Origin of the sequence: Streptomyces sp. NPDC051018, from assembly GCF_044456085.1 — a bacterium.
In the GTDB taxonomy this organism is placed as follows: Bacteria; Actinomycetota; Actinomycetes; order Streptomycetales; family Streptomycetaceae; genus Streptomyces.
Window position 1 is genome coordinate 111,984 of sequence record NZ_JBITFN010000007.1, and the last position, 57,671, is coordinate 169,654.

Consider the following 57,671-nt stretch of genomic DNA (forward strand, 5'->3'; position numbering starts at 1 on the left):
CCCAGCCGACCGGCTCGTCGCCGTCGTACGCGAGCACGCCCGGCGGGGGCTCGGCACGGCACAGCCCGGCGACGTACTCACCGCGGGCCGGCCCGCGAAGCTCGTTGTTGAGCTTGGACGGAATCCGGTAGCTCAGGCACCAGCAGACGTTGGCCCCGGGTGACTTCGGACCGAGAAGGGCGCGGACATCCTCGAAGGCCGAAGCCGGGCGGACAACGACGGTCATGGCGCCACGATGTCATGTCGTGCCCGGTGCCAGGGCTCGACCGCGAGGACACGGCACCACCGCATCGGAACTACGTGTTCCGGGGCAGGGGACTCAGTCCTTGTGGCCCGTCGTGGCGACCGTGACGCCGAGGCCGATCATCGTGAATCCGCCGACTCCGCCGATCATGGCGAGCCGGCGGGGTGAGCGGGCGAACCAGCCGCGTGCGGTGGAGGCGGCCAGGCCCCACACGCTGTCGCAGGCCACCGCGATGATGTTGAAGACGAGGCCGAGGAGGAGCATCTGGGCGGCGACATTGCCCTTGCCCTGGTCCACGAACTGCGGGAGCACGGCGGCGAAGAAGACGATGGTCTTGGGGTTGGCGACGCCGACCGCGAAGCCCTCCCAGAAGGTACGGAGGGTGCCGTGTGAAGGGCCCTCGCCGTTGAAGGCTGCCTGGAGGGAGCCCCGCTCACGGACCGCCTTGACGCCGAGATACACCAGATACGCGGCGCCCACCAGCTTCAGGGCCGTGAAGACGAGGACCGAGCGCTCCACGATGGCCCCGACCCCGAGGGCCACGGCCACGACGAGCACATACGCCCCGAGGGTGTTGCCCACGACCGTGGTCAGCGCGGCACGGCGGCCCTGTGCCAGCGCCCGCCCGATCACGAAGAGCACGCTGGGGCCGGGGATCACGATCAGCAGGAATGACATGGCCGCAAAAGCGAGCAACCGATCCGTGGACACCATGGGCCCATGTAACCACGGGCGCCATATGCCGTCGCACCCCTATTCGGCGTCCTTTTCGCATCGCTTCCGCGTCGGACCAGCACCGTTGTGCGCCCGGGGTGGCCGGACCCGCTTCCCGGCCCGCCCTCCTGACCCGCTCCGATCGGGCCCGTACGATCCGGCCTTCCGACGCCTTCGACGCCTCCGGGCCCTCCCGGCACTTGTAGCAACACACAAAATTACTCGGTGATCACGGGCGCCTGTGGCCCCGGAGAGGGGCCCGAAGCACTGGAACAACGTGGGCCTCCGGCCGACCGGACCGGACCCCGGCCGCCTCAACTCCGCTGAGGAGGCTCAGGGGTTGGGGCCGACAGTGTCGCAACACTCCTGGAGGAGACTTGCGCCGACAAGTGAACAGAGTGGGCAGAACCTACCTGACCGCGATCGCCGCGGCGGGTGCCGTGGCGCTGACGGGGGTCATGACCGGCCCGGCGTCGGCGGGGCCCCAGGGCCGTACGGCAGGGGGCACACCCTCACCGGGCGAGCAGGACGGCACACCCCGTCGCACGATCACGCTCATCACCGGTGACCGGGTACTGCTGGACGCGAGCGGCCAGGTGGCCGGGGTCGAACGGGCCAAGGGGCGGGGGAACGTCCCCGTACACATCCGTACGTCCGACAAGCACACCTTCGTGGTGCCGGGGGACGCCCAGCGGCTCATCACCGAGGGGAAACTCGACGAGCGGCTGTTCGACATCACCGAGCTGAGCCGGCCGGAGAGCCTGCGGGCCCATCGCGACGGCCTCAAGGTGATCATCGGCTACCGGGGCTCGTCGCAGAGGTCGGCGCGTGCGGATGTACGGGCCACGGACGACGTCGAGGTGCGCCGCAGTCTGAAGAACCTCAACGCCGACGCCGTCACCGCGCCGGACAAGCAGTCCGCCGCCCTGTGGGACAGCCTCACCCGGGCGGAAGGCGGGGGCGACCGGGCCGTCTCCTCGGGGGTCGACCGGATCTGGCTGGACGCGACGCGGAAGGCCGTACTCGACAGAAGTACCCGGCAGATCGGCGCGCCCGCGGCCTGGGACGCGGGGCACGACGGCACGGGCGTGAGGATCGCGGTCCTCGACAGCGGGATCGACACCGCACACCCGGACCTCAAGGACCAGGTGGTGGGCGAGCAGAACTTCTCCTCGTCGCACGACGCCCGGGACAGGAACGGCCACGGCACCCATGTGGCCTCGATCGCCGCCGGTACGGGGGCGAAGTCGGGTGGGAAGTTCAAGGGGGTCGCGCCCGGGGCGAAGCTCCTCAACGGCAAGGTCATCGAGGACGGCGGCTGGGCCGACGAGTCCGCCGTCCTCGCGGGCATCGACTGGGCCGTGGCCCAGGGGGCGGATGTGATCAACCTGAGTCTCGGGGGCTGGGACACCCCCGAACTCGATCCGCTGGAGACCCAGATCAACAAGGTCTCGGCGGACACGGGCGTGCTGTTCGCGGTCGCGGCCGGCAACGAGGGCCCGCACGACGGGAGCCTCACCTCGCCGGGCAGCGCACAGGCCGCGCTGACCGTCGGCTCGGTCGACGGCGACGACCGGCTCGCGGAGAGATCCGGCCGCGGCCGTGGGATCGGCGCGGGCGACATCAAGCCGGATGTGACCGGCCCGGGTGAGGAGATCACCGCCGCCTCGGCGAAGGGCAGCCTGCTGGAGCAGGAATTCGGGGAGGGCCCGGAGGGGTATCTGAATCTGTCCGGTACGTCGATGGCGGCCCCGCACGCGGCGGGCGCGGCGGCTCTGCTCAAGCAGAAGCACCCGGCCTGGAAGGCGGCCGAGCTGAAGGGGGTGCTGACCGGCTCCGCCCGGCCGGGACCGTACACCGTCCATCAGCAGGGCACCGGCCGGATCGCGGTCGACGGGGCCATGGGGCAGAGCGTGGTCTCCGAACCGGTGTCCCTGACCTTCGGCACCCAGCTGTGGCCGCACGCGGACGACACCCCGGTGACGAAGAAGGTCACCTACCGCAATCTGGGCACCGAGGCCGTCACCCTCGATGTGACGGCCACGGCCACCGACCCCGCCGGGCGTCCCGCGCCCGAGGGCTTCTTCACCCCGGCCGTACGGCAGCTCACCGTTCCGGCGGGCGGCACCGCGTCCGTGGACGTGACCGCCGACACCCGCCTCGGCGGCACGGCGGACGGCACGTACTCCGGAACGGTCGTGGCGAGCGGTGGGGGACAGACCGTACGGACGGCCGTCGCCGTGGACCGTGAGGTCGAGTCCTACGAGCTGACGGTCGATCACATCGGACGGAACGGTTCGGCGCCCTCCTCCCCGCACACCGTGGTGAAGGGCGTCACTGGTCCGTACCACGGGCTGGCCGCCGCACTGGACGTGCCGGAGTCGGGTACCGCCACCATCCGGACGCCCAAGGGCTCCTACGCGCTGGACTCCGAGAGCTACGAACCCGGCGATGGTTTCCTCGACATCGTCACCCAGCCGAAGCTGGACATCACCGGCGACACGAAGGTCACCGTCGACGCCCGGACCACCAAGCCGTTCGACATCAGGCTGCCGCGGCCCGGGGTCGAGCCGGTGAACGGGTTGATGTCGTACAAGGTCGGCACCAGCGGGGCAAGGGTCGGCGGGTTCTTCCTCATCGGCCTGTACCGCGACTTCCGCACCGCGCACCTCGGCCCTCCGGTCACCGACGGCTCGCTGACCCAGCTGTGGTCGAGCACCTGGGAGTCGGAGGCGGACGCGACCAGTCAGTACGACATCGCGTTCGGCGGCAGGACCGAGCGGGTGGCGACCGGGGTCAGCAGGACGTACGAGCAGAGCGACCTGGCCCGGGTGGACATCGATCTCAGCGCTCTGGACCAGGGCGGGCAAGGCGTCATCACCACGAATGCCGTGATAGCGGATCCTGACATCGACTTCACGGCCATCAGCGGGGCGCAGCCCACGCCGGGTGTCCGTACGACATGGGTGTCCGAGTCTCCCGGAGTCCGCTGGAATCTGGGGTACGGCAGCCACAGCACGACCCATGAACTGGGTGACCCGAAGAAGTACCGGGCCGGGAAGAGCTACCGGGAGACGTTCGGCACCGCCGTCTTCGGTCCCGCGATCGGCAGGAAGACGGGTGTCTTCCGGGACGGCGACCGGATCGGGGGCGATCTGCCGCTGTTCGCCGACGGGAAGGGGCATCCGGGAGAAATGGCGTACGGGTCCGGCAGGACCACGCTCCACAGGAACGGACAGCAGATCGGCGAGTACAGGTGGGCTCTGAACCAGTGGGACACTTTCCAGGCTCCCGCCGGGGCGGCCCGGTACACCCTGACGACATCCGCCGACCGGGGTACGGCGCCCGGTACGGTGGCGAGCCGCACGGAGGCGAGCTGGACCTTCCGGTCCGACACGACCGCCTCCCGGGTGAAGCTGCCCCTGTCGACGGTCCGGTTCGCCGCGGCGGTGGGCCTGGACAGCACGGCACCCGCCGGTCAGACGCAGTCCTTCCCGCTCGTGGTCGAGGGCGCCGCGGCCCATGGGAACCTCAGAAAGCTGTCGGCCCAGGTCTCGTACGACCGCGGCCGGACCTGGCAGCGGCTGCCGGTTCAGCGGGGCAGGGTCACGGTTCAGAACCCGGCCAAGGGTGAGGGCATCTCCTTCCGCGCGGAGTTCACCGACAGGCAGGGCAACAAGGGCACGGTCTCCCTCATCGACGCGTACCTCGGGAGGTAGCGCCCGGCGACAGACGGTCAACGGGGAGGCCCACCCCCACCTTCCATGACGCCGGGCGGACCCTCCCGGCCCGCCCGGCGTCCGACTCTCGTGGGGCCGCCCATCTCCAGCCCTCCGGCGTGGGCGACCATTCCAAGCCCGTCCGGTGTGTGGGTGGCTTTTTCAGCCTGTCCGGCGTTTGAGGACGGACGGTGGGCGGGGGGCCGTCCACGGTCCGGGTGGCGGTAACCACCGGGCGGGTCCGGTCGCGGAGTCCACCGGGCCGGTTCGGTGTGGGCGGTCATTTTCAGCCTGTCCGGCGTTTGAGGACGGACGGTGGGCGGGGGGCCGTCCACCGTCCGGGTGGCGGTAACCACCAGGCTGGTTCGGTCGTGGAATCCGCCAAGCTGGTCCGGTGTGCGGGTGGCTTTTTCAGCCTGTCCGGCGTTTGAGGACGGACGGTGGGCCGGGGGCCGTCCATGGCCCGGATGGCGGTAACCACCAGGCCGGCCGGGGCACGGCCACCACCAAGCCCGTCCGGCGTTTGAGGACGGAGAACGCGCCCAGACGCGGCCACGGGCAAAGACGCCCGGGCCCCGGGAGCCCGGAAACCAGGGCCCCTGGGGCCAAGACCTCAGGACCGGGACCATGAGGGGTCCGAGGGCCCCTCACCCTCGTAACACCTACCCGTGCCGGAAGAAGATCCGCTCCCGGTACTCCGCCATCACCCTCCCATTCCACTCATGCCCCCCGTCCACATTCCCCGACCTCAGCAGCGGCGGCTCCACCCCCTTCTCCACCAGGCGTTCCGCCGCCGCCGCCATCGTGGCCTGCATCAGGGCGCTGGTGACGACAGTCGAGGCGGGGGCGAAGGGCGCCTCGATGCCCTCATGGGTGAGTTCCGCGTCGCCGACGGAGATCTTGGAGTCGAGGACGACGTCGCAGTGGTCCTTGAGGAAGGTGCCGGAGACATGCCGGGACGTGGTGGCGTCCGCGTACGCGACGGAGGTCACGCCTATGACCTTCAGCCCGAGCGCCCGCGCATTGACCGCCATCTCGACGGGGAGCGCGTTGCGGCCGGAGAGGGAGATGACGAAGAGGAGGTCACCGGCGCGCGCGGGGCTGGTGTCGAGTACGGCCGCAGCGAGGCCGTCGACCCGCTCCAGCGCCGAGCCGAGTGTCGCGGGCACGACATCGACGCCGACGACGCCGGGCACGGCGAGCAGATTCATCACGGCGAAGCCGCCGGCCCGGTAGACGACGTCCTGGGCGGCCAGGGACGAGTGTCCCGCGCCGAAGGCGAACAGGCGGCCGCCCGAGGTGATGGTGTCGGCGATCGCCGCACCCGCGGCCGCGATGTTGTCCGCCTCCTCGTTCCGTACACGCGCGAGCAGATCGATCGCCGCATCGAAGAACTGACCGGCCAGCTTGCTCTCGCTCATCGCCGAGCCCTTTCAGGGGGTCGATACCCGAATACGGTACGTATGCATTCGGGTACACAGAGAACAGGAAATGCGCCGGGGAATGCCCGCGCCGCGGATCACGTTGGGGTCTGGGCCGATGCGCTGTCAATACGGCCTCGGCCCCGGCTTGCCCGAGCGCGGCACGGTTGTCGGCGCGATGCGTAAGAATTGGGTCCGGGGCCGCAGCGCACGATTCTTCGAGGGGCACGTATGTCCGGTTTGATCGACACGACGGAGATGTACCTCCGCACCATCCTCGAGCTGGAGGAGGAAGGTGTGGTTCCTATGCGCGCCCGTATCGCGGAGCGGCTCGACCAGAGCGGTCCCACGGTGAGCCAGACCGTGGCCCGCATGGAGCGGGACGGTCTGGTGACGGTCGCGGGGGACCGCCATCTGGAGCTGACGGAGGAGGGCAGGCGGCTGGCGACGCGCGTGATGCGCAAGCACCGGCTCGCCGAGTGCCTGCTCGTCGATGTGATCGGCCTGGAGTGGGAGCAGGTCCACGCCGAGGCGTGCCGCTGGGAGCATGTGATGAGCGAGGCGGTGGAGCGCCGTGTGCTGGAGCTGCTGCGCCACCCGACCGAGTCTCCGTACGGGAATCCCATCCCGGGCCTGGAGGAGCTGGGCGAGAAGGCGGAGGCCGACCCCTTCCTGGACGCGGGCATGGTCTCGCTCGCGGATCTGGACCCGGGCTCGGACGGCAAGACCGTGGTGGTCCGCAGGATCGGCGAGCCCATCCAGACGGACGCCCAGCTGATGTACACCCTGCGCAGGGCGGGCGTGCAGCCCGGCTCGGTCGTGAGCGTGACGGAGTCGGCGGGCGGGGTGCTCGTCGGCAGCGGCGGTGAGGCGGCGGAGCTGGAGTCCGATGTCGCCTCGCATGTGTTCGTGGCCAAGAAGTAGCGGAGCGGCGCGGGATCCGGCCGTCGGCGCTGTCCCCGGGCGGGGCGAACTGTCCTGCCCGTCCGGCGTTCGAGGGCGGACGGTGTCTGCGGGCGGGGGTGAACTGTCCAGCCCGTCCGGCGTTCAAAGGGCGGACGGTGTCTGCGGGCGGGGGTGAACTGTTCAGCCTGTCCGGCGTTTGAGGACGGACCTGGGCCCCGGTGCGGGGGTTCTTGTTCTTCCAGCCTGTCCGGCGTTCGAGGATGGACGGTGTCCTGCGTGCGGGTGTGAACTGTCCAGCCTGTCCGGCGTTTGAGGACGGACCTGGTGAGAGGGCCGGTCACTCGGCGAGAACCTTCGGGGGAGTCCCTGCCCTGCCCCAGGTGATGCTGAAGGGCCCCGGGCGGGGCCGTCCCCTCGCCGTCGCGGCTCCGCGGAGGACGGCCCCTCCGCCCCCGAGCCGACGCGTGCCGGCCTCCCGCGACCGCACGGGCCGGGCGCCGTAACCCCGCCCCTTCGGGGGTTCCCGGTGCCCGGGTGCCCGCAGTCGTCTGAAGCGTTCCCCGTGAAGCGATTTCCGTCCGGAATGGCAGCGCCCGGGCGAATCGCGTGCCACGCTGGGGTTGAGGCATATGACCCACGGCCGGGGAGGGATCAGGGTGATGCGCCCCTCGTACGCCCCGCGCGCACCGCAGCGCGGACGGCGCGACCCGTATCGCCGGATCCGCCCGTACCACCGCCACCCCCGCCACCGGCCGCCCCGGCGTGATCGCCCTCCGGGGCCGCCCCCGGACCTCTCCCCGGGACCTGAACCGCACCCGGCCCGGGCCCTGAGGTCTGGACCGCACCCGGCCCCCATCGCCCCCCGCCCCCGCTCGGCCGACTCGACGAACTCGGCGGAGAAGAGCCCCGGCACCCATGGGTGCCGGGGCCTGTCCTCCCCTTTGCTGACCCGGAGCCCCGAGCTCCCAGGGTCATTCCCCTCGGACCGCCTTCCCCGATCGGCCCGCCTCCCGCAGAAGATCTCCCCCCGGCGGCGCACGCCAATCCCCGAGCATGGTCACTCGAACGAGGGGTGTTGCCTGGCGGAAGCATGCATTCGAATAGGAGTTCGATAAGCTGGGGGTGCGGTGGATGGCCGATCGGGACGACCGGGCGACAGAAGGGGGTGCCAGGCACATGGTGCGGCGCATCGACGTGACCGGAATCAACGGCGCACGCCTGGCCGCCTGGGAGTTCGCCGATCCGCCCAAACCGTCCGGCGGGCCGGCCGGCAGCGCCCCGGGCGCCGATCCCGGCCACGCGCCCGCCGTTTTACTGCTCCACGGCCTGATGGGCCGCGCGTCGCACTGGGCGCCCACCGCCCGCTGGCTGGCCGAGCGGTATCGCGCGGTCGCCCTCGACCAGCGGGGGCACGGCCGCAGCGACAAGCCCGCCGAGGGTCCCTTCACCCGTGACGCGCATGTGTCCGACGCCGAGGCCGCCGTCGAACAGCTGGGCCTCGGCCCGGTGACCCTCATCGGGCACTCGATGGGCGCGCTCACCGCCTGGCAGCTCGCGGCCAAGCGCCCCGACCTCGTCCGGGCCCTGATCATCTGCGACATGCGGGCGTCGGCGCTCGGCGCGGCCTCCCAGCGCGAGTGGGAGAGCTGGTTCCGGGCCTGGCCGGTCCCGTTCGCGACGCTCGCGGATGTGCGGAGGTGGTTCGGCGAGGACGACCCCTGGGTGGAGCACCCCACGCCCGCGCGCGGGGAGTTCTACGCGGAGGTGATGGCGGAGCGGGCCGACGGCTGGCGTCCGGTGTTCTCGCGCCGCCAGATGCTCAGGGCCCGGGAGACCTGGGTCCACGACGCCCACTGGGACGAGCTGGCCCAGGTCCGCTGCCCGGCCCTGGTGGTCCGTGGCATCGACGGCGAACTGGGCCGGGCCGAGGCCCAGGAGATGGTCAGGGTCCTCCCTCTCGGGCAGTACGCGGAGGTGGCGGACGCGGGCCATTTGATCCACTACGACCAGCCGGAGGGCTGGCGCGCCGCGATCGAGCCTTTTCTCGACTCCGTACGAAGGGGGGACCATGCCCCGGGAGCGTAGGGGCGGGGAGGGCTCCGGCGGACCCCACGCGCCCGGGCCTCGGGATGCGCGGCCCCCGACCGTCGGGTTGCTGCCCGCCGGGCCTCTGCCCGCCGGGTACGACGGCGGGGCCTTCGCCCACGACGGCAGGACGCTGTACGCGTATGTGGGACCCGCCGACATCCTCGCGGCCGTGCGCCCCGGGAGCGAGGGACGGATCGTCGGCACCCGCGACGCGTTCGGGGGCTGGGCCGCAGCCCAGAGTCCGGACGACTTCCGGGAGCCCTTCACCTATGTCGTCGACCCGCCCGGCCGTATACGGCTCGCGCCGAGGCGCAGCGAGCACGTCGCCTGCGCGGGCGGCGGCCCGGTGCTGGCGGCGGGGAGATCGCCTTCGGCCGCGATGGCGACGGCTGGGCGGTCGTCGAGGTCAGCAACCAGTCGACCGGCTACTGCCCGGACCCCGGCTGCTGGCCGGCGGTCGCGGGCGCGCTGGACCGGGTGGGGCTGGGCCGTCCCGGTGGGTTCACGCACGAGATCGTCTTCCGCCGCTGCACCGAAGGCGGTTGCGGGCGGATCGGTGTCGTCCGGGACGGCGACCATGTGTGTGTCTTCTGCGGGGGAGAGCTGCCGGCCCGGTGGAACATCGCCTGACGGTGACGACCACGATCACACGGCGGTCCGGGAGCGCGGTTCAGAAGGCGAAGACGGCTCCGAGGGCCGCCCGCATCTCACAGCCGTTGTTGTACGTCCCGGACCAGTCGACCCGCTTGCCCTGCCAGACACCGCTCGCGGCGGCCGTGACCGGGGACCACTCCCGGGTGCACATCGTGTACGGAAGGGCGGACGGCAGGGCGCCGAAGTCACCGCCTGCCGCGCCCAGTTCCCGGCAGGCGTCCTCGGGCGCGGGGTGGGTGCCCCCGGCGCTCGGGGCGCAGCTGAGGGTGACCGCACGGTCGACGGAGGCGGCGGTGTCCTTTCCGACGGTGAGCACCAGCGCGGACGGAGCGTACAGCCCGCTCGCCGTGGCGGGCCGGTCGACGACGGGCTCGGCGGCGCGTGCGCTGCCGGTCACGGCCCCGCCCAGCGCCAGAGCGACGGCGGCCGTGACAACAGCGCGGCCCCGCACGGCCCGTACGCCACCTGCGGTCCGTACGCCACCCGCGGTCCGCGCTGTCCGCCCCGGCGCTCCCGCCGACCCCGACGCCCCGGACCTCACCGTCGGCTCCGCCCGGTCGGCCCGTCCAGCCAGTTCCGTCGCCTCAACCCCGTCAGTCCGGTTGGGCCTCACGGACCTCGCCGACCCCGTTGATCGCATGGTGAAACTCCTTTGCCGCGAGGGTGGTTGCGGTAGGGAGTCTTCCGTACGCACACGGTGAAAGCGCGCGGAGTGGTGGCTTCCGAGGGTGAGTGACCCGAACGGGGTGGCCGCACGGCCGTTCGGGCCGCACGGACGGCCCCGGCTGCCCCGCCCGGCCGGTCCCCGGCGGGGTGTCCGGAAGCGTTCACGGGGCGGCGACGCCTCCCCCTGGGCCCGGCGGCCCGGGAGGTGCCCCCACCCCTGGCCCGGCGGACCCGGATGCCCCGCCCCGGACCCCACGGCCACCGGCACACCACTCCGGCCACCGCGCACTCGCGTCAGCCGATCGGCCTGCGCATCTCCTGACGGACCTTCACCGTGGCCTCCGCGACCTCCTTCAGGTCGACGGCGGCCGGGGTCATGCCCATGCTCTCGGGAGTGGCCAGTGAGACGGACATATTGGTGTTGTCATCGGCCCAGGCGCACATGGGGATCGTGGCCCTGCCGCCGTCCGACTGGTCGGAGACGAGGACCTGGCACTCCACCCGCACCTCCGAGCCCTCGGGGGTGTAGTCCTTCGGCGGCACCGCGATGGTGGTGCCCTTCGCCTTGCCGCCGCCCCTGAGGATCGACTCCAGCGCCTTGTCGGGCTCGGCGATACGGCCGTGGAGCCCCGAGACGACCACGATCCCGGCCTTCGCGCCGTTCAGCGAGGTGTACTGGGCCACCGTCGACTTGGGCTCGCGGATGACGGCCTGGCTCGCGTTCTTCAGCTGCTCCTGGGTCTGCTGGGACATGTCGCCGGCGAGTTCGTACTTGCCGTCGAGCAGGGTCGAGGGGAGCGTCAGCTCGTACTTCGCCTCGGGGAAGACCTCGCCGCTCTCACCGTCGTCGAGGAAGACGTAGTAGCCCAGCCAGGCGAGGACGACCGCCCCCACGACGGCCAGCGGCACACCGATGAACCACTTCCGGGCCTTGTCCGGAGCGGGCGGCCGCGGCGAGCCCCAGCCGCCCGGAGCCCCGTACCCCTGCTGCGGCGGGAACGGCTGCGGAGAGGTCGCAGGCCCGTAGCCCTGCTGCGAAGGGTGGGGCTGCTGGGCGCCGGGCTGCCCGTACCCCGGCTGGGCCGGCCCCGGCTGGGGGAACTGCGGCTGTTGCCCGTACGGGCTCCCGTAACCCCCCTGCTGGGGCTGCTGATGCGGCTGTGGCGGCGTCGACATGAGCAGCAACCTACGTCACCGCCCCCGGCGTCCACCTCCCCATATCGGCCCGGGGCTCCTGCCCCGACCCCGCCCCCGCGCCCGGCCGGCCCGGCTCAGCCCTTGCTGACCGCCGTCAGGATCTCCGGGAGCCGCTCGGCGGTCCGCGGGGCGGCCAGCCGTACGCCCGCCCAGCCGAGCAGCAGCCCGTAGACGGCCCCGAGGGGCAGCAGCAGCCACAGATCGCCGTGCCCGTCCGTCGTATGCATCCAGACCGTCAGCGCGATCAGCGGCCCGGACAGCAGGCCGGACGCGAAGATCCCGCCGAGGGTCGAGAACCAGGCCAGCGCGCCCTGTCCCGGAGCGGCGTTCTTGTATCCGCTGTCCTGCGGGATGGAGTACGGGAAACGGGCGGACGCCAGCGCGCCCGTCCCCAGCATCGCGCCGAGCACCGCGAAGGACAGTCCCAGCGCCGAGGGGGTCGCCTGCCAGTCGCCCAGGACGACGGCCGTCAGGACGGTGACCACGACCGAGTACGGGAGGGCGATCAGCAGCAGGGCCAGTGCCCGCGCCCGCAGCTCCGCGTACGCCTCCCGGGTCGTGGAGATCGTCTGCGCGACCAGCCAGAACGCCGAGCTGTCCTGCCCGAACTGGTTGTACATCATCATGCCCAGCATGCCGGTGGCGAACGACGCGAAGTACAGGGAGCCGACGCCCTGGACCGCGTTGAACAGCGGCACGATCAGACCGACCGCCAGCATCGACACCCAGGCCGCCTTGGTCTTCGGATCGCGCCACACATAGCGCAGGCTGCGCTGCATCACCGTGCCCGTGCGGCCCCCCGGCAGCAGGCGGTGCAGGCCCCTGGAGCCTTCCCCGGCGGTCCGCTCCGCCGCCGCGGCGATCGTCGAGCCGTCGGGGGTGGTCATCAGCCGTGTCAGGCTGCGCCGCCACCACCACAGCAGGACGTACAGCGCCGCGCCCGACAGGGCGAGCTGGGCCAGTGCGAGCCCGTGGGCGCCCTCGCTCGCGGAGTCGATCGCGTCGATCGCCGAGGCAGGCGGCAGCCACCGTACGACGGAGGCCGCCGGGTCGAGCCCCCCGAGTCCGGCGTCCGACGCCCCGAGGCTCTGGACACCGTAGTTGACGGCCTGGATGCCGATCGCGATCACCAGACCGCTCAGCAGCGCCAGATCACGTCCTTTACGGGAGGTCAGCAGCCGGACGTTGGCCGCCACGACCGCGCGCGCCAGCGCCACGCACACCAGCAGCGTGAGCGGTACGGCGACCACGGAGACGGCGAACGCGAAGAGGCCGTGGGAGAGCGCGATCGCCGACCCCAGCAGCAGACAGAGCGAGAACAGCGGTCCGATGCCCACCAGCGACGCCGTGAGCAGCGCGGTGACCAGCGGCCCCGGGCGCAGCGGCAGCATCACGAGCCGGGTCGGGTCCAGCGTCTCGTCACCGCCGGGGAAGAACACCGGCATCACCGCCCAGCCGAGGGCCAGTACGCCCGCCAGCAGGACGACGAGGGACTCCGCGTGGTCGTGGCCGCGCAGCAGGACCAGACCCAGCAGCTGGCCGAGGGCGAAGAGCAGGGTGAGGACGAGGGAGGCGACGAACACGATCCGGCGGCCGGACGACTGGTGCAGTCCGTTGCGCAGGAGCGACAGCTTCAGCCGGACGAAGATCCCGGCGAGCCGCCCGGTGGCCACCGTGTGCTCGGGTGCCGGGCCCACCGCGGCTCCGGCATCGGCCCCGCCGCCCGCCGCGACGCCCGGTGCCGCGCTCACCGCGCACCGCCCGTCACGGTCACGCCCGTCACCGTCACGCCTGCCACGGTCATGTCGGCCACCGTGTCATCGGCCACCGTGAGACCGCCCGCTATCCCGCCCGTCACCGAACCGCCCGCCGCCGTCCCGCCCGTTGCGGAACCACGCGTCACGGAGCCGCCCGTCACCGAACCGCCCGTTACGGAACCGCCCGGCATCCAGCCCTCCGTGAACCGCGCCGCGAACCCCTCCGCCGTACTCACCGCGCACCGCCGCTGCCGCCGCCGAGCCAGTCCAGCGACTCACCGGTGTCCCGTGCGTTCGCGCCGACGAGTTCCAGGAACGCGCTCTGGAGCGAGGGCGCGTCACCGCGTACGTCCGCGATCGGCCCCTGGGCCCGGATCCGGCCCGCGGCCATCACCGCGACCCAGTCGCACAGCGACTCCACCAGTTCCATCACATGGCTGGAGAAGACAACGGTCGCGCCCGAGCCGGTGTACCGCTCCAGAACCCCGCGGATCGTCTGCGCCGAGACCGGGTCGACCCCCTCGAACGGCTCGTCCAGGAACAGCACCTCGGGGTTGTGCAGCAGTGCGGACGCCAGCCCGATCTTCTTGCGCATACCGGTCGAGTAGTCGACGACGAGCTTGTGCTGGGCACCGGAGAGATCCAGGACGTCGAGGAGCTGGGTGGCGCGCTTGTCGACCTCGTCCCCCGGCAGGCCCCGCAGCCGTCCGCTGTAGGCGAGCAGTTCCCGGCCGGAGAGGCGTTCGAACAGCCGCAGCCCTTCCGGCAGTACCCCGATCCGGGACTTCACCCGGACCGGGTCGCGCCACACGTCGTGCCCGCCGACCTCCACCAGGCCCTGGTCCGGGCGCAGCAGCCCGGTCACCATGGACAGGGTCGTCGTCTTGCCCGCGCCGTTCGGTCCGACGAGCCCGATGAACCTGCCCGCCGGGAGCGTGAGGTCGATCCCGGCGACGGCGATCTGCTCACCGAAACGCTTCCACAGACCCTCGACGCGCACGGCGGGCGGCGCCGTCGGCGCCCCGCCCGCCTCCGCGGCTGCCGCCGCCTGGTCCTCCGGCATGATGCCCCGCCTCCCGGTGGTCCCGTGTCCCGCGTACCGGTGCGGTGGACGCGGTGTCGGGGGCCACCCTATGGGGGTCCCGCCCGGTCAGCCCCTGCGGGTCCGCGCCGCCGCGGCATCGCGTCCACAGGCGTACGCGAGGGGGCTCAGCAACTCGGCCGCCTCGGGCAGCCACCGGTTGGCGGGGGTGGGCCGGCGGGCCCACTGCACCGCGCCGCGTCCCCCGACCCGGGTCGGCGGGGCGGCGATGTAGTGGCCGTCGCCACGGGCGACCAGATCGATCGAGGAGGGCGCCCAGCCCAGCGTGCGGATCAGCTCGGGGACCTTGACGGCCGCGCCCGGCAGGACGAAGAAGAGCATCCTGCGGTCGGGGGTGCAGCTCACCGGGCCGAGCGGCAGATCCATCCGCTCCAGCCGGGCGAGCGCCAGAAAGCCCGCGGACTCGGGCAGGTCGAGTACGTCGAACGTACGACCCGTGGGCAGCAGGATCGACGCCTTCGGATGCTTCCCCCACATCCGACGGGCGGCGGCGGCGCTGCCGGTCGCCTGGGTCGCCCACTCCGGCCCGGTCGCGTGCGCGCCCGGAGCGGGGCAGTCGGTGTCACCGCACGAGCAGAACTCGCGGCCCTCCGACGCCTCCAGCCAGGTCCCCGGGAACACGTCCCAGTGCCGCTCCTCCGCGTACCGCACGGCGTGATCCAGCAACTGCTCACCTCTCTGCTGGGGGATCTGTGCGGCCTCTGCGACTCCGATGGTCTCTTCCACGAACCACTCAACTCCCGCGGTCACCAGGGGTTACGGGCGGCCTACGGACCGCCCCGGGAGCATGATCCCGCATATGGGGCGCATGGATGCACATACGGGGGCGCGCATGTACACGGGGTGAGGATGCGGGTATCCACTGGAAGGGGGTCGTCCGCGCGCGGACGCGCACCGGTCCGGGCGGATACAGCGGATACACCTGACGAGGGCCGAGTTCCGGAGAACGTCGGGCGAAGGACCGGGTTTCTGGGAAACTTCCGGGATTCTGGAAAAACCAGACCAAGTCAGAGAAGTCTGCATTCTCCGTATATCAGCCGGGCAGTGATCAGGGCGTTGATCACCGCGGCCATCAGGGGGTTTTCATGGCAGCCAGGCCACTCGTCGCCCGCCAGCCGAACGAACGGCTGCAGGCGCTCATCCAGGAAGCCGGGTGTTCCAACGCCGGGCTCGCCCGGCGCGTCAACATGGTCGGCGCGGAACGGGGTCTCGATCTGCGGTACGACAAGACGTCGGTGGCGCGCTGGCTGCGCGGTCAGCAGCCGCGCGGGCGCGCGCCGGGGATCATCGCGGAGGCCCTCGGCCGGAAACTGGGACGTACGGTCACGATCGACGAGATCGGCATGGCCAACGGCAAGAACCTCGCGTCCGGTGTCGGGCTCCAGTTCTCGCCGACCGTGCTGGGCGCGATCGAGCAGGTCTGCGAGCTGTGGCGCAGCGACGTCGGCCGCCGCGACTTCCTCTCCGGGGCGTCGGTCGCCGCCTCCGCGCTCGTCGAGCCCAGCCGCGACTGGCTGATCACCGGCGCGGACTCCCAGGTCGCGCGTACGTCCGGGGCCCGGGTGGGCAGTTCGGACGTCCAGGCCGTACGGGCGATGACGGCCGCCCTCACCGATCTCGACCACCGCTACGGCAGCGGGCACATCCGTCCGGTCGTGGTCCACTACCTCAACTCGGTGGTGTCCGGGCTGCTCTCGGGCTCGTACCGGGAAACGGTCGGCCGCGAACTGTTCGCCGCGGTCGCCCGGTTGACGGAACTCGCCGGGTACATGGCCGTCGACACCGGGCAGCCGGGGCTCGCCCAGCGCTACTACATCCAGGCGCTGCGGCTCGCCCAGGCGGCCGACGACCGCGGATACGGCGGCTATGTGCTCGCCGCGTCCATGAGCCATCTCGCGGCCCAGCTCGGCAATCCGAGGGAGATCGCCCAACTGGCGCGCGCCGCGCAGGAGGGCGCACGCGGGCAGGTCACCCCGCGTGCGCAGGCCATGTTCTACGCCGCCGAGGCGCGGGGGCACGCCCTCCTCGGGGACGCCCGCACCTGTCACACCGTGGCGGGGAAGGCGATCGCCGCGATGGAGCGGGCCGAGCCGGAGTCGGCCGACGACCCGCCGTGGATCGCCCACTTCGACCACGCCTATCTCGCGGATGAACTGGCGCACTGCTACCGCGATCTGGGCCAGGCGGAGGCGGCGGCGCGTCATGCCGCGGAGGCGCTGGAGGGCCACCCCGAGTCCCGGGCCAGGCGGCGGGCGATCGGGCTGGTCCTGCTGGCGACCGCGCAGGTGCAGCAGCGCGAGGTGGAACAGGCGTGCCACACCGGCACCCGCGCGGTGGAACTGCTCGGGAAGCTGCGCTCCAGCCGGGGCGCGGAGTATCTGGACGACCTCCAGCAGCGTCTGGAGCCGTACGCCGACGAGCCGTCGGTACGGGAGTTCGGGGCGCGGGTGGAGCTCCAGGCGGCGTGATGCCCGTCATACGGAGCGTCATCGCGGGGCGTTGAACAGCGTCTTCGGCGGCCGTGTCGTCACACCGTCCACAGGTGTGTGCGCGGGGTTGAACCACCCGGTAGCGTGAACCGACGGTGACGTTGGTCCACACGTAGGAGTTCCGGTGACGCACAGCGGACAGGGTGACGAGCGGCGGCTGCCCGACGCCCGCCCCGCGCACGAAGGCGTCGTGCTGCCCGCCGACGGATCTGACCCCCTGATACCGGGCGCTCCCGGTGACCGGCCCCAGGCGGCACCGGCGGGCGGTCTCCCGTGGGGGGAGCCCTGGGGGCCGCGCGAGCCCGTCCAGGGCGCACCGGAGGCGCACGGGGACGGCTGGGGGGAGGAGCCGCGGCACGGCTACGGCGTCCGCTCCCAGCCCCTGCCCGAGGCGCAGCCGTCGCCGGGGCTCCCGGGGGCGCTGCCGCCCCAGGCGCCGCCGGGAGGCCGGTTCGCGGGCCCGGGACCGGCCACCGGGCCGGGGGCGGGAGCCGGGGGGACCTACGGGCCGCCGCTGCCGGGGTCCGGGCAGGCCGCCTCGCGGGCGGCGGCGGACGGTGCGCCGGTACCGGATCTGCCGGGCGCGCCTTTGGCTCCGGGCCTCCCGGGTGCGCTGCCGCCCGCTGACGGGATGTACCACCCGGCCGGGAACGGGCAGCCCTTGTACGGCGGTGCCTTCCCGGGAACGGGAACGGGAACCGGGACCGGCACAGGGGCCTGGCCCCAGCAGGAGCCGCACGGGCAGGCTCAGGGGCCGGCGGACGGTGCGTCCGCCGGGGTGCCGCTGCCGCAGCAGGGCGCCGCCGCCTACAGCCCCACGGACGCGACGCAGTTCATCCCGCCGGTCGCGGCGGCGGGGCCCGTCGGGGCCGCGGACGCCACCCAGTTCATCCCGCCCGTGGCGGTGTCGGGGCCCGTCGGCGCGGCGGACGCGACACAGCACCTCCCGCCGGTCCCGCAGCACGGGGGACCGGGGGCGGCGACGGCGTACCCGGGGGCGGGAGCACTGCCGGGTTCCGGCGCGGGAGCCGGGCCGGTTGCGCCCGAGGCGGCCACGCAGTTCCTGCCACCGGTTCCGGCCGGTCAGCCGGCGCCCGCGGCGATGCAGGCCCCCGCGGCGATGCCGGGCCCGCCGCCCGCGGCCCCCGGCGTGGGGCCCGGCGCTCCGGGCGAGCGGCAGCCGCCCGCCGAGTTCGACAGTCTCTTCCGTACGGACGCGGCCCCGGGCACGGCGCCGTCCGGCCACCACCGTGCGGACCCCACCCAGCAGATGCCCCGTATCGACGGCGGACCGCAGCCGGTGGGCCTTCAGCCGACGGGCTATCAGCAGCACCAGGGGCCGCCCCGGTTCGGCCGTGACGACGCCGGAGGGCGCCAGGGGCGCGAGGAGCGCGAGGAACGGCGGCGCAAATCCTCGCAGCTGGCCGTCATGGGCGCCGTGGTCGTCGCCTGCGCGGTGCTCGGACTCGGTGTGAGCGCCGCGCTGTTCAGCGGCGGGGACGACGACAAGAAGGACGGCTCGGACCGGAAGAACGCCGCCGCGGCGACCCCCGCGCCCTCGGTGAGCGCCCCGGCGGCGCCCGCCCCCCAGGACCCGGTGAAGACCCAGGCCGAGGCGCTCGACAAACTGCTCGCGGACAGCAACGACAGCCGTGCCGCAGTGATCCGTTCGGTGGAGAACATCAAGAAGTGCAAGGACCTCGACCAGGCGGCCGGTGATCTGCGCGGGGCCGCCGACCAGCGCCGGGGCCTGGTGACCCGGCTGGGGGAGCTGAGCATCGACAAGCTGCCCCGCAACGCCGAGCTGAGCGCGTCCCTGATCGAGGCGTGGCAGTCGTCCGCGAAGGCGGACGACCACTACGCGGCCTGGGCGGTCCAGGTCAAGGGCAAGAAGGGCTGCAAGAACGACCGGGCGCGCACCACTCGCCAGACCGTCCTCGCCACGACCGCCAGCGGCGACGCGACCAAGGCCAAGCGCGAGGCGTCCAAGCTGTGGAACTCCATCGCGGCCAAGTACCAGCTCACCGAGCGCCGCAGCGAACAGCTCTGACGGATGCGACGGATCCGACGGTACGACCGGGGCCACGGTGTGCCGCCCCGGCCCCGAGCCGTCCGCCGGGGCTCGCCGGAGCAGTGGTTCGACGCGGCCGGGCGGTCCCGGGGTGTACGGACTCCGTCGGTGCGTTGCCTTTGGCGGCGTGGTGACCTGTCGGTGCGGGCGGTCCGCCGACGTCTGACGGACAACCGGTCCGAGGGGCAACCTGTTTGACGGGTCGGCGGCGGGGTCGTCCACCGGCGGCTCGCCGGAGCGGTGGTCCGGCGGTGTGACGGACCGCCCCGGACAGAGTGCGACAGCCGCGGTGAACGGGTCGCCCGGGACACTCCGCCGATCTCACCGGACGGCCTCCCGCGATCTCGCTGATGACCACTGGCCGCCCAAGCGGGTCCGGGGCGTACGGACTTCGCCGGTGCGTTGCTTCTTGCGGAGTGGGGGCTGTTGGCGCGGCGGTCCGCCGACACCTGAGCGACTGGCGGTCCGAGGGCGGCCGACCGGGTGGGCAGCCGGCCTGATCGGCAGACCGTCCGACGGGCAACCGTGCTGACGGCAACCGGTCTTACGGTCAACTGGCCTGATGAGCACCGGGACTGACGGACAGCTCGTCGGATCGGCACCCCGTCGGATGGGCGCTCCCTCTGGCGTGCAGTTGGCCGGACGGGCGACCTGCCGGACGGGCGACCGGACTGACCGGTGACCTCGGATGCGCACCCGTCTGGCGGAGAGCCCGACGGACAACCGCTCTGACCGGCAACCCGTGCGACGCGCAGACGGTCTGACGGACCGCCCGTCCGACGGCGCGGCGACCGGCGCGCCTGCGGGAGGCCGGCAACGGACCTGACGGGCCATCCGTCGGGGGACCACCGGGCTGATCGGCACACGGACTGGCGACAACCGGCCTGACGGGCAACCCGTCTGACGGGGTACCCGGACTGACGGGCAGCCCGGCGGCCAGGCGGCCGTATGACCGGAAACCCGTCCGGACGGACAACCCGCGGACGGGCGTCAGCCCCTGACGGACGCCGTCAGCGTCTCGCTGACGTCCACGAAGCCCTTCTGCTGTGCCACCAGCCGTCCGTCGCGCACGACCTGGAACGTCACGCCCCGGTTGACCACCCGCGGATAGCCGGGGGCGCCGAGCATGTCGTCGTGGTCCCAGCGCAGTGAGGGGGTCAGCCCTCCGGTGGAGACCTGGAGTCCGCGGTCGAGGACCCGGGAGATCTTCCCGGGGGTGATCTCGTCCGAGTCGAGTGCCTGTACGACCGCGCTCAGCACCGTGTACGCGATCCATGTCGTCTGCACGCCCGCGTCGGCGGCGTCGATGCGGTTGTCGCCGAAGGCGTGGGCCTCGATCACGTCCTGCATCTCCCGCCAGCGCGCATCGCCCGCGTCCGGGTACCACCCGGTGATGAACGCGCCCTCGAAGGGGCCGTTGCGTCCGCCCGTACGGTCGATGAGGGACTGGCCGACGCTGCCGAGGACCGAGGAGACCTTCACGGAGCGGTCGTCGGCGGGCAGCCTGCGGAAGGAGTCGAAGAAGGTCTCGGTGTGCTCGCCGAGCGCGGCCGTGACACAGCCCGGCCGGGGGTCGTCCGAGTCCTCGGCCCCGGCGCCGGCCTTCGAACGGGCCCGGCTCGCATGGCTGGTGTACTCGGTGGCGTCCTCGGGGGCCAGGATGTCCGTGGAGGAGCTGTGACCGCCCTTCGAGAGCCCGGCGTTCAGCAGCAGCGGCATCTCGTCACCGGCGAGCGAGTCGGGCCGTACGAGCGCGACCCGGCGGCAGACGTCCGCCAGTTGGAGTCCGTGCCCCGCTATGAGGGCGCCCTGGCCCCCGTTGACGGGATAGGACCGATAGCTGGTGAACTCCTCCCGGGAGATGCCGTATCCACCGATGAAGGGGATGCCGGCGGCCTGGAGCGGGGCCATGAAGGAGCTGCCGTGCTGGCTGTACGAGCCGACGACGGCGTCCGCGTTCTCGTCGACCGCGCGCCGGGCGCACGCGCGCGCGCCGGTCGGGGTGTTCTCCTCGTTGCAGGTGATCACCTCCAGCTCATGTCCGTCGATACCGCCCCGGGAGTTCACCCAGCGGGCATACGCTGTGGCCATGGCGGGCATCCCCGGCATATTGGTCGCCTGGGTCCCTTCGGGTGCAAAAGTCATCACCTTGATGGATTCACGGGAGCCGTCGGAGGTCCCGGGGATCGCCCCGCATCCGGTGGCCAGCACGGAGCCGGCGGCAACGGTGGCGGGAATGCGAAGGGCGCGAATCCGTGCGGCCCATGAAGGGCGGGGGGTGGAGGAACGTCGCCTACCGGTCATGCGCCGCCACATTTCCGCTGTCGAGGTAACGGCGGAGTGTGCGTGGTTGGCCGAAAGGTGACCGGAAGATGAACAGCGGGGGTTTTTCCGGGCCGTCACGATGAGAACGTACGATCGAGGATGTGCAGCAAGCTCCGGTCTCCTCTTCCCGTCGCACCCGTCGCTCCTCCACCATGGGCGGTATGCCGCTCAACGACATGCCCTGGTGGCGCTGGCGCACACAGGTGCGCTCGGCGCTCCATATGCTCTCCGACCCCGTGTTCCATCAGGAGACCTGGCTGGCCGGCCGGGAGGGGTACGGAGATGTCACCGACGCCGTCTACCGGCTGGTCGAGGACACCTGGCTCGACAACTGGTCCGCGGAGAAGTACGTCGGCACGATATTCCGCGACGCGAACGAGGCCGCGCTGGTCGACGCCGCGGTGCTGCGCGTGCTGCGGATCATGCACCAGGTGGGCGCGGACGCCCCCGTCTCGGCGTATCTGGAGCACCCCGGCTGGCCCGATGCGGTGCGCGCCGCCCGTGAGGCGCACACGCAGCTCGCGGCGAACGACGGCGAGGACCCCGACACTCCGCCGAGGTCGCTGGACGTGTTGCGGATCATGACCCGTACGGCGTGACCGCCGGCCCGCGGCTCCGTGGGCACGGGACCGCCGGCCCGTGGCTCCGCAGGTGCGTGCCTCTTAGGCATGACCTGTACGTGTGACCCGTACGCGCACACCGTACCCGTGACCGGTCCGCGCACACCGTACGCGTGATCGCTGTGCGGGCGCGGGGTTCGGGGCGCCGGGCGCTGTCTGCCGGGCGCGGTGGGGCGGGTCTGCGTGATCCGGGCGGCGGGGGCCGGTGTGGGGTCCGTACGGCGGCCTGTGCGTGACCGGCGACGAGCCGTTCCGCACGCTGGACGGAATCCGCCCGGGGGCCGCCGGTGTGGCACCCTACGAGGATGACCGACCAGTACGTCCTGACGCTCTCCTGCCCGGACAAACAGGGCATCGTGCACGCCGTGTCGAGTTACCTCTTCATCACTGGCTGCAATATCGAGGACAGTCAGCAGTTCGGGGACCGGGACACGGGTCTGTTCTTCATGCGGGTCCACTTCTCGGCCGACGCCCCCGTGACCGTCGACAAGCTGCGCGCCAGCTTCGCCGCCGTCGGGGACTCCTTCCAGATGGACTGGCAGATCCACCTCGCCGACGAGCCCATGCGGATCGTCCTCATGGTGAGCAGGTTCGGCCACTGTCTGAACGATCTTCTCTTCCGTTCCAGTATCGGCGCCCTGCCGGTCGAGATCGCCGCGGTCGTCTCCAACCACCGTGACTTCGCCGAGCTGGTCGGCTCGTACGGCATCCCCTTCCACCACATCCCGGTCACCAGGGAGAACAAGGCGGAGGCGGAGGCGGAGCTGCTGGAGCTGGTGCGGAAGGAGCATGTCGAGCTGGTGGTGCTCGCCCGCTATATGCAGGTCCTCTCCGACGATCTGTGCAAGCAGCTCAGCGGCCGGATCATCAATATCCACCACTCCTTCCTCCCGAGCTTCAAGGGCGCCAAGCCGTACCACCAGGCCCATGACCGAGGGGTGAAGCTGATCGGCGCGACCGCGCACTATGTGACGGCGGACCTCGACGAGGGCCCGATCATCGAGCAGGAGGTCGAGCGCGTCGGCCACGCGGTCACCCCGGAGCAGCTGGTGGCGGTCGGCCGGGACGTGGAGTGCCAGGCGCTCGCCCGCGCGGTGAAGTGGCACGCGGAACACCGGATCCTGCTGAACGGCAGGCGTACGGTCGTTTTCACCTGAGCCCTCCCGCCGTCGCCCGGGCCTTCTCGCCGTCGCCCGAGTCCCTCCGGCCTTCGCCCGGGTCACGGCAAGGCCCGTGCCCGGACCTGCCACCGGGACGGGGGCCGGGCGGGGCCGTGGACTGTGAAGGGCCCGCCATACGCTCCCGTCTCCAGGCCGTCGCCGGGCCGTCTACAGCCGGCTGAGCGACGCGGCCGCGAAGAGGACGTCCCTGATCGCCTCCCGGTCGCCGACCTGGCCCGCCGCCGCTTCCTCCGGTGGTACGTGACCGGCCACCAGACGGCAGAACTCGACCCCGTCGAGCGCCACTTGGGCCACCGTGTGGTCCGGGGAGCCGAGGGCGGCCGGGGAGTCGAGCGCGATGTACCAGTCGCCGCCGCCCGCGCCCTCGACCTCCAGATGCAGGGAGCGCCCGGGGGCTCCGGCCGTCACGAGTTCCCTGGCCGGGGCGGCGAGACCCGCGCGGCGCCGGCCCGCGAGCGCGGCGGGCAGCAGCCGTGCCGCGAGATCGATCATCCGGTGCAGATGCGAGCCGCGCGGCGGGTCGTACGGATAGGCCACCGCGCCCGCGATGTCGTCCGCGTGCATCCAGCACTCGAAGGCGCGGTCGAGGAGGGAGTCGCGCAGCGGCAGTGCGAAGTCGCCGTAGGAGACGGGCATATCGGCGACACCCTGGCCCGCGAAGGACACCGTACGGACCAGGGTGTGGCTCTGGTCGCGCCAGGTGGCACGCACCCCTCGGCCCGCCGGGTGGTACTCCGCCCGCCAGAACTTCTCCGTACGCTCCTGCGGTCCCCGGGGCGCGGCCCTGCCGACCGGATCGTCCAGTCCGAGGGCACCCGCCACCAGTCCGTCGACGGTCATCAGATGGCCGATCACCCCGGCGACGGTCGTCCTCCGGTTCACCGCCTCCGTGCCGTCGAACCACTTCAGCCGCACCGGCGCGTGCCACTCCGCGTCGCCGATGTCCCGCAGCAGGGCGTCGAGCCGCGCGGTCTCGGCATCGTACGGAGCCGCCCACTCCGGTACGGGGATCCGGGCCGGCCTGCGGACCAGGCAGGTCTCCAGCACCCGGAACCGCAGCGCCGGATTGAGATCGAGATCACGCTCGGTGTGCAGCAGTTCGACCGCGCTCCGCAGGCGGAGGGCCTCGTCCGCGCAGACCGCGCAGTCGCCGAGGTGTGCCTCGACGGCCGAGGTCTCCTCGGCGGAACAGGCGGACAGTGCCCAGGCGCCGAGGAGGGACTTCAGTACGCCGTGGGAGGGGCCTTCGTCCGCCGGTGGTTCTGGCGATTGGGGTGATTGGGGTGATTCAGGTGTGCTGGGCATATCGGCCTCGGCCGTGTTCGCGGGTGGGTCGGACCGGGCGGCCCCGCGGGGCCTCGGCACCACGGCCGGTGCCTCGGCGGGCCGGTTCGGTGCTCCGGCCGGACCGGGCGCTTCGGAGGGCCCGGACACTTCGATGGGCCCGGGCGGAGTTCCGGCGGATCCGGGCGCTTCGGCGGATCCGGGGGGCGCTTCGGCGGGCCGGGGCGGTTCGAGGTCGTCCCCGGCCGCACGCGGGCCCGGTATGCGCGGAGCGTCCCGTACCTCCTCGGGGTCGTCGTCCTTCAGGGGCCCGTTCACAGAGAGCGTCCGTAACCGGGCGGGGACGAGCCTTCGATCGGGCGGGTGTGCGCGGTGGACAGCAGTTGCAGTCCGAGCCGCAGCCTGCGGCGGGCCTCGTCCTCGGTGACCCCGAGGTCGTGGGCGGTCTGCCGGTAGTCCCGGCGCTGGAAGTACGCCAGCTCCAGGGCGGCCCGCAGGGGTGCGGGCATGGAAGTGACTATGTAGTCCGCGCGGGCCGCCGCCGCGGCCCTGCGCACCTTCTGCTCCAGTTCCTCCGTCGAGCCCTCGCCGCCGTCCGCGAGCGCCTCGGCGCCGGTCCGGCGCAGCCGCTGGACGGCCTGGTTGTTGGTCACCCGGGCGACCCAGGAGCGCAGGGAGCCCTGCTTCGGGTCGTACGCGTCGGGGTTCTCCCAGACGTAGCCGAAGACCTCACGGGTGATCTGGTCGGCCGCGTCGTCGTCGTCGAGGACCCGGTGGGCGAGGCTGTGCACGAGCGAGGCGTACTTGTCGTAGAGCTCGCCGAGGGCCGCCGCCTCTCCCCGCGCGAGCCGCTGCTGCATTTTGCGGTCCCAGCGCGGCTGCGTGTCCTTTGCCATGAGAACCCCGAGTCCGCCTCTGCGTAGTGCTTCCGTACCTGTCCGTGCGCATCCTCCTTCTCGAATGTAATGCGCGCGGAGACTTACGCACGCCCCTTTGCTTCAAGTGCGCCCCCGGGAGAGGCCGGAGATGGTAGGGGAACCGGGGCTCCGTACCCTCCTTCGAAACTGTGATCAGATCTTCACCCCGCGTTTGTTTACGGTTCCGGCGGGGGCAATTGGCGGGTACGTGCACGCGTCGGGGTCACGGGGTCGTACTCTCCCCGCATGGACAGCGCAGAGTACGAGCGCAAGATCGCGTCTCGCTTCGCCGCCTTCGATCAGGACGGCAACGGCTATATCGACCGCGAGGACTTCAGCGGAGCGGCTGCCGCGCTGCTCGCGGAGTTCTCCACGACCGCCCGCTCGGAGAAGGGCCAGGCCCTTTACAACGGCGCGGAGGCGTTCTGGCAGGGTATGGCCGGGATCGCCGACGTGGACGGCGACCAGCGGGTGAGCCGTCAGGAATTCGTCACGGGGGCGGTCAAGCGCCTCCGGGACAACCCCGATCGCTTCGCCGAGATCGCGCGGCCCTTCCTGCAAGCGGTCCTCGCCGTCGCCGGCGAGGACGGATCGGGGATTACCCTCTCGGCGGCGGAGCGGGTCCTGCGGGTCCTGGGCGTCGAGCCGGGGATCGCGCGGGACGTCACGGTCGCGCTGGACGCGGACGGCGACGGCCGTATCGGCGAGGACGAGGTGCTGTCGGCGTTCGCTTCCTACTATGTGACGCCGGAACACCCGTAGGCCGGCGGAAAACCCGTGGTGACGCCGGAACGTCCGTGGTGATTTCAGAGCACTCGTAGCGCCGGCGGAACAACCGTAGGCTCAAGGTCCGCTCGTCCCTGGGAGGCGCCCGGGGCGGGCGGTCCGGCTTGTCCGGGCGCACTGCGGGCGGAGCCTGCCGGGCGGCGGACCGGCTGGGCGGGCGGGCGGCCGGGAGCGAACCGGCGGGCTACCGGCTCAGGGCTCCTGGGGCGTAGGGCCTCCCGGGCAAAGGGCCGTCGAGGCAAGGGCGTCGGGGCCCGGGGTTTCCCGGAGCCGGGGCTTCCCGGCTCGGTGCGGAGACGGCGGGCCCGACTCAGGGCGTCGGCGCGAAGACCATCCGTACGATCGCCGTCAGGGCGAACGCGGCGGGCAGGGCGTACCACCACAGCCGCCGCCCGGGCCGGAGCCCGACCACGACGGCGGTGAAGCCCGCCGCCAACACCTCGACCACCAGCACCGCGGTGCCCAGCCAGCGCACCATGGTGGTGACACCGGTGTCCCAGGGGCCTTCCGGCTCGGTCACCAGGGCGATGAGCAGGAGAAGCCCGCCGGCCATGTGCAGGGTGAGGGCGATCGCCGCACAGAGCGCGCTGCCCACGAGAGCCGCCCTGCTCCTCGGCCCTCTTGCTGCGCGCGCCGGGCCCGCCTCCGGTCCCGTGTCCGTGCCGGTCATTCAGGACCCGCCTTGTGTCGTCCGGTTGCCCGCTGCCGCCCCTGCCAGTATCCCGGAACGGCGGGCGGTCCTCGGAAGACGACCACCGGCGCGGGATCGGTCACCCCGGGCATGGATTCGGGGTGGACTCTCCCCTCCGGGAGAGTCCACCCCTGGTGCCGGGCGGCCGGGAGGGGCCCCTCAGTCGCGCCGCAGCATCTGTGCGATGACGATGCGGGTTTCCCAGGCGAGGGCGGCGGTGAAGAGGGGCGGCCAGATGATGGGGCCGAAGGCGTAGAAGACCATGACGGCGAGGGGGATCCAGCCGTTGCGGGCGATGCGTGCGGCGATGCTGTGGGTGCCGGTGGTGCGGGTGATGAGGTCGGGTGCGAGGAAGAAGAGGACGGCGGCGGTGGTGGTGGGCAGTCCGTACTTGGCGGACTCGAAGATCGCGAACGCGGTGAGCAGGACGGCGAGGGTGCCCCATCCCCAGACCCGCCCGCGCGGACGCGCGCCCTTGCCGGGCGTGGCCCCGCCCGTCGTGCCCGGCTCCCAGTCCGTGCCCGTCGTCGCGGGACCCGCGGTCGCCTGGGCCGTAACGGCGGCTCCAGCCGTTCCCGTGGTGGTCGCCGTGTTCGCCGCTGCCGTGGTCCGAACGTTCATCGTGGTCTCCCCGCTTCGGTGGCTAACGGTGTTAGCCGGTAAGAAGGACTATAGGGCTAACGGCGTTAGCCGTCCAGGGGTTCACGGGAGGAATTCACGAAGTGCCGTGCCCCGAGCCGTCGGCGGGGCCGGGTGACGGGCGGGACCTTCCCGGAAAACCCGGGCCCCGTGGGCGCGGTCGGCGGATGGGACGCCAGGACCCCGGGGCACGTACCCAGGTCGGCGGAACGGTTCGTAAGCTCCCCGGACGGACGGACGGACGGAAGGACGGACGGACGGCGCGGCTCCCGGGGCCCGGGCACACGTAGGGGATGACGGGGGCCGGTCGGGGCGGCCGTCGCAAGCGCGCTCCTGCGCCCCCGGGGCGTCGCGTATCCGGCCGGACGCATGGGCCGGGAGGCGCCGGGCTGGCCGACCGGCCCCGCGCACGGCGGAAACGGACCGCCGCGTCACCGGCTACGCGGGCCGCGGGATCCCGCCGGTCAGACGTCGTCGCCGGGGACGACCAGACCGGACTCGTACGCGACGATCACCGCCTGCGTCCTGTTCTGCGCCCCCAGCTTCATCAGCACATTGCTCACATGGGTCTTGACCGTCTCCAGGCTGACCGTCAGCCGGTCAGCGATGGCCGGATTGGACAGTCCCTTCGCCATCAGACGCAGGATCGCCGTCTCCCGGCCGGTGAGGGGGAGCGGAGGCAAGGGGCCCGGCGGGGACGGCCGCGCCGTCACCAGCCGGCGGACCGCGTCCGGGAACAGCAGCGAGTCGCCCGTCGCGACCAGATGGACGGCGCGGGCGATCCGGTCGGCCGGGGCGCGTTTGAGGACGAAGCCGTCCGCCCCCGCGCGCAGCGCGTCGTAGACGTGGTCGTCACTCTCGAAGGTGGTGATCACGACGACCTTCGGCGGGTCGTCCAGCGCGGCCCGCAGCCGCCGGGTTGCCTCGATCCCGTCCATCCCCGGCATCCGTACGTCCATGAGCACCACGTCCGGCCGCAGCCGGGTCACCAGCGGCAGCACCTCCGTACCGTCGGCCGCCTCGCCCACCACATCCAGATAGGAGCGGGCCGACAGCAGGGTCCGCAGGCCGGTGCGGGTCAGTTCCTCGTCGTCGGCGATGAGAACGGTCACGGGCGGGCCAGGGGGCGGATCACCGGGCGAGGCCGGGGGCGGGTGGGGACTCACCGGGCCGACCGTAGCGGAATGCGCGCCGCCAGTGTCCACCGTCCGTCGGGAGTGGGGCCGGAGGAGAACTCGCCGTGCAGCAGGCGTACGCGCTCCTCGGCGCCTGCCAGGCCGTACCCGGTACGGATGGCACGCCCGGTTTCTGCGCCCCGCCCGGTGCGTCCGGTGTCGGCGGGGCGCTCCGGACGCTCGTGACCGCGAGCGGCGGGCAGCGGGTTGGACAGTTCCGTCTCCAGCCAGTCCGCCGTCACGGCGAGCCGCAGCGTCACCTCGGGCCCGCCCGCGTGGCGCAGCGCGTTCGTCAGCCCCTCCTGCACGATGCGGTACGCCTCCCGGGACACGGCGGCGGGCACCCGGGCCGGCTCGCCGGTGATGTCCGTACGCACCTCGGTGCCCGCCCGCCGGACCCGGTCCAGCAGTCCGGGCAGATCGGCCAGGGTGTGGCGCCCGGCCGGGGGCGCGCCCTCGCCCCTCCGCAGCACCCCCAGCACCTGGTCGAGATCGTCCAGCGCGCTGCGGGAGGTCTCCTCGATACTGCTGAGCGCCCGCCGCGCGCCCTCGGGGTCGCTCTCCATCAGCTCGCTCGCCACCGCGGCCTGGATGGTGGAGGCCGTGAGGGTGTGGCCGATGGAGTCGTGCAGCTCCTGGGCGAGCCGGTTGCTCTCCGCCAGGGCGCGCATCCTCTCCTCCAGCGCGGCCACCCGCTCCGCCCGGCCCGGGCCGAGCAGCACCGGGGCGAGGTGCCGGAACAGCGCGGCGGACCCGGCGGCCACCGCCGTCGCCGCCAGCAGGGCGGCGAGGGCTGCCGGTACGGTCCACGCGCCGGGCAGACCGCCCCGTACATCGATCGTCAGCGTGAGGAACTGCACCCGGTCCCCGCCGCCCAGCCACACCGCCGCCGTCGTCATCGCCATCAGGGCCAGCAGTCCGGACACCGCCGTGACCAGCCAGCCCAGGGTGATGTGCAGCAGCAGCCACACCGAGGTGCGCCACCGCTCCCGGCCACCGCCACCCGGCACCGGTACGGCTGGTGGCGGTACGGGCGTTGCCGGCCCCGGCGAGGACGGAGTGGAGGGCGAGGGCGCGGGCGGTACGGGCGCGGGCAGTGCGGTGCCGAGGAAGGAGTTGGCGAGCCGTACACAGCGTGTGCGGACGGGCCGCGGCAGCCCGGCGGCCAGGATCAGCGCCACCGTCACGGCCAGGACGAACAGCACGCGGGGGCCCTCGGGCCAGGTCCGCGCCACCCCGCCCGCCAGAATGACCGCCACCGCCAGCGGGGGCAGAGCGAGGGCCGCGCCGAGCAGCGCGTAACCACAGCTCCGCCAGGTGCCCCGGCGGAGCAGCGGACGGACCGGCGAACGCATCAGGGAGCGGACCGTCCGGCGGGCCGGCGGGTGAATCGGTTTCCACACCCGGTCGAGTGTCGCAGCCGGGTGCGCCGTCCGCCTCCCCCGTCGGAGCGAGGCGCATCCGGCCCGGTCGGGGGAGGGCGGATTTCCCTCCCGGCCGCGATGCGGTGGCGCCCCCGTCTCGCGAACAGTGGCCGCATGCTCGAACTCATTGATGTCAGCAAGGTCTACCGGGGCGGCAAACGGGCCGTCGACGGACTGACGATGCGGCTCGAACCGGGAATGCTGGGGCTGCTGGGTCCCAATGGCGCGGGCAAGTCGTCCCTGATGAGGATCACGGCCACCGTCACCCGGCCCACGGGCGGCAGGGTGCTGTTCGGCGGCGAGGACGTGGTCGCCCGGCCGGGGCCGCTCCGTCGCGCTCTCGGCTATCTGCCGCAGGACTTCGGCGTCTATCCGCATCTGACCGCGCGCGAGTTCCTCGGATACCTCGCCGCCGCCAAGGGGGTCTCCGGGCGGTCCGCCCGCGCCCGTATCGACGAACTCCTCGAACTCGTCAATCTCACCGAGGCCGCCCGGCGACCCCTCGGGAAGTTCTCCGGCGGGATGCTGCGCCGGGTCGGTATCGCGCAGAGCCTGCTGACCGATCCCCAGGTGCTCGTCGTCGACGAGCCCACCGCGGGGCTCGATCCCGAGGAGCGGGTCCGGTTCCGGAATCTGCTCAGCGAACTGGCGGCCGACCGGGTGGTCCTGCTGTCCACCCATATCGTCTCCGACGTCGAGTCGGTCGCCTCCGACATCGCGGTCCTCGCCGGAGGGCGTCTGCGCAGGCGCGGCTCGCCCGGCGAACTGCTCCGGGACATCGAGGGCCAGGTCTGGGAGGCGATGGTCGCCCCGCAGGACGTCCGGGCCGCTCAGTCGCGGTACCTCGTGAGCCGGATGGTGCGTACGGGATCCGGGGCGGGGGCGGGGGTCCGGCTGCGGATGCTGGCCGCGTCCGAGCCGTTCCCGGGGGCGGTGCCCGTGCCGCCGGATCTGGAGGACGCGTATCTGGCGATCGTGCACAGTGCTCCTCCGCAGGATCCGGCGCCGGGTTACCCGGGGGGTTCGCCTCCGGGTTCGCCGGGGGGTTCCCGGCCGGGGTGGCCGGGGTGGTCCGACGGGTCCGGGACGGGGGGATCCCGGCGCGGGCCGGATGGTTCGGCACAGGCGGGCTGGGGCGGCTGGGCCCGGCAGGGTCAGGCCCGGGGAGGGCCCCCGCCGGGTCCGGCCCGAGGCGGCTGGTCCGGGCAGGGCCCGCCGGGCGGACAGGGGCTGCCGGGACCGGGCCCGGAAACGGGGCCGGGACGGGGGCCCGGTGGCGGGGCGCCCGTGGACGGGTCCCCCGGGGCGCCGGGTGCGTCCGGGTCCGGCCCGGCGCGGGGTGGTGGGCCTCCGCCTGGTTCATCGGGGGTGCCGGGGCCTCCCGGACCATCCGGCTCGTTCGGACCCTCCGGCTCGTTCGGGCCACCCGGTTCCCTCGGAGCTCCCGCCTCCTCCGTACCAACCGGCCCTTCCGGAACACCGGACCCCTCTGGAACACCCGGTCCGGCGCCGGGCGTTCCCCGTGACTCCGGCCCCGCGCAAGGGCCTCCGGGCCCGGGGCCGATGCCGCTCCGTCCGGAGACGGGGTGGCGGTGACCGTGGGCGCTCCGCACCGGCTCGCCGTCGCCGACTTCCTCGACCGGGCCCGCCGGCCCGCGTACGGCGCGACGCTGGCGACCGCCGTCGCGCTGGGCTGGCTCGCCGTGCCCGCCGCCGACGCGCGGTGGGTCGTCATCCAGATCGGCGACCACCGTGGCGTCTACAACAGCGCCTACACCGGAACGGCGATCGCGCTCGCGGGCGCGCTCTGGCTGATGCTCATCGGCTTCTACGTCGTACGCAACGGGGTCTCCCGGGACCACGCCACCGGCGTCGGCCGTCTGCTCACGGCGACCCCGCTGACCCGCACCGGCTACCTCGGGGCGAGGTTCCTGAGCAATGTGCTGGTGCTCGGTTCCATGGTGGGCGTCCTGGCCGTCACCGCGCTCGTACTGCAACTCGCGCGCGGCGAGGACACGGCCGTCGACCCGGTCGCGCTGCTGACGCCGTTCGCCGTCGTCACCCTTCCCGCGGTGATCCTCACGGCCGCGTGCGCGCTGCTCTTCGAGGCGGTGCCGTTGCTCGGCGCGGGACTGGGCAACGTGGTGTGGTTCTTCGTCTGGATGGTGCTCGCCATGGGCGGACAGGGGGCGAACGCGCCGCTCGGGGGGATCGGCGTCCATGACGTCGTCCGTTCGATGCGGGACGACGTACTCGCCGGGAAGGTGAAGGTGTCGGGGGAGTTCAGCCTCGGCCTGACCCTGGTCGAGGAACCGCTGCGGACGTTCGTCTGGGACGGCTACGTGCCCGACGGAGCGTATCTGCTGGACCGGGCGGGTCTCGTCCTGGTGGCGGTCGCACTCGCGCTGGTGCCGGCGCTCTGGTTCCACCGGTTCGACCCCGACCGGGTCTGGGTGAAGCGGATCGCAGCACTGGTGGAGGACGCGCGGTCGCGGTCCGCCGGGGTGCCGGGGGTGGCCTGGCCCTCCCCGTACGACCAGGGCGGCGGCCAGGGCGTCGGCGGCGGATTCCAGGACGTGCCGGTCGGGGAGACTAGGGGGCAGAACGGCCACGGAGTTCCGCGCCCTCCCGGCCACGGAGGTCCGGGCCGGCCGCTCGGCCCGCTCCCTCGGGGCGGTGCTCGCCGGTGAACTGCGGGTCCTTCTGCGGGGCGTGGCCTGGTGGTGGTGGCTGGGCCTCGCGGGGATCACCGCGGTGGCCCTGACCATGACACCGGTGTCCGGAGTGACCCGCATGGTCCTGCCCGTCGCCTGGATCTGGCCCGTGCTGATCTGGTCCCGGCTCGGTACCCAGCGGTACGAGCACGGCGTCGACGCGCTCCTCGGGGCGTATCCCGCACCGCGCCGCAGGATGTTCGCCGAATGGATCTCCGGGCTGGCCCTCACCGCCCTGGCCGGAGTGGGGCCGCTGATCCGGATGACGGGTCAGGGGGACTGGCCGGGTGTGGCCGCCTGGTGGGGCGGAGTGCTCTTCATCCCGTCCCTCGCCCTGGCCGTCGGCACGCTCAGCCGCAGCCACCGGCTCTTCCAGGCGGGCTACCTCCCGCTCTGGTACGCGGTGGCCAACGGCGTTCCCATGGGCGACTTCATGGGCGCGGTCCGGGAGAACGGCGTCCCGGCCGGGCCCGGTCCGGCCGTCTTCGCGGCCCTCGCCGGGCTGCTGCTGACCGCCGCCTTCGCGGTCGAGTCCCTCCGCGGACGCCCCAGGAGATGACACGCGGAGTACGCACCCGCGAACGTTCCGGCAGCCCACGTGTGACCAGCCGCACGTCACGGGTCACACGTGGGCGGTCGTATGTCACCGGCCACAGGTGAACAGTCGTATGCGACCGGTCGCGGATGACGGAGCACGCCTGACGGACCGTAGGTGACGGATCATCCGTAACGGATCGGGGCCCGCCACACGACCGGTGACAGCCTGCCGTCCGACTCACCCGCAGCCGGACGGCCCGCGCCCGCCCGTTCCCCAAGCCCGCCTCCCTCGGAGCTACGCCGGTGAGGGCAGCCAGGCGGAGGGAAGCGTGACCATCACAGAAGCAGACGGGCCGACGGAGGCGAGAAGCCCATCGGGAGCCGGCCCTGTGGCATCGTCGAAGCGCACCCGGCCGCCGGAGAACGTCGCGTCGTCGAAGTGCACCGTGCCGTCGGAGAACGTCGCGTGGCCGAAGTACACCAGGCCGCCGGAGAACGCCGCGTCGTTGAAGTGCACCCGGCCGCCGGAGAACGCCACCCCGCTGAAGCCCATAGGGCTGCCGGAGAAGGCCGCGTCGTTGAAGTGCACCGTGCTGCCGGAGAATGTCGCGTGACTGAACCTCATCCGGCTGCCGGAGAACGTCGCGTCGTTGAAGTACACCGTGCCGCCCGAGAACACAGCGCTTTCGAAGTGCACCGTGCCGCCGGAGAACGTCGCGCCTTCGAAGTACACCGTACTGCCGGAGAACTCGGCACCACCGAAGCCCACCGCGCTGCCGGAGAACTCGGCACCGCCGAAGTGCACCAGGCCGCCGGAGAACTCGGCACCGCCGAAGTGCACCGTGCCGCCGGAGAATGTCGTGCCTTCGAAGTCCACTGTGCTGTCGGAGAACACCGCGCCGCCGAAGCTCACCGTGCCACCCGAGAAGTTCGCGCCACTGAAGTCCATGTTCCCGTCGATGGTGACACCGGTGAGGTCGAGGTCGCAGCCCTGCCAGGAGCGGTGGGTCCCCCTGGGACGTCGGTAGTGGTCGCCGATGAGGCGCAGGATGGTGTGCCGGACCTTGCGGAAGGCCAGGTAGCGGTGGTGTTCCTCCCGGTGGCCGGGGACGTCGCCGGGGTCGGGGGTGAAGGGGAGCTGGAGGTAGGCGCACAGAACGTCGACGCAGGTCTGGCGCAGGCTGTCGTCGGGGGCGTCGTCGGCCAGACCGGCCAGGGCGTGAACGCCGCCGAGGCGGACGGCCGGGGAGTCCGAACCGAGCTGCTCGACGGCGGCGGTGAACCGCTCGGTGTGCAGCCGGGTGGCCTCCCGGTGGGCGCCTGCCTTGTCGACGCGCTGGCGGCGGTAGGCGACGACCAACGCGACGAGCGCGCCGGCCCCGGCGACCACGCCGAAGGAGAGCTTGACCAGGTCGAAGAGCGTCTTCGCGTCGAGCTTCGCGGTGCTGTCGATCTCCCGGAAGTCCAACAGGGCCACCAGACCGTAGAAGACCCCGCCCGCGACCAGGACAGCGACGGCGAAGGTGACGGTCAGGGCCCGGCCGACCCGCCACAGCCGTAGCTCCCGATCGTCCCGGGTCGATCGCGGCCGCCGAATGAGTGTCATGCCCGTGGAGACAAGGCCTGGAGATCCACGGTTGCACGGGGAACGAGGGAGCCTTCCACATCCTTCTGGCCTGAACGGATCCCGGCGGCCCGCTCCGGAATGACCCCAGGTCGGACGGTAGAAGGGCCCCTGGGCGAGCACCGACCAGCAGCCAGGGGCCCAGGCCCCGCCGTCAGCCCCCGAATCGTTCCCGCAGCTTGTACTTCAGCACCTTCCGCAAGGTCTCGTTGCGCGGCAGCGCATCCACCACCTCCAGCTGCTCCGGGAGTTTGTACGGGGACAGCCCCTCGCCGCGCAGATAGTCCGTGAGTGCTTCCAGGGTCAGCTCCCCCGCGCCCGGGGGCTGTTCGACCACGGCGCACACCCGCTCGCCCCGGTCCGGGTCCGGCAGGCCGATCACCGCCGCGTCCGCGACGCCGGGGTGCGCGTGCAGCAGGTCCTCGATCTCCTTCGCGGAGACGTTCTCGCCCTTGCGGATGATGACGTCCTTCAGCCGCCCCGTCAGCACGAGATGGCCGTCCTCGGTCAGATGCCCGATGTCACCCGTGATCAGAAAGCCGTCCTCGTCGAAGACGCCCGCCGACTGCGCCGGGTCGAGATACCCCCGGCAGACGGCCTCCCCCCGCAGCCGCACCTCGCCGTCGACGATACGGATCTCCATGCCCTCGGGCGGCCGTCCCTCGGTCGTCGCCAGGTTCTCCGCCGTGTCGTCCGGCGCGCCCATGGTGATCATGGGCACCTCGGTCATGCCGTAGCCGTGGGTGAGCTGGCAGCCCATCTCCCGTACGACGGCGTGGTACAGCTCCGGCGGCTTGGGCGCGCCCCCGCCCGCCAGCAGCCGCAGGGTGGGGATCAGCTTCTCACCGGGCCGTTTGCGCTGTTCGGCGAGGAACATCGAGTAGAAGGCCGTGGAGCCGCCCGCCGTGGTCACCCCGTGGCGCCGGTACTCCGCCAGGGCGTGTGGCAGCGCGAACTTCTCGAAGAGGACCGCGGGGAACCCGTACAGCAGCAGCATCACCAGATAGTCCGCGCCGCCGATGTGCGCGAAGGGGAAGGCGATCGAACCGATGTCGTCCTCGGTCAGACGCAGCGCGTGCGCGAGGGTCGAGCCGCCCGCGATCAGGGAACGGTCGGTGTGCAGCACGCCCTTGGGGTCGGAGGTGGTGCCCGAGGTCCAGTAGATCCACCGGACCTCGGTGCCGTCGGCCGGCTCGGGGGGCAGGGCCGAGGGGTCGCCCGACGGCAGCCCTCCGTACGCCTCGAACACCCCGCGCGCGCCGATGCGCTCCGCCATCGCCCTGTGGTCGAAGCCCCGCCACTCGCCCGGCACCGCGAAGAACTCCGCCTTCGACTCGCGCAGCGCGAACGCCACCTCGCGGTCCCGGTAGTACGGGATGACCGGCGACTGTACGGCCCCGAGCCGGGCCAGGGCGGCGGTGAGCAGTGCCGTCTCGATCCTGGTGGGCAGCTGCCAGACGACCACCGTGCCGGGGCGCACCCCGAGCCCGTACAGCCCGGCGGCGCACTCCTCGGCGCGCTCGCGCAGTTCGCCGAAGGTCAGCGTCCGGTCGTCCTGGAGGAAGACCGGGCGGTCGGGGGACAGCTCGGCGCGCCGCCGGACCAGTTCCCACAGGGTGCGCGACCGGCCGAGCGCGTGCGCGGTCCCGTTCATCCCGTACGCCTCCACGGACGACTCCTCGTACGTCTCCACGAACGCCTCCACGAAAACGACAAGAGCTGACGGATCGTCAGGCATTCTGGAGAGGGTAGGCCGCTGCCGCTTGTCGGTCCAGGGGTGCGGGGCTAGCCTGATTTCTGACGGGTCATCAGATTCGCCATTCAGGGCAGAGCACGCACGGCACGGCGGAGGGGACACGCACCATGACCGCACTTCCTCGGATCGTCAGCGTCGACGACCATGTCATCGAACCGGCGCACCTCTTCGAGACCTGGCTCCCGGCGAAATACCGCGACAGGGGGCCGAAGCCGCTCACCGCGGGCATCGGAGAGCTGGCGTACGTCGGCGGCAAGTACCAGATCACCATGGATCCCGACGGTCCGCCGACCGACTGGTGGATCTACGAGGACCTCAAGTTCCCCTACAAGCGCAATATCGCCGCCGTCGGTTTCGACCGGGACGAGATGACGCTCGAAGGCATCACCCGTGAGCAGATGCGCCGGGGCTGCTGGGACCCGCGGGCCCGCCTCGCCGATATGGACCTCAACCATGTCGAGGCGTCCCTGTGCTTCCCCACCTTCCCGCGCTTCTGCGGACAGACCTTCGCCGAGGCGCACGACAAGGAGGTCGCGCTCGCCTGTGTGCGGGCGTACAACGACTGGATGGTGGAGGAGTGGTGCGGCGACAGCGGCGGACGGCTGATCCCGCTCTGCATCATCCCGCTGTGGGACATCGGCCTCGCCGTCGCCGAGGTCAGGCGCAACGCGGCCCGGGGCGTGCGTGCCGTGACCTTCTCCGAGATCCCGACCTACCTCGGGCTGCCGTCGATCCACTCCGGCTACTGGGACCCGTTCTTCGCGGTCTGCCAGGAGACCGGAACGGTCGTCAATATGCATATCGGGTCCAGCTCCCAGATGCCCGCGGCCTCCCCCGACGCCCCGCCCGCCGTCCAGGCGTCCCTCAGCTTCAACAACGCCATGGCCTCGATGATGGACTTCCTCTTCAGCGGCGTCCTGGTGAAGTTCCCGGCGCTGAAGCTGGCGTACAGCGAGGGCCAGATGGGCTGGATCCCCTACGCCCTGGAGCGCGCCGACGACGTGTGGGAGGAGCACCGGGCCTGGGGCGGGGTCCGGGACCTGATCCCCGAGCCGCCGTCCACGTACTACTACCGGCAGATCTTCTGCTGCTTCTTCCGGGACAAGCACGGGATCGCCTCGCTGGACGTCGTCGGCCGGGACAACGCCACCTTCGAGACCGACTACCCCCATGTCGACTCGACCTTCCCGCACACCAAGGAGGTCGCGCTCGACCATGTGAAGGGCCTCGACGACGAGACGGTCTACAAGCTGATGCGCGGCAACGCCATCCGCATGCTGGACCTCGATCTGGACCGCGGCGGCAGGAACCCCGGGCCGCCGGCGCCCGAAGGGCCGGCTTCCGGCACTCCGGCCGCGGGTGTTCCGGCCTCCGGCGCCCCGGCTTCCGGCGGGGAACACGGTACGCGGCCGGACCGGGACCGCTAGTGGATCTCACGTACACGGAGGAGGAAGAGGACTTCCGGGCCCGGCTGCGGACCTGGCTGGGCGGCGCGCTGCACCGGCTGCCCCCGAAGCCGTCCCCCGACGACTGGCCGGGCCGCCGGGCGTACGACACCACCTGGCAGCGGATGCTGTACGACGCCGGATACGCGGACCTCCACTGGGACGCGTCCCCCACCCAGCGCCTGATCTTCCTGGAGGAGACCGAACGCGCCGGAGCCCCCTACGTCGGAGCGAACTTCGTCGGCCTGCTGCACGCCGGTCCCACGATCGCCGCGGAGGGCACCGGGGCCCAGCGCGAACGGTGGCTGCCGCCGATCCTGCGCGGCGACGAGATCTGGTGCCAGGGCTTCAGCGAACCGGACGCCGGATCGGACCTGGCGTCCCTGCGCACCCGGGCCGTCCGGGACGGCGACTCCTACATCGTCACAGGCTCCAAGATCTGGACCTCCCACGCCGAGGTCGCCGACTGGTGCGAACTGCTCGTACGGACCGACCCGACCGCCCCCCGGCACCGGGGTATCAGCTGGCTCGCCCTGCCCATGGACGCGCCCGGTGTCACCGTACGGCCGCTGCGCACGCTCGCCGGGTCGGCGGAGTTCGCGGAGATGTTCCTCGACGAGGTACGGGTGCCCGTCACCCACCGGATCGGAGAGGAGAACGACGGCTGGCGCGTCACCATGGTCACCCTCTCCTTCGAACGGGGCACCGCCTTCGTCGGCGAGGTCGTCGCCTGCCGCCGTACCCTGGGCGCCCTCGCCGCCTCCGCCCGTGCGAGCGGACGCTGGGACGATCCGGTCCTGCGGCGGCGGCTGGGGCGGCTGCACGCCGAGTTCGGGGCCCTGTGGCGGCTCATCCAGTGGAACGTCAGCGAGTCCCAGCGCACCGGCGGCGTCCCCGGCACCGGCGGCTCCGTCTTCAAGCTCCGCTACTCCCACGCCCGCCAGGAGCTGTACGACACGGCGGCCGACGTCCTCGGCGCCGATTCGCTGGACCTCGGCCACGAGTGGACCCTCGACCGGCTGTCCTCCCTCTCGTACACCATCGCCGCGGGCACCTCGCAGATCCAGCGGAACATCATCGCCGAGCGCATCCTCGGCCTGCCGAAACCCCCGAAGGGCGGTGGATGACATGGACTTCCAACTCTCCGACGACCAGCGCGCGCTGCGCGCGGGCGTCCGTGAGCTGCTGGAGCGGGTGTTCGACGCGGAGGCGCTGCGCAGGGCGGTCGGCACGGGCGGGCTCGACCGGGAACTGTGGCGGGCTCTCGGTGACGCCGGGTTCTTCTCGCTGCGGCTGCCCGAGGAGCGGGGCGGGGTCGGGCTCGGCACGGTGGAGGCCGTCCTCGTCTTCGAGGAGGCCGGGCGGACGCTGCTGCCCGGGCCGCTGGTGGCCACCCATCTCGCGGCCGGGACGGTGGAAGGGGCCGCCACCGGGGAGGCGGTCGTCGCCCGGGTGGACTCCGGGCTCATCGCCTGGCTCGATGCGGCCGACCATGTCATGGGCGCGCCCGGTCCTGTCAGGGGCGGGGGCGAGGGCTCCACGGACGGTGGCGGGGGCGGCGGGTCCGGGGCCATGGACGATGCCGACGGGGCCGGTCGCGGTTCCGGTTCCGGGGCCGGGGTCCCGGCTGGGCCCGGGGCCGACCGTGCCGACGGCGGGGATCCGGCCGGGCGGACTGGTGGCGGGGACGCGCCCGGGCGGGCCGGTGACGGGGACGAGGCCGGGCGGGCCGACGACGGGGACGAGGCCGGGCCCGTACCCCTGCGGTCCGTCGACCCCCTCACCCCGCTCCACCGGGTCGCCGCCCCCGGGACCCCCGACCCCCTCGCCGCCCTGCTCACCGCCGCCGAACAGCTCGGCAGCGCGGGCCGTACGACCGGGATGGCCGTGCGGTACGCCAAGGAACGCGAGCAGTTCGGGCAGCCCGTGGGCGCCTTCCAGGCCGTGAAGCATCTGTGTGCTCAGATGCTCGTACGCACGGAACTCGCCCGCAGTGCCGTCTACGCCGCCGCCGTCACCGGGGACCCCACCGAGATCGCCGGGGCCAAACTCCTCGCGGACGACGCCGCCGTACACAACGCCCGCGACTGCCTCCAGGTCCACGGCGGCATGGGCTTCACCTGGGAGGCCGATGTCCATCTGCATCTCAAACGGGCCTGGGTCCGCGCCCGGATGTGGCCCACGGCGGCCGAGGCGGAGGAGATCCAGGCGGAAGCTCTCGCCATAGCACTCTGAAGCGTCACGTTGTGTCGATACCGGGTTGTGTCCTTCGGATGACTCGTCACGGGCCGTCGCCGGGGCATCGCTCCGGTACGCTCCGTGAGATGCGAGTCGTTCCGAGGCGGGGATGTCGCGGTGTTGCCGATGAGGCGGCTCCGCGTCCGGGAATGCGCGCCGCTCACGCCACGGATGAGCGGCTCGCGAGCCTCTGTTCGACTCCCCGCAGCGGGCGTCGCACAGTATGCACCACGGGTACTCCTTGGCGCTGGAATATGCCTGAAGCGCTTGTTGCGGTGACTGTACGTCAACCATGCTGTCTCGTAAGGGAGTCACGTTCAGTGACCTGGTCGAGGTTGTCGATGACCCAGTCGAGGCGCGAGGCGAAGTGTCCGCCGGTTCGGATGGTGTGAGCGGTGCAGGTGCTCCAGGTTCAGTTGGAGGTCGGACCCGATCCCGCGGAGGTGGGGCGGGCCCGGAGATGGGCGCGTTCGCGGCTCGTCGGATCCGGGATAGGGGACGACGAGCCGCTGGCCGAGACCTTGATCCTGCTGATCTCGGAGCTGGTCACCAACGCCGTGGTGCACACCGGCTGTCCCGCCGTGCTGCGCATGCTCTTCGGCGCGGGCGCGGCGGAGGCCGGCACGGTCCGCGTCGAGGTCGCCGACAACTGCTCCCGCCCCCCGAGGCGCCGCAGCGCGGACGACGACGACACCAACGGCCGCGGTCTCGAACTGGTCGACGGGCTCGCCGACCGCTGGGGCTGGGAGCGTGAGGGCGCCGGCAAGGCGATCTGGTGCGAGGTGGACCGGGGCGTGCCGGAGATGGCGTACGCGCGCGGGCCCCGGGGCCTTGCGACGGTACGGCGGTAGGGCGGCCGGGCGGTAGTCCGGCGGAGGCGCGGCCGGGCGGCCCGGCGGCGGCGCGCGGTCCCGGTGCCGGGCGCCGGTTGTACGCGCGGTCCGGGCGCCGCCGTAACCGGTGGATCCCCCGGCAGCGGGGTCCCGGTCCTCGCGGCGGGGCGCGGGCGGAGTGCCCGGGGAGCCTCGGGGCCCTGGTGCCGTACCCCGCCCTCGCCCGGACCTCGGGCGCCGTACACGGACAGGCAAGGCACCCCCTCCCCGTACGCCCGTCCGAGCACCACTTCCGGCGGTGGCGAGCGCGGGTGGCGGCCCGTGTGGCAGGCCCTAGAAGACCGCGACGGGGGCGACGGGTGTCCCCGTGCCGCCGACGAAGGGTTCCGGCATCGCGGACAGCCAGAAGGCGTACCGCCGATGTTCTCCACAGGCTGTGGACAAGTTCTCCAGATTCCAGTTCTGGCCCTGGAGCATGCCCATCTCGACCAGGTCCAGCGCGTGCACCGGCAGCCACAGGTCCTCGATCTCGGGCGGGATGATCTCGAAGGTGAGGGTGTCGTTCGCGACGGCGGCGACATCGCGGGCGTGGAACCACTCCGGCGTCCGCACGGACAGCCCCGGCGACGGGAAGCCGTACCCGTGCTTGTCACCGCCGAGCAGCACCTGGGCCTGACCGGTGCGTACGAGCACGATGTCCCCCGCCCCGACCGTCACCCCGCCGAACTCCGCCGCCTCGTCGAGGTCCTCCGGCGTGACCGCGTGCTCCGGAGGAAGTCTCTCCAGCCCCTTCGCCCCGGCCACATCGAGCAGCACGCCCCGGGAGACGAGGTACGGCACCTTGTCGATACCGCTGAACCGGGCCCCCGTGTGCGCGGTGACCGTGTCCGCCGGGCGGCCGTTGTAGATCCGGCCGCCGTGGGACACATGGGTCAGCGCGTCCCAGTGCGTGGCCGACTGAAGGCCCATCGTCACGGCGTCGTCGCTGGTCGCGACCGTGCCCGGGCCGAACATCTCATGATTGATCTGCACCATCGTGTGCAGGGGGTTCACCCGGCCCGGGATCAGCCCGGTCTGGACGCCGTCCTGCTGGAGCGGCAGCGCGAGGGGGACCCGCCGGCCCGTCCGGACGGTGGCCGCGGCCTCCCGTACGACCTCGTCGGTGATCAGGTTGAGCGTCCCGATCTCGTCCGCCTCCCCCCAGCGGCCCCAGTTGTTCACGCGCTCGGCGATCTCGTGGAACTCCGGTGGCAGTGACATCGGGATCGGGCCTCCTGGGGGTTGTGCTCGACTGACTGACTGCCCATAGAATCTAACGGTCCGTCAGAAACCGCGGGAAGGGGCCGGGCGTGGGGAACTTCTTGGCAGGCAAGGTCATCGCCGTCACCGGAGCGGGACGCGGCATCGGCCGCGCCGTCGCCCTGGCCGCGGCGGCCGAGGGTGCGAAGGTCGTCGTGAACGACTACGGCGTCTCGGTCGAGGGCGGCGAACCGGCGTCCGAGGTCGCCGACGCCGTAGTCCGCGAGATCGCGGAGGCGGGCGGCACCGCCGTCGCCGTCGCCGACGACATCTCCACCATGGCGGGCGGGCAGCGTCTCGTGGACGTCGCGCTCGCCGAGTACGGGCGGCTCGACGGTGTCGTCTGCGTCGCGGGCATCCTCCGCGAACGCATGCTCTTCAACATGTCCGAGCAGGAGTGGGACCCTGTCGTCGCCACCCACCTCAAGGGGACCTTCACCGTCTTCCGGGCGGCGAGCGCCGTGATGCGCAAGCAGGGCTCGGGCACGCTCCTCGGCTTCACCAGCGGCAACCACCAGGGCTCCGTCGCCCAGGCCAACTACTCCGCCGCGAAGGGCGGGATCATCTCACTGGTCCGCAGCGCCGCACTGGGGCTGCACAAGTACGGCGTCACCGCGAACGCCGTCGCCCCCGTCGCCCGTACCCGGATGTCCGCGGGCGTCCCCATGGAGCTGAAGGAGATCGGCGAACCCGAGGACGTCGCGGCACTCGTGGTCTATCTGCTCTCCGACCGGGCCCGCGAGATCACCGGCCAGGTCTATACGATCGCCGGGCCCAAGATCGCGGTCTGGGCCCAGCCGAGGGAACTGCGCGCGGGGTACGCCGAGGGCTCCTGGACCCCCGAGAAGATCGCGGACTTCCTCCCCGGCACGGTCGGCACCGACCCGATGCCGATGCTCGCGGTCCTGGAGGACATGGCGCGCGCCGCGAAGTCGGGCGAGCGGCCCAACACCTGAGGGGCCCGCACCCGCCGGCCTCCGGGACGGCGGGGGTCATGTTCAGCCTCCCCGGCCTCCGGGACGGCGGGGTCATGTTCAGCCTCGCCGACGTTTGCGGCGCGGGGTCCGGGGCGGAGCCCCGAGAAGAACCAGAGGCTTCCTGGGGCCCGCGCGCCAGGCCACCCGCACTCCCGGCCCGCAACCGCAACCCGCACCCCGCGCAAAGAAGGGCACCAGCATGGACGACACGGCCTTCCGCTCCGAAGCCCGCGACTGGCTGCGGACCCATCTGCGGGCATCGCACCGCGGTATCGGCGGCGGCCCCGGCAGCGAGCACCTGGGGCTCGCGGCCCGCCGGGAGTGGGAGCGGGTCCTCGGCGCCGCCGGGTGGATCGGCATCGGCTGGACCGAGGACGGCTGGGGCAACCGGCTCGCCACCCTGTCCCAGCAGGTCGTCTGGGCCGAGGAGTACGCCCGCGCCCGCGCCCCCGGCCGGGTCGGCCACATCGGTGAGAACCTGCTCGCGCCCACGCTGATCGCCTTCGGCACCCAGGAGCAGAAGGACCGGTTCCTGCCGCCCGTCGCCCGGGGCGAGGAACTGTGGTGCCAGGGCTACAGCGAACCCGGCGCCGGATCCGACCTCGCGGGCCTGCGCACCACCGCCGTACGCGACGGGGACACCTACCGGGTCACCGGCCAGAAGATCTGGACCTCGCTCGCCCAGGACGCCGACTGGTGCTTCGTCCTGGCCCGCACCGAAGCGGGCTCGCGCCGCCACCGCGGGCTGTCCTTCCTGCTCGTGCCCATGGACCAGCCGGGCCGGGTCGAGGTCCGGCCCATCCGCCAGCTGACCGGCACCAGCGAGTTCAACGAGGTCTTCTTCGACGGCGCCGTCGCCCGCGCCGGACATCTCGTCGGCGGTGAGGGCAACGGCTGGCAGGTCGCCATGGGCCTCCTCGCCCTGGAACGCGGGGTGTCCACCCTTGTCCAGCAGATCGGCTTCGAGGCGGAACTGGACGAGGTGATCCGTACGGCCGTCGAGACGGGAGCCGCCGACGACCCCGAGATCAGAGCACGTCTCGTACGCCAGTGGGCCGAACTTCGCACCATGCGCTGGAACGCCCTGCGCACCCTCGGCACCGGAGGCGACCCCGGCGCGCCCAGCGTGGCCAAACTGCTCTGGGGCGGCTGGCACCAGCGGCTCGGTGAGCTGGCGATGGCCGTACGGGGGCCGGGCGCGACCGTCGGTCCGGACGACTGGAGCGGGGAGCGGCCGTACGAACTCGACGCCGGGCAGCGGATGTTCCTCTTCACCCGCGCCGACACCATCTACGGCGGCTCGGACGAGATCCAGCGCAACATCATCGCCGAGCGGGTACTCGGCCTACCGAGGGAGACCGGATGAGAGGCGTCGTCTTCGACGGCAAGCGGGCCGGGTTCGTCGACGATCTGGAGATACGGGATCCGGGGCCGGGGGAGGTCCTGGTGTCGGTCGCGGCGGCGGGGCTGTGCCACAGCGATCTGTCGGTGATCGACGGAACGATTCCCTTCCCTGTGCCGGTGGTCCTCGGGCACGAGGGCGCGGGTGTGGTGGAGGCCGTCGGTCCGGGCGTGGGGCATGTGACGGCGGGGGACCATGTGGCGCTGTCCACCCTGGCGAACTGCGGTGCGTGCGGCGACTGCGACCGGGGACGGCCCACGATGTGCCGCAAGGCGATCGGCCGCCCGGGCCGTCCCTTCTCGCGCGGCGGCGAGAGTCTCTACCAGTTCGCGTCCAACTCCGCCTTCGCCGAACGCACGATCGTCAAGGCGGTCCAGGCGGTGAAGATCCCCGACGACATCCCGCTGACCTCGGCCGCGCTCATCGGCTGCGGGGTACTGACGGGCGTCGGAGCCGTCCTCAACCGCGCGAAGGTGGGCCGCGGGGACACGGTGGTGGTGATCGGGACGGGCGGCATCGGCCTGAACGTGCTCCAGGGTGCCCGGATCGCGGGGGCGTCGGTGATCGTGGCGGTGGACACCAACCCGGCGAAGGAGGAGACGGCCCGGACGTTCGGGGCGACGCACTTCCTGGGGGCGGTGCCGGACGTGGCGGCCGTTCTGCCCGGCGGGGCGGACCATGTCTTCGAGTGCGTCGGGCACACGGGGCTCATCCGGCAGGCGGTCGACCTGCTGGACCGCGGCGGCCAGGCGATCCTGCTCGGGATGGCCGCGCCGACGGCGGAGGCGACGTTCCTGCCGGCGGCGATGTTCCTGGACAAGTCGATCCTGGGGTGCCGTTACGGTTCGTCGCGTCCGCAGCACGACATCGCGCTCTACGCCGGGATGTACCGGACGGGCACGCTGCTGCTGGACGAACTCGTCACCGAGACCTACCCGATCGAGGACTTCACCAGGGCGGCGGACGACGCCCACGGGGGGCGTGTTGCGCGCGGGGTGCTCACGTTCTAGAGCGGTGCTCTGGTTGCGGGGCCGGGCTCACGCGGCTCCCGCTCCGGGTTGGGAGCAGTGCTCTCGTGTTGGTGCGGTGCTCTTGCTGTGGTGCGGTGGGACACGGACTGCTGCTCGTGTATCGGAGCAGTGCTCTCGTGTTGGTGCGGTGTTCACGGTGCTGGCAGGTGGGGCTGGTGACGGCCCGAGAGCGGTGCTCTTGTTTCGGAGCGGTGTGCTCAGGAGCGCTGATCGCGTCTCGGAGCACTGCTCACGCTTCGGAGCACGATGTGCAGGCCGGAGCACTGCTCATGCCCGTGCTCGCTGCTCACGCTCCGGAGCACCGGTTCCGTCCGCACCTACCGCTCACGTCCCGGAGCACTGCTCTCACTCCGGAGCACCGCTCTCGCGGTTTATGTCACCCCCGCCCCATCTGCCCGGAATGTTCGGCGGTACACCGTCGGGGCCACGCCCAGCACCGTCTGGAGATGCTGCCGCATCGACTGGGCCGTGCCGAAGCCCGAGTCCCGTGCCACCTGGTCGACCGAGAGGTCCGTGGACTCCAGCAGCTGCCGTGCCCGCTCGACCCGTTGATGGGTGAGCCACTGCCCGGGGCTCACACCGACCTCGTCCCGGAAGCGGCGCGTGAAGGTGCGTACGCTCATCGACTCCCGCTCCGCCATGTCCCGCAGCCGGATCGGCTCGTGCAGCCGCTCCAGCGCCCAGTCGCGGGCCATGGACGTCGTCGCCGACCGTGCCTCCGGGACCGGGCGCCGGATGTACTGCGCCTGGCCGCCGTCCCGGTGCGGGGGTACGACACTGCGCCGGGCCACGTCATTGGCGACCGCCGCCCCGTGGTCGCGCCGGACCATGTGCAGACAGAGGTCGATCCCGGCCGCCACACCCGCCGAGGTCAGGACGTCGCCGTCGTCGATGTACAGCACGTCGGGATCGACCCGGACGGAGGGGAACAACCGCTGGAGCCGGTCGGCCCAGTCCCAGTGCGTGGTGGCGGGCCGGCCGTCGAGAAATCCGGCCGCGGCCAGCAGGAAGCTGCCGGTGCAGATGGAGGCCAGCCGGGTGCCGGGGCGGATGTGGCCGAGGACCTCGGTGATCTCCGCGGGGAGGCGGCCCTCCCGGAACAGTTCGGGGGGTTCGTACGCGGCCGGGACGATCACCGTGTCCGCCTCGGCCAGTGTTTCCGGGCCGCGGTCCACGTACACCGCGAAGTCGGCCGTCGTGGAGACCGGGCCGGGGGCGGCGGTGCAGGTGATCACCTCGTACAGCGGATCACCGCTCGGGGAGAAGGCCCGGCCGAAGATCCGGTGGGGGATGCTCAGCTCGAAGGGAATGACCTCGGGGAGAGCCAGCACGGCGATCCGGTGCGGTGCCCCGCGCGGGTTCTTCTGCGGTACGGCAGCCATGGCCCGATCCTATCGAATGCTGTCCCTCGGGCCACTCGCTACGGTGCTCCGCGACGCCCGCCTGCGCGGGGCGGCTCCCGGAGGGGAGCGCCCTGTATCTCACTGTGGCGTGGTCGAGTACCGCTCAATGCTCGCGCGGCCTGTGGATCGGTCGAGCAGGCGCAGTTCCCACGGGCCCGTGTTCACATCGAAGTCTTTGCCGAACCCGACCCACTTGCCCGTCATGCGTCGGCCCGTCGGCTCGATGAGCAGCTGAATCGCGCCGTGGTACCGGGCGCCCTGGTAGTACCCGTCAGCAGCCGTCTGCTCAGTCCATGTGCCAGTGGCGACGTTCCGGTCAACCGTGAGATCCAGAGACAACGGGCTGTCCGGGTTGGTCGACGCTCCGGGCAGACTCTGGGCTGTCAGCCGGTTGCCGTGCTGGACGATCACAATGTGATGCTTGCAGTCGAATGTCTCGTCACGGCTGGACGAGTAGAACTCGTACCGAGACAGCCAGATGCCCACGTACTCGCTCTGCGGCCCTTGCTCCGGGCTTGTGGCAGCCGCGTCAGCTGTGCCGACTTCCCCAGCCTCCATGTCGTGGCCTCCTGCCCCGTCCGAGTGGACACGTGCCATTGGGATCGCAAACCCCAGCCACTCGGGGGCACGGCCGGTGAACTGCTTTAGTGCCCGCGCATACAGCGGACGGCATGTCCTGGTCTCCCCGGACTCCCAGCGTTGCACGAGTCGCTTGGAGGCGTCGTTCGGCTCCCCCAGCTCCTCGCCTGCGCCACGTAAGCCCCGGGCGAACTCGTCTTGGCTGAGGTTCATCGACTTGCGTACGGAGGTCAGCACGTCGTTGGGGATTCGCTCGCCCTCGCCCGTAGTCGTCATGATCCGAGGGTAGCCACGTCACGCCCCCAATGACACCGGTTTGACGCCCTCGGGGTGACGCCTACATGACGCCCGAGGGGCGCCCTGAACATCGCCGCAATGGCGGCGGCCGGTCCGGAACATGGACGTCGTGTCCATCCGTATCAACGCTTGCGCGGTGAGAGCCGACGGCACTCGGACCAAGCCACGGTCCCTGTACGAGAGAGTGAGGGCGGACCCCTTGCTACTGGCCTGATGCCGCCTTGCTCGTGCCCCAAGCGCAGGTGTGGACGACACGACCGGAGCGGCACGGACCCCCAATTGCCTGGAGGTAAGACAGCATGAGTACGGCAGTAGTGATCCGCGACCCGAAGGCGTACGTCCGCCCGGACGTCTGGGAGCGCGAGGTAGCCCTCCTCCTCCGCAATCCGGAGAACACGCGCGAACTCGCAGAGGCCAAGTTCGGACAGGCCATCGCCTACCTGGTCACGTGCGCCGAGAACCCGGACCTTCTCATGGGCCCGTCCAAGCAGGTGGACGAGGCATGGCACTCGTTCATGCTCGACTCGATCCCGTACCACCACTTCACCGGCCGACACTTCGGCCGGTACATCCACCACGTGCCGGAACTTCCGGGGGCGGCTGGTGTCCAGGGCGTCAGCGACGACAAGGCGACGCTGGACGGCTACGACCTCAAGACCGGCGGCCCGCTCGTTCTGGAACAGACGATCAAGGCCATCAAGGCGGCCGGGTTCGAGATTGACCCCGATCTGTGGGGCATGGAGAACGCGGTCGGCTGCAACCAGTGCCACGCCGGATGCCACGACTCGCCCAAGTAGTAGTGGCCACCACGTGAGTTGGGGCCCACCCCGCCCGTACGTTGGGTGTGGGCCCTTGTGCCGGGAAGGATCACCGCATGTCATTGACTGAGTCCTGGGACAGGTACGCGGCCGGGAGCAAGCCACGCAGGACCGTGAACGCCAAGGGCGACAAGACCTGGCTGAACTGGACCCAGTACGCAGATCACGGGCCGGACGAGGGCGTCCTGGGTCCCGTGGCGGGACGCCGGGTTCTGGAACTCGGCTCGGGGAGCGGCAGTAACCTCGCGCACCTCGTGACACTGGGCGCGACAGGCCACGGGGTGGACATTGCCCCCGCCCGTGAGGCGGTCGCGCTGGAGCGCTGGGGCAATCTGCCGGGCATCGCCTTCCATACGGGGGAGGCGACGGCGTTCCTGAGCGAGACGGACGAGACGTTTGACGTCGTACTCTCGATCTTCGGCGCCGTGTGGTTCGTCGATCCGGACACTCTGCTCCCGCTGATCCGCTCGCGCATGGCCCCGGGCGGCATCCTGGCCTTCTCGCATGTGCCCCCGGGAAGCCAGGGGCCCAAGCCCGCAGAAGCCGGACTGCGGCACGACCGCACCCCGGATGAGTGGGGGCGCAGCCTGACGGGGCACGGCTTCTCCGACGTATGCGTGTCTCTGATCGATCCGCCAGAGGGCAGGGCCGTGGGCACGATGCTTGTCCGCGCCCTGGTGGCTGACCCTGTGGCCGAGTGACTGTGGCAGGAGATCCGGGCCTTCCGGCAGACGGAGCGAACCGTCATGGCACTCCATTTCCTGGCCCTGCTCTGGGCAGGCACTCGGCGTCGAGTTGCGTACCGATGGCCCGGTAGCTCACCCCCTCAGCGCGAAGATGCGGGCCCGTGCGGCCTTCTTCGTGGGGTTGGATGCCGCGTCGCGGCGATGGCCCGATCCTATCGAATGCTGTCCCTCAGGCCACTCGATGCGGCGCACCGGCCCCCTGAAGCTGGACACCGTGACCGAAACCCCCGAGATCGCGCGCTCTCCACGCCGCCCGCTCCGGCCCCGTCGCTTTCCCCGTAACGTCCACCGCGCCTGGTACGTCGCCGCCGTCACCTTTGTGACGATCATCGGCGCCGCCGCCTTCGCGTCGCTCCCCGGGCTGCTGATCGACCCGCTGCACGAGGAGTTCGACTGGTCGCGCGGCACGATCGGTTTCGCGGTCTCGGTCAATCTCGCGCTGTACGGGCTGACGGCGCCGTTCGCGGCGGCCCTGATGGACCGGTTCGGCATACGCCGGGTCGTGGCCGTCGCCCTCACGGTGATTGCGGTCGGCTCCGGCCTGACGGTGTTCATGACGGCGGCCTGGCAGCTGATGCTGTACTGGGGCATCCTCGTCGGGTTCGGCAGCGGCACGATGGCCCTCGCCTTCGCCGCGACCGTCACCAACCGCTGGTTCGTCCAGCGGCGGGGCCTGGTCACCGGCGTTCTCACCGCCGCCGGAGCCTCCGGGCAGCTGGTCTTCCTCCCCGTACTGTCCTGGCTGGTGGAGGACCACGGCTGGCGCCCGGCCGCCGTCACCGTCGCGCTCTCCGCACTCGCCGTCGTGCCCTTCGTCTGGCTGCTGCTGCGTGACCATCCGGCGGACGTGGGGCTCGCCGCGTACGGGGCGGAGGGGTTCACGCCCAAGCCGCCCCCGGTGCCGGGGGCCGCGCGCCGGGCGGTGGCCGTGCTGTTCAAGGCGGCCCGCACCGGACCGTTCTGGCTGCTCGCGGGCACCTTCGCGATCTGTGGCGCCTCCACGAACGGCCTGGTCAAGACCCACTTCGTGCCCGCCGCACACGATCACGGCATGGCGATCACGGCGGCGGCTTCGCTGCTCGCGGTGATCGGCGTCTTCGATGTCATCGGCACGGTCGCGTCCGGCTGGCTCACCGACCGCTACGAGCCCCGCCGGCTGCTCGCCGTGTACTACGCGCTGCGGGGCATCAGCCTGCTCTTCCTGCCGATGCTGCTCGCGCCCACCGTCCAGCCCCCGATGATCTTCTTCATCGTCTTCTACGGCCTGGACTGGGTGGCGACCGTCCCGCCGACGATCGCCCTGTGCCGGGAGCACTACGGCGAGGACAGCGCGATCGTCTTCGGCTGGGTGCTGGCCTCGCACCAGGTGGGCGCGGCGGTGGTCGCGTACGCGGGCGGGGTGTCACGGGACGTGTTCGGCTCGTACGACGTCATCTGGTACGCGTCGGGCGCCCTGTGCGCGGTCGCGGCGCTGATGGCCCTGGTGATCCGGCGCGAACCGCTGCCGGTGCTCGCGCCGGGCCCGCTCCCGGTGGCCGGGGGCCCGGCCGGGACGCCCGAGGACGTCCCGGCCGAGCGGCGCTGAGCTGTGCGCCACCCCGTCTGCGCGACGGTGCTCCGCTAGCGGATGGAGGGCGTCCCCGGGAGCTGCCAGGTCTTCTGGCCGGGGCCGGTGTTGTAGTAGATCGTCCCGTCGCCCGTCAGGGGCGGGTTACGGGTCGACCACGCGGTCGCACACGTTTCCGCGCCGCTGTCGTATCTGTTGATCTTGGATTCGAAGTCGCAGTTCCTGCCTTCTATCAAGGCGTCGTTCCGCTCCAGGCGCGTGTAGACGTCGAACTGCGTGAATCCACCAGGGTTGTTCAGTTTTGTCCATTTCACGGTCACGCGTGCCTGGAATTTCCCCGTGGTGTGGTGCCTTTCCACGCAGGTCTCCACGACGAACTGGATATTGCTGATGTAATCCTGAGGGGGACTCTCGCAGCGTTTGACGGCACTGGCGGGCGTGGCGAGCGCCGGCACGGCGGCGATGGCCATGACCCCGGCGAGAGCGAACACACGCTTCCTCAAAGGTTCCTCCTGGTCTGGGGAGAGAAACAGCTGACACCTGTAACAACGCGTGGGAATCAGGGGTCAGTTGCCGCCGGAGGGCCTGGTCAGCCGCGTGATACTCGGAGGCTGCCGTCATCGGGGCGAGATCTGGGGCGTACGAGAAGCTGGAGCACGTACGGCACGCGGCTGGGAGACGTACGGGACAGGGCGGCTGGTCGTGCCCGGGAGACGGCAGGCGTACGGAGACGTCGGCCAGGGCCGCCGGGTTCACCGGGACCTCGGCTTATCCGCGCCCTCATGCCACGGACGTACGCGGGCCTGCTCCGGGGCGCCCGGCCGCACCCGCGCCTGCGGGACAGCCCTCAGGCCGTGACCTTCGCGGCGAACGCCTCCAGATTCCCCATCACCCGCGTGATCTTCTCGTCCACCGTCAGGCTCTCCTCGTTCCGGACGAACCGCAGCTTCGGCTGCCGGATGCCACGGATGTAGAGCGAGCACGCGAGATCCGCGCACAGATACAGCCCGACGCTGCTGCCCTGCCGCCCGCGCTCCCCGGCCAGCGGGGCGACGAGCAGGCTCACACCGGAGGAGGCGTGCCCGGTCAGGCAGACATTGCAGATGCTGGACTTGAACGCGCCGGAGTTGGTGGTACCCGGCACACGCAGGCTCAGGCCCAGCGGACCGCCGGTCTTCCGCGGGATGACGAGATAGGCGCGCAGGGGCGCGCCCGGGTCGGTCCAGCCGAGGAAATCGAGGTCCTGCCAGGGCAGATCCGCGAAGTCGAGGGGCAGCCGGAGCCGCTTCGCCTCGCCCTTCGTGCAGTTCACGAAGGAGGTGCGGATCTGTTGGTCACTGAGGGGTTCCACGCTCCGGACGGTACACAGGGCGGGGGAGGGCGGGCATCCGGTTTTCCTGCCGGGGGAGCCTTCCCCTCTGTGGATGGGCCCGGCCGGGTGGGCTCCGGGCCAGGTGCGGGCCGGCCAGGTGCGGGCCCGGCCGTGAAAGTGGCCCCGGCCATGAGCGGGCCCCTCGGGCATGGAGGCGGGCCCGGCTCCGTACGGCCGCCGGTCAGCTGTCGAGCCGGCGGAACGTCCCCCGGTGGAACACCAGCGGCTCGCTCTCCCCGGACGCCCCCAGCGCCTCCACCCGCCCCACCACGATCAGATGATCGCCCCCGGTGTGCACGGCCTGGACCGAGCAGTCCACCCAGGCCGGAACGCCCTCCAGCAGCGGTGACCCGGTCACCGGCGCGGGCCCGTTCGCCACCCCGGCGAACTTGTCCGCCCCGCTCACCGCGAAGCCCCGGCACAGCCCGCCCTGCTCCTTGCCGAGGACGTTGACGCAGAAGGTCCCGGCGCGGGCGATGCGCGGCCAGGTCGTCGACGTACGCCCGACCATGAACACGATCAGCGGCGGATCGAGCGACAGGGAGGAGAACGACTGGCAGGCGAATCCGGCGGGGCCGTCCTCGTCACGGGTGGTGATGACGGTGACCCCGGTGGGGAAGTTCCCGAGGACCCGCCGGAACTCCGCCGGGTCGAGCGGCAGCCGCTCGTCGTCGCCGACGGCCCGCAGTTCGGGCCGCGGCAGTACGCCGAACCGCTCGGCGGCGGTCGTGGCGTCCGGCCCGGCGGCCGTGGGCGCCCCGACGGAACGGAGGTACCGGACGGCGGTAGCGGCCATGGCCGCGTGTCCCATCACACACCCATTGAAGCTGACGGATCGTCAGATGTGAAGGTGCGGGACAGGGTGTCCGGGGTCAGGTGTCCGGGGATCGGAAGAGGGACCCGCTTCCCGTGCCCCCGCGCCCCGTGTGATGGGGCGATCGGGGGCGGGACTTGTCAGCGGCGGCTGCCTTGGTTCGACGGCATGGCGACATGACGGACGTGGGTGCCCGCGATTCACTGCCATGAGCGGGCCCTGGACGGTACGGACCTGCTCGGGGCAGGGCCCGCCTCGCCCAGGGCTCAACGGTCCGGGTCCACTCCGTCCCGGGTCCATTCCGTTCCCCGGGTGCACTCCGTCCCGGGTTCATTCCGTCTCCTGGGTGCACCCGGTCCCCGGGGCCGGACAGCTCCGGCGGGCCCGGGCTCAGTGGCCCCGGTACTCCGGTGTCCGGCGCTCGACGAAGCTCGTGACGCCCTCGTTCGCGTCCCGGGTCGTCATATTGATCTCCTGAGCCGCCGCCTCCGCAGCGAACGCCGTCACCCGGTCGGATTCCAGCGACGCGTTCACCAGCTGCTTGGTGAGGGCGAGCGCCCGGGTCGGCCCCTGGGCGAGCCGTTCGGCCCATTCGCGGGCCGTCTTCTCCAGCTCGTCCGGGGCCACGACACGGTTGACGAGCCCGAGGCGCTGCGCCTCGGCGGCCGGCAGGGAGTCGCCGAAGAACATCAGCTCTTTCGCGCGCTGCGGACCGATGAGCCGGGGCAGGAGATACGCTCCGCCGCCGTCCGGGACGAGCCCCCGCCGTACGAACACCTCGATGAACCGCGCGGGTTCGGCCGCGAGAACCAGATCGCAGGCGAAGGCGAGATGCGCGCCGATACCGGCGGCAGTACCGTTGACGGCCGCGATGACCGGCTTCTCGCAGTCCAGTACGGCCCCGATGAACCGCTGCGCGCCCTGGCGGATCGTCCGGGCGACATCCCCGGCGATCCGCTCCCGCCCGGCCTGCGGTGAGCCCCGCAGATCCGCCCCCGCGCAGAACCCCCTGCCGGTGGCGCCGATGACGACGGCCCGTACCTCCGGGTCGCGGGACGCCGTCCCCAGCAGGGCGATGATCCGCTCACGCTGGTCCCAGGTGACCGCGTTCATCGCCTCGGGCCGGTTGAGGGTGATCCAGGAGACCCCGTTCTCGACCCGGTGCAGTACCTCGTCGGCGTTCACCGGTCCGTTGCTCCCCGATTCGCTGCTTCCCGGTCCGTTGCTCCCCGATTCGTTGCTTCCCGATTCGTTGCTTCCGGGTCCGTTGTTCTCCGGTCCGTTGTCTCCCGGTCCGCCGCTCACCGCAGCTGCGGTGTCCGGCACACCCTGCGGTGACCCGTGCTCCGGCGGTCCGTCCTTCCACGGCCCCTCGTTCACCGGCTGATCCTCCGGCGGCCCCTCGTTCATCCGCTTCATCTGCGGCCCCTCGTTCATCGGCACACCGCCAGCGCGTCCAGCGCCACCGCGCCCTGACCGCGCGGCAGCACCATCAGCGGATTGATGTCCAGTTCGGACAGTTCGTCGCCCAGCTCCAGCGCCATCCGCTGGACCCGCAGAACGACCTCGACGAGCGCGTCCACGTCCATCGGTGGCCCGCCCCTGACTCCGTCCAGCAGCGCCCGTCCGCGCAGTTCGTCCAGCATGGCGCGCGCCTGGCCCTCGCCGAACGGGGGCACCCTTACGGCCGCGTCCTGGAGGACCTCCACCAGCACCCCGCCGAGCCCGACGGTCACCGTCGGCCCGAACAGGGCGTCCTGGGTGACGCCGACGACCATCTCCACCCCCTTTTCCACCATCTGGCAGACGAGAACGCCGTCCAGCTCGATGCCCTCGTACCGCGCGATGTCGGTCAGTTCGCGGTAGGCGTCGCGTACCTGGCTCGCGGAGGTGAGACCGACCTTGACCAGGCCGAGTTCGGTCTTGTGGGCGAGCCGGGTGCCCGATGCCTTCATGACGACGGGGTAGCCGACCAGCCCGGCCGCCCGGACCGCCGCCGCCGCGCTGGTCACCAGCTGCTCGCGCGGCACCCGGATCCCGTACGCCCGCAGCAACTGCTTCGCGGAGTGCTCGCTGAGCTGCTGGCCGGGGCGCAACAGCGCCTGGGCCTTGCGGAAGGAGGGCGAGTGGGTGCGGGGGGCCTCGTCGAAGGGGGAGAGATAGCCGGAGGTGAAGCGGTGGTGGTCGAGATAGGCGCGTACGGCGGTGATGCAGTTCGCGAAGGTACGGAAGGTGGCGACCCGGGAGGACCCGAGCAGGGTCTCGCGGTACGCGGGTTCCGTACCGACCGGCGAACCCCACACCACACAGACCAGTTTGTCCGTCGCCTCGGCCGCGTCCGCGAGGTCCTGCGCCAGCTTGTCGCTCATGGGCGGGAACGGGCCGGTGATCGGGCAGATCAGCACCCCCACCCCGGGGTCGGCGAGGATGGCGTCGATGATCTTCCGGCCGCGCCAGTCGCCCACGGGGTGGCCGCCGTTGTCGACGGGGTTCGCGACGTTCAGATACTCCGGTATCCACTGGTGCAGCTCGTCCTGCCTGGCGGCGGAGAGGCGGGGGAGCCGCAGCCCGGCGGCGGTCGCGAGGTCGGAGAAGTGCGCGCCGGTACCGCCGGAGATGGAGTAGACGACGACCCCGTCGGACTGCGGCCTGCGGGCGCGGGCCAGCAGGGCGGAGGTGTCCTGGAGTTCGTCGAGCCCGTCGACGCGGATGACTCCGTACTGCCGCATGGCCGCGTCCACGACCTGGTCGGCGCCGGTGAGTTTGCCGGTGTGGGACGCGGCCATCCGCGCGCCTGTCTCGGTACGCCCCACCTTGACGGCGACGACCGGCACCCCGCGCCGGGCCGCCCGGTCGGCGGCGAGCAGGAAGGAACGCCCGTCCTTGAGCCCTTCGACGTAGCAGGCGATGGCGCCGACCTCGGGCCGTTCCGCGAAGTACGAGATGAAGTCGGCGGTCTCCAGATCGGCCTCGTTGCCGGTGGGTGCCCAGTGGGAGAGGCGTACCCCCAGCTCCTGGAGGGTGAAGACCGGGCGACCCTGGTGGCCGGACTGGGTGATCAGCGCGATGGCCGGTCCGTCGAGGTCGTCGCGGAACCTCTCGAAGGCGTTGAGGTTGGTGTTGGGGCCGAGGAGCCGTAGGCCGGCCCGTTCGACGGCGGCGGCGAGCCGGGTCTGGGCCGCGGCGCCCGCCTCGCCGGTCTCGGCGTATCCGGAGGCGAAGGCGACGGCGAATCTGACCTTGGCCTCGGCGAGTTCACCGATGACGGGCAGGGGGTCGCCGACCAGCAGGACGGCCAGATCGACCGTTTCGGGCAGGTCGGCCACGCGGGGGGCGCAGGGGAGCCCGAAGACCCGGTCCCGGGTGGGATGGACGGGGTAGAGCCGCGCGCCCACGCGTCCGGCCCAGTCGATGAGCTGCCGGGTGATACCCGTGTTGGGGCGGCCTTCGGCATCGGACGCCCCCACGACGGCGACGGACGCGGGCCGGAAGAACCGGTCGAGATCGGGCACGGGCGCGTACAGCGGACGCCCGCTGACATCCCTGTCCCCGTCGGCCGGGGTGACCGACGCGGTGTCGTGGATGGCGTCGCGGGGCTGTTCTCCGCAGGCCACTACGCGTGCGCGGAGGTCGGAGGTGAGGGTGCCGTGAGTAGATCCAAGCATCGTGAGCCCCGCTCCTGCTCGTTGCCAAGTCCAAAGTTACTGACGCATAGTCAGATTACAGAACTGACGGCATGTCAGGAATGGGTCTGCAGGCAAAGGGTGCGGGGGTTCTCGGGTCCCCTACCCGGGAACTCGGGTCCCATACCCGGGAAACGGCGTCGGCAGACCGCTGGACGGGTCCGGACTGAGGTGGGCCGGGGCCTCCGGGCGGAGAAGGTCCGGGGGCGGGGGCGGGGGCGGTCCGGGGCCTCGGGGCGGAGGCGGTCCGGGGGCGAAGTGGCCCGGGGGCCGGGGCCTTTGGCAGGAGGCGGTTCACCGGGGCCGGGGCCACCGGCCGGTAGTGGTCCGGGGCCTCAGGGTGGTTCCGGTGGGGTGGGTGTGGCTCGCTCGGGGCGGGCGGCTCGTACGGGAACCACCGGGAGCGGACTGCGGATGACCGGGTTTCGCCGGGTCCGTGGCCGAATCGCGGGGACAGTAACACAGT

At 72.0% G+C, this 57,671-nt stretch carries 46 protein-coding genes and 1 pseudogene (1 of these 47 only partly in view); 21 read left to right on the plus strand and 26 right to left on the minus strand.

Features of this window, described 5'->3' with window-relative positions; translation table 11 throughout:
• On the minus strand, positions 1-226 hold the 5' portion of the coding sequence (locus tag ACIBCM_RS14470; RefSeq protein ID WP_399242922.1) for a GNAT family N-acetyltransferase. The gene continues 347 nt to the left of window position 1, outside the view; the window shows 226 of its 573 coding nt (coding positions 1-226); it begins with the start codon at positions 224-226; the stop codon falls past the left edge of the window.
• A 93-nt stretch (positions 227-319) separates the two neighbouring features.
• Positions 320-958 (minus strand): LysE family translocator, encoded by a 639-nt coding sequence (locus tag ACIBCM_RS14475; RefSeq protein ID WP_399242924.1) that lies wholly within the window; start codon positions 956-958, stop codon positions 320-322.
• A gap of 398 nt (positions 959-1,356) precedes the next feature.
• Here ACIBCM_RS14475 and ACIBCM_RS14480 point away from each other — a divergent pair, with 398 nt between their 5' ends.
• The gene (locus tag ACIBCM_RS14480; protein ID WP_399242926.1) at positions 1,357-4,677 is read left to right on the plus strand and encodes a S8 family peptidase; all 3,321 of its coding nucleotides are present in this window, start codon (positions 1,357-1,359) and stop codon (positions 4,675-4,677) included.
• Positions 4,678-5,339: 662 nt separating this feature from the next.
• Here ACIBCM_RS14480 and ACIBCM_RS14485 read toward each other — a convergent pair.
• On the minus strand, positions 5,340-6,098 hold the full coding sequence (locus ACIBCM_RS14485; protein WP_399242928.1) for an SIS domain-containing protein: 759 nt from the start codon (positions 6,096-6,098) through the stop codon (positions 5,340-5,342).
• A gap of 231 nt (positions 6,099-6,329) precedes the next feature.
• Here ACIBCM_RS14485 and ACIBCM_RS14490 point away from each other — a divergent pair, with 231 nt between their 5' ends.
• Positions 6,330-7,022: a metal-dependent transcriptional regulator gene (locus ACIBCM_RS14490; protein WP_389273356.1), complete on the plus strand. Its 693-nt coding sequence runs from the start codon at positions 6,330-6,332 to the stop codon at positions 7,020-7,022.
• A gap of 1,158 nt (positions 7,023-8,180) precedes the next feature.
• Entirely contained in the window at positions 8,181-9,089 is a 909-nt protein-coding gene (locus ACIBCM_RS14495) for an alpha/beta fold hydrolase (RefSeq protein WP_399243317.1), read from the plus strand.
• Between the two features lie 673 nt (positions 9,090-9,762).
• On the opposite strand, the gene ACIBCM_RS14500 is transcribed toward ACIBCM_RS14495, so the two are convergent.
• From ACIBCM_RS14500 to ACIBCM_RS14525, 6 genes are all read right to left on the minus strand, one after another.
• On the minus strand, positions 9,763-10,197 hold the full coding sequence (locus ACIBCM_RS14500) for a subtilase-type protease inhibitor (RefSeq protein WP_399242930.1): 435 nt from the start codon (positions 10,195-10,197) through the stop codon (positions 9,763-9,765).
• A gap of 509 nt (positions 10,198-10,706) precedes the next feature.
• Positions 10,707-11,588: a hypothetical protein gene (locus tag ACIBCM_RS14505; RefSeq protein ID WP_399242932.1), complete on the minus strand. Its 882-nt coding sequence runs from the start codon at positions 11,586-11,588 to the stop codon at positions 10,707-10,709.
• A 95-nt stretch (positions 11,589-11,683) separates the two neighbouring features.
• Complete coding sequence (locus ACIBCM_RS14510; protein WP_399242934.1) at positions 11,684-13,360, minus strand: transporter; 1,677 nt, start codon at positions 13,358-13,360, stop codon at positions 11,684-11,686.
• On the minus strand, positions 13,357-13,602 hold the full coding sequence (locus ACIBCM_RS14515; protein ID WP_399242936.1) for a hypothetical protein: 246 nt from the start codon (positions 13,600-13,602) through the stop codon (positions 13,357-13,359). Before ACIBCM_RS14515 ends, ACIBCM_RS14510 begins: the two co-directional genes overlap by 4 nt.
• Positions 13,599-14,429, minus strand: a complete 831-nt coding sequence (locus tag ACIBCM_RS14520) for an ABC transporter ATP-binding protein (protein WP_399242938.1) — start codon at positions 14,427-14,429, stop codon at positions 13,599-13,601. The genes ACIBCM_RS14515 and ACIBCM_RS14520 overlap by 4 nt, the downstream gene beginning before the upstream one ends.
• Positions 14,430-14,516: 87 nt before the next feature.
• On the minus strand, positions 14,517-15,194 hold the full coding sequence (locus tag ACIBCM_RS14525) for a bifunctional DNA primase/polymerase (protein WP_399242940.1): 678 nt from the start codon (positions 15,192-15,194) through the stop codon (positions 14,517-14,519).
• Positions 15,195-15,553: 359 nt separating this feature from the next.
• Between ACIBCM_RS14525 and ACIBCM_RS14530 the strand changes: the two genes are divergently transcribed.
• Positions 15,554-16,936, plus strand: a complete 1,383-nt coding sequence (locus tag ACIBCM_RS14530) for a transcriptional regulator (RefSeq protein WP_399242942.1) — start codon at positions 15,554-15,556, stop codon at positions 16,934-16,936.
• Between the two features lie 145 nt (positions 16,937-17,081).
• A complete protein-coding gene (locus ACIBCM_RS14535) occupies positions 17,082-19,007 on the plus strand; it encodes a hypothetical protein (RefSeq protein WP_399242944.1) in 1,926 nt (641 codons plus the stop codon).
• Between the two features lie 1,011 nt (positions 19,008-20,018).
• On the opposite strand, the gene ACIBCM_RS14540 is transcribed toward ACIBCM_RS14535, so the two are convergent.
• Entirely contained in the window at positions 20,019-21,332 is a 1,314-nt protein-coding gene (locus ACIBCM_RS14540) for an ABC transporter substrate-binding protein (protein WP_399242945.1), read from the minus strand.
• Positions 21,333-21,505: 173 nt separating this feature from the next.
• On the opposite strand from ACIBCM_RS14540, the gene ACIBCM_RS14545 reads away from it, so the two are divergent.
• Together ACIBCM_RS14545 and purU are read left to right on the plus strand one after the other, a co-directional pair.
• On the plus strand, positions 21,506-21,952 hold the full coding sequence (locus ACIBCM_RS14545) for a hypothetical protein (protein WP_399243319.1): 447 nt from the start codon (positions 21,506-21,508) through the stop codon (positions 21,950-21,952).
• A 326-nt stretch (positions 21,953-22,278) separates the two neighbouring features.
• Entirely contained in the window at positions 22,279-23,130 is an 852-nt protein-coding gene (purU, locus tag ACIBCM_RS14550; RefSeq protein WP_399242948.1) for a formyltetrahydrofolate deformylase, read from the plus strand.
• Between the two features lie 171 nt (positions 23,131-23,301).
• On the opposite strand, the gene ACIBCM_RS14555 is transcribed toward purU, so the two are convergent.
• On the minus strand, positions 23,302-24,756 hold the full coding sequence (locus ACIBCM_RS14555) for a maleylpyruvate isomerase N-terminal domain-containing protein (protein ID WP_399242950.1): 1,455 nt from the start codon (positions 24,754-24,756) through the stop codon (positions 23,302-23,304).
• Positions 24,753-25,334, minus strand: coding sequence for an RNA polymerase sigma factor (locus ACIBCM_RS14560; protein WP_399242952.1), 582 nt, complete (start codon positions 25,332-25,334; stop codon positions 24,753-24,755). Before ACIBCM_RS14560 ends, ACIBCM_RS14555 begins: the two co-directional genes overlap by 4 nt.
• A gap of 267 nt (positions 25,335-25,601) precedes the next feature.
• Here ACIBCM_RS14560 and ACIBCM_RS14565 point away from each other — a divergent pair, with 267 nt between their 5' ends.
• On the plus strand, positions 25,602-26,117 hold the full coding sequence (locus ACIBCM_RS14565) for an EF-hand domain-containing protein (protein WP_399242954.1): 516 nt from the start codon (positions 25,602-25,604) through the stop codon (positions 26,115-26,117).
• Positions 26,118-26,451: 334 nt separating this feature from the next.
• Here ACIBCM_RS14565 and ACIBCM_RS14570 read toward each other — a convergent pair whose 3' ends face one another.
• From ACIBCM_RS14570 to ACIBCM_RS14585, 4 genes are all read right to left on the minus strand, one after another.
• Complete coding sequence (locus ACIBCM_RS14570) at positions 26,452-26,736, minus strand: hypothetical protein (protein WP_399242956.1); 285 nt, start codon at positions 26,734-26,736, stop codon at positions 26,452-26,454.
• 255 nt (positions 26,737-26,991) lie between these two features.
• Positions 26,992-27,453: a hypothetical protein gene (locus tag ACIBCM_RS14575; RefSeq protein WP_399242958.1), complete on the minus strand. Its 462-nt coding sequence runs from the start codon at positions 27,451-27,453 to the stop codon at positions 26,992-26,994.
• A 482-nt stretch (positions 27,454-27,935) separates the two neighbouring features.
• Positions 27,936-28,583: a response regulator gene (locus tag ACIBCM_RS14580; RefSeq protein ID WP_399242960.1), complete on the minus strand. Its 648-nt coding sequence runs from the start codon at positions 28,581-28,583 to the stop codon at positions 27,936-27,938.
• A gap of 50 nt (positions 28,584-28,633) precedes the next feature.
• A complete protein-coding gene (locus ACIBCM_RS14585; protein ID WP_399242962.1) occupies positions 28,634-30,049 on the minus strand; it encodes a sensor histidine kinase in 1,416 nt (471 codons plus the stop codon).
• A 135-nt stretch (positions 30,050-30,184) separates the two neighbouring features.
• On the opposite strand from ACIBCM_RS14585, the pseudogene ACIBCM_RS14590 reads away from it, so the two are divergent.
• From ACIBCM_RS14590 to ACIBCM_RS14600, 3 genes and pseudogenes are all read left to right on the plus strand, one after another.
• Positions 30,185-31,057, plus strand: a pseudogene (locus tag ACIBCM_RS14590) (ABC transporter ATP-binding protein); the annotation flags it as partial.
• 599 nt (positions 31,058-31,656) lie between these two features.
• Positions 31,657-32,760: an ABC transporter permease gene (locus ACIBCM_RS14595; protein ID WP_399242965.1), complete on the plus strand. Its 1,104-nt coding sequence runs from the start codon at positions 31,657-31,659 to the stop codon at positions 32,758-32,760.
• Positions 32,747-33,343 carry a hypothetical protein gene (locus ACIBCM_RS14600; protein WP_399242967.1) on the plus strand — a complete coding sequence of 199 codons (597 nt, stop codon included), beginning with the start codon at positions 32,747-32,749 and terminating at the stop codon, positions 33,341-33,343. Before ACIBCM_RS14595 ends, ACIBCM_RS14600 begins: the two co-directional genes overlap by 14 nt.
• A gap of 273 nt (positions 33,344-33,616) precedes the next feature.
• On the opposite strand, the gene ACIBCM_RS14605 is transcribed toward ACIBCM_RS14600, so the two are convergent.
• Complete coding sequence (locus ACIBCM_RS14605; protein WP_399242969.1) at positions 33,617-34,927, minus strand: pentapeptide repeat-containing protein; 1,311 nt, start codon at positions 34,925-34,927, stop codon at positions 33,617-33,619.
• A 172-nt stretch (positions 34,928-35,099) separates the two neighbouring features.
• The gene (locus tag ACIBCM_RS14610) at positions 35,100-36,599 is read right to left on the minus strand and encodes a class I adenylate-forming enzyme family protein (RefSeq protein ID WP_399243321.1); all 1,500 of its coding nucleotides are present in this window, start codon (positions 36,597-36,599) and stop codon (positions 35,100-35,102) included.
• Between the two features lie 209 nt (positions 36,600-36,808).
• Here ACIBCM_RS14610 and ACIBCM_RS14615 point away from each other — a divergent pair, with 209 nt between their 5' ends.
• From ACIBCM_RS14615 to ACIBCM_RS14630, 4 genes are all read left to right on the plus strand, one after another.
• Positions 36,809-38,128: an amidohydrolase family protein gene (locus ACIBCM_RS14615; protein ID WP_399242971.1), complete on the plus strand. Its 1,320-nt coding sequence runs from the start codon at positions 36,809-36,811 to the stop codon at positions 38,126-38,128.
• The gene (locus ACIBCM_RS14620) at positions 38,128-39,273 is read left to right on the plus strand and encodes an acyl-CoA dehydrogenase family protein (protein ID WP_399242973.1); all 1,146 of its coding nucleotides are present in this window, start codon (positions 38,128-38,130) and stop codon (positions 39,271-39,273) included. Before ACIBCM_RS14615 ends, ACIBCM_RS14620 begins: the two co-directional genes overlap by 1 nt.
• A gap of 1 nt (position 39,274) precedes the next feature.
• Entirely contained in the window at positions 39,275-40,381 is a 1,107-nt protein-coding gene (locus ACIBCM_RS14625) for an acyl-CoA dehydrogenase family protein (protein ID WP_399242975.1), read from the plus strand.
• Between the two features lie 398 nt (positions 40,382-40,779).
• Entirely contained in the window at positions 40,780-41,235 is a 456-nt protein-coding gene (locus ACIBCM_RS14630) for an ATP-binding protein (protein WP_399242977.1), read from the plus strand.
• A 315-nt stretch (positions 41,236-41,550) separates the two neighbouring features.
• On the opposite strand, the gene ACIBCM_RS14635 is transcribed toward ACIBCM_RS14630, so the two are convergent.
• Positions 41,551-42,477: a cyclase family protein gene (locus ACIBCM_RS14635; RefSeq protein WP_399242979.1), complete on the minus strand. Its 927-nt coding sequence runs from the start codon at positions 42,475-42,477 to the stop codon at positions 41,551-41,553.
• Positions 42,478-42,566: 89 nt separating this feature from the next.
• On the opposite strand from ACIBCM_RS14635, the gene ACIBCM_RS14640 reads away from it, so the two are divergent.
• The 3 genes from ACIBCM_RS14640 (at position 42,567) to ACIBCM_RS14650 (ending at position 45,905) form a co-directional block, all read left to right on the plus strand.
• Positions 42,567-43,472, plus strand: coding sequence for an SDR family oxidoreductase (locus ACIBCM_RS14640; protein ID WP_399242980.1), 906 nt, complete (start codon positions 42,567-42,569; stop codon positions 43,470-43,472).
• A gap of 220 nt (positions 43,473-43,692) precedes the next feature.
• Entirely contained in the window at positions 43,693-44,859 is a 1,167-nt protein-coding gene (locus ACIBCM_RS14645; RefSeq protein ID WP_399242982.1) for an acyl-CoA dehydrogenase family protein, read from the plus strand.
• Entirely contained in the window at positions 44,856-45,905 is a 1,050-nt protein-coding gene (locus ACIBCM_RS14650; RefSeq protein ID WP_399242984.1) for a Zn-dependent alcohol dehydrogenase, read from the plus strand. Before ACIBCM_RS14645 ends, ACIBCM_RS14650 begins: the two co-directional genes overlap by 4 nt.
• A 392-nt stretch (positions 45,906-46,297) precedes the next feature.
• Here ACIBCM_RS14650 and ACIBCM_RS14655 read toward each other — a convergent pair whose 3' ends face one another.
• Positions 46,298-47,308 (minus strand): GlxA family transcriptional regulator, encoded by a 1,011-nt coding sequence (locus ACIBCM_RS14655; RefSeq protein ID WP_399242986.1) that lies wholly within the window; start codon positions 47,306-47,308, stop codon positions 46,298-46,300.
• 99 nt (positions 47,309-47,407) lie between these two features.
• Positions 47,408-48,184 (minus strand): helix-turn-helix domain-containing protein, encoded by a 777-nt coding sequence (locus tag ACIBCM_RS14660; RefSeq protein WP_399242988.1) that lies wholly within the window; start codon positions 48,182-48,184, stop codon positions 47,408-47,410.
• A gap of 320 nt (positions 48,185-48,504) precedes the next feature.
• On the opposite strand from ACIBCM_RS14660, the gene ACIBCM_RS14665 reads away from it, so the two are divergent.
• From ACIBCM_RS14665 to ACIBCM_RS14675, 3 genes are all read left to right on the plus strand, one after another.
• Positions 48,505-49,002, plus strand: coding sequence for a glycine-rich domain-containing protein (locus ACIBCM_RS14665; RefSeq protein WP_399242990.1), 498 nt, complete (start codon positions 48,505-48,507; stop codon positions 49,000-49,002).
• A gap of 77 nt (positions 49,003-49,079) precedes the next feature.
• Positions 49,080-49,724 (plus strand): class I SAM-dependent methyltransferase, encoded by a 645-nt coding sequence (locus ACIBCM_RS14670; protein WP_399242992.1) that lies wholly within the window; start codon positions 49,080-49,082, stop codon positions 49,722-49,724.
• A 226-nt stretch (positions 49,725-49,950) separates the two neighbouring features.
• The gene (locus ACIBCM_RS14675; RefSeq protein WP_399242994.1) at positions 49,951-51,354 is read left to right on the plus strand and encodes an MFS transporter; all 1,404 of its coding nucleotides are present in this window, start codon (positions 49,951-49,953) and stop codon (positions 51,352-51,354) included.
• A 35-nt stretch (positions 51,355-51,389) separates the two neighbouring features.
• Here the strand turns inward: ACIBCM_RS14675 and ACIBCM_RS14680 are convergent, their stop codons facing one another.
• The 5 genes from ACIBCM_RS14680 to ACIBCM_RS14700 all read right to left on the minus strand — a co-directional run bounded on the left by ACIBCM_RS14680 (position 51,390) and on the right by ACIBCM_RS14700 (position 57,187).
• On the minus strand, positions 51,390-51,839 hold the full coding sequence (locus tag ACIBCM_RS14680) for a hypothetical protein (protein WP_399242996.1): 450 nt from the start codon (positions 51,837-51,839) through the stop codon (positions 51,390-51,392).
• A 344-nt stretch (positions 51,840-52,183) separates the two neighbouring features.
• Positions 52,184-52,687, minus strand: coding sequence for an FBP domain-containing protein (locus ACIBCM_RS14685; RefSeq protein ID WP_399242998.1), 504 nt, complete (start codon positions 52,685-52,687; stop codon positions 52,184-52,186).
• A gap of 202 nt (positions 52,688-52,889) precedes the next feature.
• Positions 52,890-53,504, minus strand: a complete 615-nt coding sequence (locus ACIBCM_RS14690) for a flavin reductase family protein (protein WP_399243000.1) — start codon at positions 53,502-53,504, stop codon at positions 52,890-52,892.
• A 408-nt stretch (positions 53,505-53,912) separates the two neighbouring features.
• Positions 53,913-54,707, minus strand: coding sequence for an enoyl-CoA hydratase/isomerase family protein (locus ACIBCM_RS14695; RefSeq protein ID WP_399243002.1), 795 nt, complete (start codon positions 54,705-54,707; stop codon positions 53,913-53,915).
• Between the two features lie 248 nt (positions 54,708-54,955).
• Positions 54,956-57,187: an acetate--CoA ligase family protein gene (locus ACIBCM_RS14700; protein ID WP_399243004.1), complete on the minus strand. Its 2,232-nt coding sequence runs from the start codon at positions 57,185-57,187 to the stop codon at positions 54,956-54,958.
• Positions 57,188-57,671: the final 484 nt, after the last annotated feature.

Coding starts and splice junctions, on each gene's coding strand:
- ACIBCM_RS14475 (WP_399242924.1), bottom strand. CDS start 958: ATGGTGTCCACGGATCGGTTGCTCGCTTTTGCGGCCATGTCATTCCTG.
- ACIBCM_RS14485 (WP_399242928.1), bottom strand. CDS start 6,098: ATGAGCGAGAGCAAGCTGGCCGGTCAGTTCTTCGATGCGGCGATCGAT.
- ACIBCM_RS14490 (WP_389273356.1), top strand. CDS start 6,330: ATGTCCGGTTTGATCGACACGACGGAGATGTACCTCCGCACCATCCTC.
- ACIBCM_RS14495 (WP_399243317.1), top strand. CDS start 8,181: ATGGTGCGGCGCATCGACGTGACCGGAATCAACGGCGCACGCCTGGCC.
- ACIBCM_RS14505 (WP_399242932.1), bottom strand. CDS start 11,588: ATGTCGACGCCGCCACAGCCGCATCAGCAGCCCCAGCAGGGGGGTTAC.
- ACIBCM_RS14520 (WP_399242938.1), bottom strand. CDS start 14,429: ATGCCGGAGGACCAGGCGGCGGCAGCCGCGGAGGCGGGCGGGGCGCCG.
- ACIBCM_RS14530 (WP_399242942.1), top strand. CDS start 15,554: ATGGCAGCCAGGCCACTCGTCGCCCGCCAGCCGAACGAACGGCTGCAG.
- ACIBCM_RS14540 (WP_399242945.1), bottom strand. CDS start 21,332: ATGACCGGTAGGCGACGTTCCTCCACCCCCCGCCCTTCATGGGCCGCA.
- ACIBCM_RS14545 (WP_399243319.1), top strand. CDS start 21,506: ATGGGCGGTATGCCGCTCAACGACATGCCCTGGTGGCGCTGGCGCACA.
- purU (WP_399242948.1), top strand. CDS start 22,279: ATGACCGACCAGTACGTCCTGACGCTCTCCTGCCCGGACAAACAGGGC.
- ACIBCM_RS14560 (WP_399242952.1), bottom strand. CDS start 25,334: ATGGCAAAGGACACGCAGCCGCGCTGGGACCGCAAAATGCAGCAGCGG.
- ACIBCM_RS14565 (WP_399242954.1), top strand. CDS start 25,602: ATGGACAGCGCAGAGTACGAGCGCAAGATCGCGTCTCGCTTCGCCGCC.
- ACIBCM_RS14575 (WP_399242958.1), bottom strand. CDS start 27,453: ATGAACGTTCGGACCACGGCAGCGGCGAACACGGCGACCACCACGGGA.
- ACIBCM_RS14605 (WP_399242969.1), bottom strand. CDS start 34,927: ATGACACTCATTCGGCGGCCGCGATCGACCCGGGACGATCGGGAGCTA.
- ACIBCM_RS14610 (WP_399243321.1), bottom strand. CDS start 36,599: ATGAACGGGACCGCGCACGCGCTCGGCCGGTCGCGCACCCTGTGGGAA.
- ACIBCM_RS14615 (WP_399242971.1), top strand. CDS start 36,809: ATGACCGCACTTCCTCGGATCGTCAGCGTCGACGACCATGTCATCGAA.
- ACIBCM_RS14625 (WP_399242975.1), top strand. CDS start 39,275: ATGGACTTCCAACTCTCCGACGACCAGCGCGCGCTGCGCGCGGGCGTC.
- ACIBCM_RS14635 (WP_399242979.1), bottom strand. CDS start 42,477: ATGTCACTGCCACCGGAGTTCCACGAGATCGCCGAGCGCGTGAACAAC.
- ACIBCM_RS14645 (WP_399242982.1), top strand. CDS start 43,693: ATGGACGACACGGCCTTCCGCTCCGAAGCCCGCGACTGGCTGCGGACC.
- ACIBCM_RS14650 (WP_399242984.1), top strand. CDS start 44,856: ATGAGAGGCGTCGTCTTCGACGGCAAGCGGGCCGGGTTCGTCGACGAT.
- ACIBCM_RS14655 (WP_399242986.1), bottom strand. CDS start 47,308: ATGGCTGCCGTACCGCAGAAGAACCCGCGCGGGGCACCGCACCGGATC.
- ACIBCM_RS14660 (WP_399242988.1), bottom strand. CDS start 48,184: ATGACGACTACGGGCGAGGGCGAGCGAATCCCCAACGACGTGCTGACC.
- ACIBCM_RS14665 (WP_399242990.1), top strand. CDS start 48,505: ATGAGTACGGCAGTAGTGATCCGCGACCCGAAGGCGTACGTCCGCCCG.
- ACIBCM_RS14670 (WP_399242992.1), top strand. CDS start 49,080: ATGTCATTGACTGAGTCCTGGGACAGGTACGCGGCCGGGAGCAAGCCA.
- ACIBCM_RS14675 (WP_399242994.1), top strand. CDS start 49,951: ATGCGGCGCACCGGCCCCCTGAAGCTGGACACCGTGACCGAAACCCCC.
- ACIBCM_RS14690 (WP_399243000.1), bottom strand. CDS start 53,504: ATGGCCGCTACCGCCGTCCGGTACCTCCGTTCCGTCGGGGCGCCCACG.
- ACIBCM_RS14700 (WP_399243004.1), bottom strand. CDS start 57,187: ATGCTTGGATCTACTCACGGCACCCTCACCTCCGACCTCCGCGCACGC.